The following is a 57,671-nucleotide window of genomic DNA, read 5'->3' on the forward strand; positions in this document are numbered from 1 at the left end:
GCATCGGCGCGTGGTCGCTGCCTCACAGATTCCAACCTCCGTCGGTCGACGAGCACGAGGCCGCAGTACCCACCTGGTGGTCACGGTGGGCGCAGCACGTCATCGAACGACCGTGGCGCTACACGGTCGCGTCGGCCGCGGTGCTCGTCGTGTGCCTGATTCCCATCGGTTCCATCTCGTACGGTGTCGACCTCGGGGCCGAGGCGCTGAGCGCGGAACCGTCCGGACGGGCCAACACGGTCCTGACCGAGAAGTTCGCGCCCGGGACCATCTCGCCCATCACCATCGTGTTCACGGGTGAGGACGACAGTCCGTTGGGACCGCAGCAGTTGGCCACCGTCGACGCGTTCGCTGCCTCCGTGCGCGACGACGATCGCGTCGCCTACGCGCTGGCACAGCCGGAAGGCGGGCGGTCGTTGCTGATCGTGGTTCCGTCGGTGCCGATCGACTCGACCGAGGCCGCCGATCTCGTGGGATCCCTTCGCGCGCAGGCGCTCACCGCCGGCGACACGGACGGCACGAGCGTCTCCGTCGGTGGCACCACCGCACTGGTGGTCGACGCCTCCGACGAGATCTCCGGCAAATTCGCCTGGGTCGTGGCCGCGGTCCTGGCCTTCTCCCTCTTCTACCTGGCCGTCGTCTTCCGCAGCGTGGTGATTCCGCTGAAGGCCGTCGCCATGAACCTGCTGGTCACCGGCGCAGCGTTGGGTGCGACGGTCGCCGTCTTCCAATGGAGTTGGGGGTCGAGCATTCTCGGCTTCGAGAGCCCGGGCTACATCCAGGTGTATCTACCGGTGACGGTGTTCGCCGTGGTCTTCGGCCTGTCGATGGACTACGAGGTGTTCCTCATCGGCCGCATGCGTGAGGTGTTCGTGCGGGGAGCGAGCAACGACGTGGCCGTGGTCGACGGCATCGAGCACACCGCCAGGCCCATCACGGCCGCCGCCGCGATCATGATCGCCGTGTTCGCCAGCTTCCTCACCGCCGACGTGCTCGAGCTCAAACAGTTCGGCTTCGCTCTCGCCATCGCCGTGCTGTTCGACGCGGTGCTGGTGCGCATGATGATGGTGCCGGCGATGATGAAGCTCTTCGGCGAGCGCAACTGGTGGCCCGGCTCGAAACGCTACGAGGCCGTCGGCAGCTGAGCACGCGCCAGGACGGCACCGCCGGACGTGCGGATCTCGATGTCGGTCACGTCCTGGCGCAGCACCGCGGCGTTCATTCGGCACTCGATGGTGATGTCACTACCGAGGAACGTGCCGGACGGACGTTCGACACCCGATCGGTCGACGAGAACCACCTCGTACGGGCCACGATCGGAGATGCCGTCCATCTCCAGGACGGTCTCGGTACCCCACGTATGGGCGACCAGACCTCCTTCTATGTCCACACTCGGCACCTCGGTGGTGAAGCCGACCTGCTCGTACGCGCCGAGGGTTCCGGGTGGACCGGTGATCGCGGCGGGTGGATTCATGGGGTCCTGGCGGTAGGCGTCGACTCCGAGCACCACCCCACTGCCGACCACCACCCCTACTATTGCGGCCGCAACGGCCAGTCCTGCCGATCTGCGCTGCCTTCCCAACCGCTGACCTCCGAACCGCTGCCCTCCGAACTGCTGTGTTCGCCGATTTTGCTGCGGCGACCACTCGGAGCTGCCTGTCGCACCGAGGATTCGCTCGCGAAGGTCGGGTGACGTCGAAGATTCGAGCCACGCGTCGGTAGGGCCGCGGCTCCCGAGAGTCATGGTCAGCGAGCGCAATTCGGCGATCTCGTGGTCGATCGTGGGATCGGATGCAGCGAGTCGACGCAGTTCGGCGGCTTCGGCGTCGTCGAGATCGTCACCGACGGCAGCGGCGATCAACTCGGCTCGGCGATCGGGTGCTGCGCTCATGTCTCCTCCTTTCCGTCGAGATGTTGTCGTAGGGCTCGCAGTGCGTAGAAGGTGCGGGTGCGCAGTGTTCGCACGGCGACCCCGGTCGATTTCGACAGCTCCGCGTAGGAGCTGCCGCCCAGGTGCACTGCGACGACGACCTGCCGATGCTCGGGGGAGAGCAGGGCGAGCGCGGCGATGATGCGGAGCCGCTCGTCGATATCGGGGCTGGTGTCACGCGTGACACTGCCCGACTCCCGCCCGACGTCGTCGATCCGGTCCGAGGCCGGCATCGGCATCCTCGTCAGCGACCGCTGAGCATCGACGATCACGTTGCGTTCGATGGCGAACAGCCACGTTCGCAGGGACCCGCGCCCGGGCTCGAATCGGGACCTCGCTCGCCAAGCCCGCAGGAAGGTCTCCTGAACACAATCCTCGGCCAGAGTTCTGTCGCGGAGAGCGTTGACGGCGAACCCGAGCATGGCCGACGCGTGCTCGTCGTACGCGGCAGCGACGTCGAAGTCCAGTTCGATCACGCTCCCGATGCTCATGACAGTGGATACGTCGGTGGACCCTCGGACGTTCATGGCGAGGGCGGAAAACATTTCTTTACCGAGCTTTGAACATTTTGGCATCGGCGCTCGTACACCTTGCACGGGCTCGCCTGCCCGATACTCCCACGGAAGGCACACGAGATGACCAGACGCTCGATCCCACGCCCGGCAACGTCGATCCGATCCACCGCCACAGCGCTCGTCGGTGGTACCGCCACCGCTGCGGCGATGATGCTGTTCGCCGCCGCCCCGGCCGGTGCCGATACGCCTGTCGCCGAACCGGATTCCTTCACCAGTGCATTCACGGCCATGGCCACTCCCGACCAGGTGCTCAACGGAGAGGGCGTCGCCACTCCGGGTCAGCCCGGTGCGATGGGTACCTTCACTCTGCGCATCAACTCCGACCTCGACATCATCTGCTACGACATCGCGCTCGAAGGCGTGACCGGCGACTACATGAGCCCGGCCAAGACCGCCACGCACATCCACCAGGCAGCGGCGGGCGCAGCAGGTCCTCCGCGTCTGGCATTCCCGAACCCCACCCCGATCGGCGACGGCCCGCGCACCAGCAGCGGCTGCATGCAGGGACCGTTCACCACCGGCCTCACGCCTGCCGGTGCCGACGCGGACAGCGGGACCGGATTCACCCTGGACCAGATCGAAGCCGACCCGGCCGCCTTCGCCGCCGACACCCACACCGTCGACTTCTCGGCCGGAGCGGTGCGTGGCCAGCTCAGCCAGATTCCGGTCGGGTCCGTCGCGACCGGTGGCGGCGGGTCGGCGCTCGCGGCGTCCGATTCGGCGTCGAGTTCGGTGCTGCCGGTCGTCAATGCGGTTGCCCTGGGCGCGATGGTCGTCGCGGGCGTGACAGTCGCTGCTCGACGCGAGGTGCGGAGCTGAGATATCCGGTTCTGATCGCGGTCGCTGCCGCGGCGGTGGTGGTGGGCTGTTCCTCGCCACCCTCACCGCCGCCGGCGGCGACCACGCCGGTGTCCTCGCAGCCGTCGTCGAGCACCGCCGTGCCTGCGCCCGCCGTGCCAGTGCCCGCCGTGTCAGTGCCCGCAGTGGATTCGGTGAGACCGGCCCCGACGCGGGTGAGTGCCGCGGACATCGCGCTCGACGAGCCGTTGATCGGCCTGGGTCTCACCGAATCGGGTGAGATGCAGGTGCCCACCGACTACGACGACGTCGGGTGGTTCACCGGAGGTGGCCGACCCGGCGCGATCGGTAGCCCGACGGTGATAGCCGGGCACGTCGACTCGACGACCGGTCCCGCCGTGTTCGATCGCCTGTCGGAACTCGGAGTCGGCGATGTCGTTGCGGTGGACGACGAGGCGGGTGGCCGAGCCGAGTACCGCATCGACGAGATCGGTGATTACGGCAAAGCCGAGTTCCCGACGGCGTCGGTCTTCGGGGCTGTGCCTGCCGACGAGATCCGGCTCATCACCTGTTCGGGTGACTTCGATGCAGCCGTGGGCAGCTACGAGCGCAACCTCGTTCTCTACGGGGTGCGCAAATGACAGTGCAACGCCGATGACAGTGCAACGCCGATGACAGTGCAACGCCGATGACAGTGCAACGCCGAACGTTTTGGAGTTGACACCGAACGTGTTGTAGCCTGGTCGACGGTTCGGATCACGAATGCTCGCACTCGTGCCCTGACCGCCCAATCAAGTTCTACCCAAGACCGTTGGTCACCGCCTTCTCGAAGGATTCGCTTCCGGGAGTTGCGCGGTTGAAGGTCCGAGATCGCTTCGGACGGCCCACGCAGGAGAACGAGGTAGGGAACCTGTATGCAGCCCTGGTGGCTGCCCGCTCGTTCACGCCCCGTGTGCTTCTTGCGCCGGGGCGTTCGTCGTTTTCCGGCCCTCTCGCGATCGACACAACTTCCCACGAGAGGAGGCGAAGTATGGCAAAGCCCGAAAAGGTCTCAGCAGTATCGGAGATCACCGAACAGTTCAAAGGTTCGACGGCTGCCGTCGTCACGGAATACCGTGGCCTGTCGGTGTCCGGTCTGACTCAGCTCCGGCGTGCGCTCGGCGAAGGTGCCACGTACTCCGTCGCCAAGAACACCCTGGTCAAGCGCGCAGCAGCCGAGGCCGGCATCACCGGCCTCGACGACTTGTTCGTCGGACCGACCGCCATTGCATTCATCAAGGGCGAGCCGGTCGACGCAGCGAAGGCCATCAAGGCCTTCGCGAAGGACAACAAGGCCTTGATCGTCAAGGGCGGCTACATGGACGGCGCAACGCTGTCCGTGGACGAGATCAACAAGATCGCAGACCTCGAGTCGCGCGAAATCCTGTTGGCCAAGCTCGCCGGCGCCATGAAGGGCAACTTGTCGAAGGCTGCAGGCCTGTTCAACGCTCCCGCATCGCAGTTCGCGCGTCTTGCGTTCGCTTTGCAGGAGAAGAAGGCTGCCGGCGAACCCGCCGCAGCCGAGGCACCTGCAGAAACAGAAGCACCGGCGGAAGCTCCCGCCGAAAGCTGATCCGCTGGTATTGGCGAACAGCTCAGCTCCACACCACCAACACCAAGTCGCGGATCAGCGACCAGGTACTTACAGGAAGGACCCGCCACCATGGCGAAGCTCAGCACCGAAGAATTGCTCGACCAGTTCAAGGAGCTCACCCTCCTCGAGCTCAGCGAGTTCGTGAAGGCATTCGAGGAGACCTTCGAGGTCACCGCAGCCGCTCCCGTCGCAGTTGCAGCAGCAGGCGCAGCCGGTGCTCCGGCCGAGGCTGCCGAGGAGCAGGACGAGTTCGACGTCGTCCTCGAGTCGGCCGGCGACAAGAAGATCCAGGTCATCAAGGTCGTCCGTGAGGTCGTCTCCGGCCTCGGCCTGAAGGAAGCCAAGGACCTCGTCGAGAGCGCTCCGAAGGCAATCCTGGAGAAGGTCGCCAAGGATGCAGCCGAGGCTGCCAAGGAGAAGCTGGAAGCTGCCGGCGCAAAGATCTCCGTCAAGTAAGACCGCTTCGTTGCAGTCGCACGTCACGCTCTGACATCGAGAGCGAGTCGAGGGACCGTTTCCACTCCGGTGGGGACGGTCCCTTTTCTGTGTTTCCGGTGGCACCGGTCGAGGTGTCGTTGTGATCGGTCACGGACTCCGCGAGATCGCGTGACACTCGCTCTGCGTCCCTGTTTACTCGACCTCGCCGAAGTCCGAAGCTTTCCGAAGGGTTTCGGCTGTGATCGCTTGTGGCTTGTCACAGCAAAGCACGGCAGGGACTTGTCACAGTTCTGGCGAGTCGCCGACCGTGTCGCGTGAGATGGGCCACACTGATGCAAGCTCTACAGCCTGACTCGGGGAAGTTCTTACTGGGCGGTAAGCTCCTGTGTCGGAGCGGACACGTGCATGGGTTACAGTGACGCAACCCACATCTGGGTCGATGTGTACGAATTGTGGAGGTCAGCGTGGGAGTCGAGGTTTCGGTCGAGGGATTGACCAAGTCTTTCGGTGTACAGAAGATCTGGCAGGACGTGACGTTGACCCTGCCGAAGGGTGAAGTCAGTGCTCTCCTGGGTCCGTCCGGAACCGGTAAGTCGGTCTTCCTGAAGTCTCTGATCGGCCTCCTCCGGCCCGAGCAGGGCAAGATCTTCATCGACGGAACCGACATCCTGCAGTGCTCCTCACGTGAGCTCTACGAGATCCGCAAGCTCTTCGGCGTGCTGTTCCAGGACGGTGCCCTGTTCGGCTCGATGAACCTCTACGACAACGTCGCGTTCCCGCTCCGCGAGCACACCAAGAAGTCCGAGTCCGACATCCGCAAGATCGTCATGGAGAAGTTGGAACTGACGGGTCTGCTCGGTGCCGAGGACAAGCTCCCCGGTGAGATCTCCGGCGGTATGCGCAAGCGCGCCGGCCTCGCCCGCGCTCTGGTTCTCGATCCCGAGATCATCCTCGTCGACGAGCCCGACTCCGGCCTCGATCCCGTTCGTACCACCTACATTTCGCAGACCCTGATCGACATCAACGCCGAGATCGACGCGACGATCCTGATCGTCTCGCACAACATCAACCTCGCGCGGACGGTGCCCGACAACATCGGCATGCTCTTCCGTCGCCAGCTGGTGATGTTCGGCCCGCGTGAGGTGCTGCTCACCAGCGACGAGCCGGTGGTCAAGCAGTTCCTCAACGGAACCATGATCGGTCCGATCGGTATGTCGGAGGAGAAGGACGAGGCGCAGATGGCGCAAGAGCAGGCCATGGTCGACGCCGGGCACCACGCCGGTGGCGTCGACGACGTGGAAGGCATCGTCCCGCAGATGAAGGCCACCCCGGGTACTCCGGTGCGCCAGGCCGTCGGACGCAGGCAGGAACGCGTCCGCCAGATCATGCACACCCTGCCGCACAGTGCGCAGGTCGCGATCCAGGAAAGCCTCGACACCACCGATCCCGGCCAGCGGAACCCCGTGTACGCAGACCAGCAGCAGGGTTACGACCAGCAGGGCTACGACCAGCAAGGCTATGGCCAGCAGAGCTACGACCAGCAGGGTTACGACCAGCAGGGCTATGACCAACAGGGCTATGGCCAGCAGGGCTACGACCAGCAGGGTTACAGCAGCCAAGGTCATGACCAGCCGGGCTACCAAGCTCCGACACAGGGTCGGGGTCAATAGCAGACATGGGGGGATCGAAGAAGTCCGCGTTCGCTCCGGCGAACGCCGCTCTGACTCAAGCCGGAAATATCGTCGAGCTGTTCGTCGAGGTCGTTCGGAACACCTTTCGTAGGCCGTTCCAGTTCCGTGAATTCATCGAGCAGGCCTGGTTCATCGCCAGCGTCACGATTCTGCCGACAGCGCTCGTCGCGATTCCGTTCGGCGCGGTCGTGTCGCTGCAGACCGGATCGCTCATCAAGCAGCTCGGTGCCGAGTCGTTCACCGGCGCGGCCAGTGTGCTCGCGGTCATTCAGCAGGGCAGTCCGATCGTGACCGCGTTGTTGGTGGCCGGTGCCGCAGGTTCCGCCGTCACTGCCGACCTCGGCTCGCGCACCATTCGCGAGGAGATCGACGCCATGCGGGTGCTGGGCATCGATCCGGTACATCGTCTGGTCGTTCCGCGAGTGCTCGCGATGATTCTCGTCGCACTGTTGCTCAACGGCCTGGTCTCGGTCGTCGGCATCGCCGGCGGTTACTTCTTCAACGTGATCCTCCAGGGCGGCACCCCCGGTGCGTACCTGGCGTCCTTCGGAGCGCTGGCGCAGCTTCCCGATCTGTATGTCGCAGAAGCGAAAGCGGCGATCTTCGGGCTCATCGCGGGCATCATCGCCTCCTACAAGGGGCTCAATCCCAATCCCGGACCCAAGGGCGTCGGCGAGGCAGTGAACCAGACGGTTGTCATCACGTTCCTGCTGCTCTTCTTCGCCAACCTCATTCTGACCCTGGTGTATCTCCAGGTCGTCCCAGCGAAGGGAGCGTAACCGCGATGACGATCGCAAGAGGTCGCGGTGACCGCACGTTGATGCGCGTCAAGCGCGTCGGCAATGCCCCGCTCAACGTGCTCGACCGTGCAGGCGAGCAGATGTCGTTCTACCTGCGGGCCATCGGGTGGATTCCCAAGACCGCGGTGCATTACAAGAAGGAGGTGCTTCGCCTGCTGGCGGAGGTCACCTTCGGCAGCGGTGCGCTCGCCGTCATCGGCGGAACCATCGGCGTGATCGTGATGATGTCCGGCTTCACCGGCATCGTCGTCGGGCTGCAGGGCTACGCAGCACTCGAGCAGCTCGGTAGCTCGGTACTGACCGGCTTCCTGTCCGCGTACGTCAACACTCGTGAGATTGCGCCGATCGTCGCAGGACTTGCGCTCTCGGCCACCGTCGGCTGTGGCTTCACCGCCCAGCTCGGTGCCATGCGGATCTCGGAGGAGATCGACGCCCTCGAGGTGATGGCGGTACCGAGCGTGCCGTTCCTGGTGACCACCCGCATGATCGCCGGCTTCGTGGCCGTCATCCCGCTCTACATCGTCGGACTGTTGGCGTCGTACGTCGCGTCCCGAGGGATCAGCACCATCTTCAACGGGCAGTCCACGGGGTCCTACGACCACTACTTCAACCTCTTCCTACCTCCGGAAGACGTGTTGTATTCGTTCCTGAAGGTGTTGATATTCGCCTTCGTCCTGATCATGATCCACTGCTATTACGGCTACCACGCCTCGGGCGGACCTGCCGGTGTCGGTGTGGCCGTTGGCCGTGCCGTTCGTACCGCGATCGTCACGATCGCAGTGCTGGACTTCTTCTTGAGCCTCGCCATCTGGGGCACGACCACCACAGTGAGGGTTGCGGGATGATCGACTCGCCGTCGCGACTGAAGCGAGTACTGCTCGGTTTGGCGTTCTTCCTGGTGCTCATCCTGTTTCTGGGATGGAGCATCACGTCCTACAACAAGACGTTCAAGTCGGTGGTCAACGTCAGCCTCGAAACCGACTCGGTCGGAAATGCTCTGCCGATGAACGCCGATGTGAAGGTGCGCGGAATGATCGTCGGCGAGGTGCGCTCGGCGTCCACCGTCGACGGAGTCGTCACCTCGCAGCTGGCCATCGACCCGGACAAGGCTCCACTGATTCCGTCCAATGCGACGGCGCGGTTGCTGCCCAAGACTCTGTTCGGTGAGCGTTACGTGTCGCTGATCCTGCCCGAGAACGATTCCGCGTCGCCGATCACCGACGGCACGGTTCTTCAGCAGGACACCAGCGGCAACGCCATCGAGGTCGGGCAGTTGCTCGACGGCCTGCTTCCCCTGCTGCAGGCGATCCCGCCGCAGGACCTGGCGAACACCCTCGGGTCGTTGGCACAGGGACTCAGTGGACGCGGCGAGCAGCTCGGACAGACCATCGACAACCTGACCAACGTCGTGTCAGGGCTGAACACGGAGCTGCCGAACATCCAGCAGACGCTGGTCGGGCTGGCGGACTTCTCGGAGACCTACGCCGACGCTGCGCCCGAACTGATTTCGGCGCTGGACAACCTGCGGACGACGGGCAACACCGTGGTCGAGCGGCAGTCCAGCCTCGAAACGCTGTACGGCTCGCTGACCTCGGCGTCCTACACCACCGCGGACTTCCTGCAGACCAACTCCGAGAACTTGATCGGATTGGCCGCGAACTCTCGTGAAGCTCTCGAGCTGCTGGCCGAGTTCTCCCCGACGTTCGGTTGCACGTTCTCTCAGTTCGCCGAAGGTGCCAGGCGCGGCAAGATCGTGCTCGGCGAGGGCGACGAGTACCCCGGCATCAACGTGTCCGCATCGTTCGTCAACCCGAAGGGCCGTTACTTGCCGAACCAGGACGAGCCGCGCTTGTTCGACGATCGCGGAGCCACCTGCTTCGAACCCGCAGCACCGGGAGAGTTCTTCCCGCAGTACCCGGGAGGTTCGATCAACGACGGCTCCTACCAGGTGCCGACCCGCAACCCGGGACCGCAGGTGATCGAAGGGCAGGGGCCGCCCAAGTCGGCTCAGAGCTCCATCGTTCCCGCGGTCGCCGCATCCGCGCAGCCTGCGAGCTACGAGGGCTCGGACTTCGAGCGTGACACTCTCGCCGTGATCTACGGACAGGCGAGTGGTGTTGCACCAGACAGTGTTCCGTCGTGGGCAGCCGCTATCGGCGCACCGGCGATGAGAGGAGTGGAGGTGACCGTGCCATGAGAGGCCTTCTCGCGCCGATCATCAAACTGATCGTGTTCGCCGTGATCACGATCATTGCTACGGCCACCCTTGCCTTCACCATCGCCAACAGCAGTGGCGGCGGCGGTAGCAAGTTCTCGGCGGTCTTCACCGACGTCACCTCACTCAACGAGGGCGACGAGGTTCGCATCGCGGGCGTTCGCGTCGGCCAGGTCGACTCGATCGAGATCGCCAACGAGCGCGAAGCGAAAGTGGACTTCACGCTGAGCAGTCGCGACTGGCTGCCCGCCAGTTCGACGGCGACCATCCGGTTCAGGAACCTGGTGGGCCAGCGCTACATCGCCATCGAGCAGGGCTCGGGTGACCAGGGCCGCAAGATCACCGAAGGTGCCACCATTCCGTTGGAACGGACCAAGCCTGCGGTGAATCTGACCACGCTGTTCGACGGCTTCCGGCCGCTGTTCACCACCCTGAGCTCCGACGACGTCAACAAGCTGTCGTACCAGATCATCCAGGTGTTCCAGGGAGAGTCGGGCACGATCAACGAACTGGTGACCAACACGGCGACCCTGACGAACACCGTCGCCGACAAGGACCAGGTCATCGGCCAGGTCATCACCAATCTCAACAACGTGCTGGCGACGGTCAACCAGAACGACGGTCAGCTGGACAGCTTGATCGTCAACACCCAGCAGCTGGTCTCGGGTCTGTCGGCCGACCGTGAGGTCGTCGGCTCCGCCGTCACCTCGCTCGCGGGTCTGACCAACGCCACCGCCGACCTGCTCGAGCCGACTCGGCCGTCGATCCAGGGATCTGTCACGGCGCTGAACACGCTGTCCGAGACCATCAACCGCCGAAGCGACGACGTGGACACGGTCCTCGGAATTCTGCCCGTCAAACTCGACAAGCTCATTCGCACGGCCCAGCAGGGATCGTGGTTCACGTTCTACCTGTGCGGTATCGACATCGTCGCCGGACCGGGTAACTCGCCGAACCTGAATCTGCCCACCGGGCTTCCGACCGTAAACCAGCCGCTGTACACGAACTCGGCCGATCGCTGCAAAGCTGGGGGGATCAAGCAATGACATCTCGACGTAGTCCGGCCACCATCGGTGGACTGGGAATCGTGATCATCCTGCTCGCCACGATGTCGGTCTTCTTTCTCGACCGTCTCCCCATCATCGGTGCGGGTTCGGTGTACACCGCGGAGTTCAGCGAGGCCGCAGGACTCAAGCCCTCCAACGAGGTTCGCATCGCGGGCGTCAAGGTCGGCAAGGTGACCGACGTTCGTCTCGAAGGCGACCGGGTGCTCGTGGACTTCACGGTGAAGGACGCGTGGGTCGGAAACGAGTCACGGGCCGCCATCGCGATCAAGACCCTGCTGGGGCAGAAGTATCTGGCGCTCGACCCGAGCGGACCGGAGACACTGAGCCCCAAGGACCCGATTCCGCTCGAGCGCACCACGTCCCCGTACGACGTCATCGATGCGTTCTCGGCTGCCGCGTCGACCATCAACGACATCGACACGGACCAACTCGCCACCAGCATGCGCACGTTGTCCGACGCATTCTCCGAGACCCCGGCGAACATCCGAGCCTCGCTCGACGGCGTGACCCGGCTGTCGCAGACCGTGGCCAGTCGCGATGAGGAGCTCAAGAAGCTGTTCGAGGCCACCGGTGAGACGTCGAAGGTGCTGGCCGACCGCAACGAGCAATTCAACCAGCTCATCACCGACGCAGGTCCGCTGCTCGAAGAGCTCAACAATCGGCAGCAGGCCATCTCCGAGCTCCTCAGTGGTACGCAGCGCGTATCGCAGGAGCTGACCGGTCTGGTTCGTGACAACGAGGCCACCATCAACCCGATGCTGCAGCAGCTCAACGGCGTCATCGAGACCCTGCAACGCAACAACAACAATCTCGACCGCGCACTCAAGTTGTACGAGCCGTTCATTCGGCTGTACACGAACGTGGTCGGTAACGGCCGGTGGCTCGACATCGTCCTGGCCAACCTCACACCACCCGGAGTTCCGTTGATACCTGGTTACCGCGAGCCCTCGGTCGACAAGTTGGCAGGCAACTGATGACCGAGACTCAGACAGCGCCGAGAAACAAGAACAAGATCGCGCTGATCGCGGTCGTCGTGATCGTGGCTCTGGTCGTCGCAGTTGCCGGCTGGTGGCTCTTCACCAGGGCCGGCTCGACCAAGATCACCGCGTACTTCGACAAGTCGGTCGGTATCTACTCCGGCTCGGAGGTCCGAGTACTGGGCGTCAAGGTCGGTACCGTCGAATCGGTCACACCGTTGGGTGAAGACGTCGAGGTCGTCCTGCGAGTCGACCGTGGGGTCGATATCCCGGCCGAGGCGAAGGCCGTACAGGTCACCCCGTCGCTCGTCGCCGATCGCTACGTCCAGCTCGCCCCCGCGTACAGCGTCGGCGACACGATGGCCAGCGGAACGACGATCGGTCGCGATCGCACGGCCACACCCGTCGAGGTCGACGAGCTGTACTCGTCCATCAACGACCTCTCCACTGCCCTCGGGCCAGATGGCGCCAACAAGGACGGCGCGCTCACCGACCTGGTGAACACCGGCGCGGCCAATCTCGACGGCAACGGTGAAGCGTTGGGCAACAGCATCACTCAGCTGTCGGCGGCCGGTCGCACACTGAGCGATTCGCGCAGCGACGTCTTCGACACGATCAAGAATCTGCAGACGTTCGTCAGTGCTCTGGCCGTCAACGATCAGCAGGTCCGCAGCTTCAACACGCAACTGGCCGACCTGACCGGTTTCCTGTCGGGTCAGCGAGAGGAGTTGGGTGCCGCGCTGCAGCAGCTGTCGGTCTCGCTCGGTGACGTGGCCACCTTCGTTGCGGACAACCGCACTGAACTGACCGATACCGCCAACGGTCTCGTGGTGCCGACCCAGACTCTCGCGGACAATCGCGAGCAACTGGTACAGACCCTGACGTTGCTGCCGCTGGCCATCAGCAACCTGGTCAACGCCTACGATGCCGAGTCCGGCACACTGGCCACGCGCGCCAATCTCCAGAACGAGACCCAGGATCCGCTCGGCACCGTCTGCCGATTGCTCGACCTCGGCAAGCTGGTGCCCGGTGATCCTCGCTTCGAGGCCCTCGGTGCGCAGATTCAGCCGATCATCGATCAGTGCGCCAACCTCACCGACATGATCCAGGCACCCATCACCGACCAGAACCGGATCGTGCTGCCGTTCGGCGTTCTCACCAACGACATCGAGCAGAACGTGTCCGTGCCAGGCACCGTGCCGGGCAACGTCTCGCCGAGACTGGGGTCCACCCCCATGCCAGGTCTCGACCGGTCGCTCATCGGAGGAGGACAGTGATGACCTCTGTGAATCGGAATCGAGCCCGCGTGAAGCGTTCGTTGGTAGTAGGTGCAGGCGCATGTGTGGTGGCGTTGTCCGCCGGGGCATGTTCGTCGGCAGGCATCTACGCCATCCCGCTCCCCGGTGGTGCCGACGTCGGTGACAACCCGTTCAACCTGACGGTGCAGTTCGACGACGTGCTGGACCTGGTCCCGCAGTCGACCGTCAAGGTCGACGGTGTGGCGGCCGGCCGAGTCGCCTCCATCTCCGTACCGAACGAGGGGTGGACGGCCGATGTCGACGTCATCCTCAACTCGGACGTGGATCTGCCTGCCAATGCGATCGCTTCGGTGCAGCAGACCAACCTGCTCGGTGAGAAGTTCGTGCAGCTCTCGGCACCTCCCGGTGACGAGGCAGCAGCGCGGTTGCAGGACGGCGACACCATCCCGCTCGATCGAACCCGTCATGCCACCGATATCGAGCAGGTACTCGGTGCGCTCTCGCTGCTGCTCAACGGTGGCGGCGTCGGGCAGCTCTCGCCGATCATCAAGGAACTGAGCACTGCGTTCGACGGTCGCGAAGGCAAGACGAAAGAGCTTCTGCAGCAGGCGAACACGTTGATCGACGGCCTCAACCAGCAGCGCGACGACATCACCCGCGCCATCGACGGTCTCGACACTCTCAGCGGCCGGGTCAACACGCAGACCGACAAGATCGACGCCGTACTGAAGGACCTGCCGATCGCCACCGAGGTGCTCGAGCAGCAGCGTCCGCAGCTGACCGAGATGCTCGGAGCTCTCGATCGCCTCGGAGCCGTCGGCACCGACGTGATCGACCGTTCCAAGGACGATCTGATCGCAGACCTGCGGGCACTGCGCCCGACGCTCCAGGCCCTGGCCGATTCGGCGGACGACGTGGTGAGCTCGCTTTCGGTCATTCCGACGCTGCCGTTCGCCGACGGCACCGAGAAGATCATCGAGGGCAACTCCGCCAACCTGTTCCTCTCACTCGACCTGTCGATCGGAACTGCGCTGCGTAACTTCGGCGTCGGTGAGGGCGATCCGGTCTACGTCCAGCCCAAGTACGGCAACACGCTGCCGGTGGTCGACCCGTCCAATCCGTACTACAACGGAAACGGACCTCGGCCGGGTTGGCCGACGATCTCGTTGCTGCCGTTGCCGCCGATCGTCCCGTCACCGGTTCCGGGCCCGGGTGCCCCGGCCAACGAGCAGGCTGCCGCGGCCGCTGCGCCCGCATCGGCCGATCCGTTGGCACCGTTGAACGATCTGCTCGAGCGATTCGGAGTTGGACAGTGAGATCGAGACTGGTTCGCATTCAATTGGTCCTCTTCGTCGTGGTCGCCGTACTGGGCTTGGTCTATGTCGGTGCCAAGTACGTGCGCCTGGACAACATGCTCGGCTTCGGGCAGTACCAGGTCGATCTGAATCTCGCCGATTCCGGTGGCATCTTCTCCAATGCCGAGGTCACCTACCGAGGTGTTCCGGTGGGAGCCGTCGGGGATCTGGAACTGACGCAGGACGGCGTCCGGGTCGCGCTCATGCTCGACAACGGTGGGCCGGACATCCCGGCCGGTACGAAGGCCGTTGTCGCCAACCGGTCTGCGATCGGTGAGCAGTACGTCGACTTGCAGCCCGACACCGATCAGGGGCCGTTCCTGGTCGATGGTTCGCAGATCGCGCAGGCCGACACCACCACGCCCGTGCCGGTGGAGGACGTCCTCGCCAACACGAACACGTTGGTCCGGTCGGTACCGCTGGACACGCTGACGCGGGTCGTCAACGAACTCGGCGTCGCATTCGACGGTAAGGGCGCAGATCTGGCGTCTCTCGTCGATTCGCTCGGGAACATCTCCGAGGCCGGCAACGAGGCGTTGCCGGAGACGCTTGCGCTGGTGCGTGACGCGGTGCCGGTGTTGAACACGCAGTCCGAGCAGTCGGATCTGATTCGTCAGTTCAGCACCAGCCTCGACGAAGTGACGGCTCAGTTGAAGTCCAGCGATCCGGACATTCGCCGCCTCATCGATACCGGTACGGCGGCAGGCGATCAGCTCGGCGGTCTCATCACCGATGCCGGTCCGGCTCTGACCACCGACATCAACAACCTGGCCTTGGTTGCTGCTCAGGCCGAACCGCGGTACGTCGCGCTTCGTCCGTTCCTGACGTTCCTGCCTGCCCTCGGTGCCGGCATCTCGACGATCGTCCCGAACGACGGCACGATCCGTCAGGGTCTGTTGCTCGAGACCAACAACCCGCCGCCCTGCACGGTGGGCTACGAGGGTTCGCAGGCGATCCTCGACGAGGAGAAGCGCAAGAACCCGAACTTCGATCCGACTCGGGAGAACTACCCGTTGAACCTCGACGCGAACTGCGCGACACCGCAGGGCAGCGTCACGGGTGTGCGGTCCGCGAACCGCATCGTGTTCGCCGATCCGGACGTGCCGCAGCCGTGGGACCTCAAGCCCAAGGTCGATCCGGAGAAGCTCAACCTCAACCCCATCGCCACCCAGTTGGCACCGCTGATCGGCGTCACGCCGAAGTAGTGAAATCGGTGGAACTGCTGCTCAGCACTGCCGTCGGGCCGAGAGTGGTTCGGCCGGATATTACCGAGTAGTAGGGTGGAAAGTGTGAACTCGAGCACCGAAGCCCTGGAGTCCCCAGCGACTCCAGGGCGCACCAAGACCGCGAAAATCCTGTTGGCCGTCGTCACGGTGATCGCCGTTGCCGCTCTCGCGGCGGCAGTGTTCTTCGGTTACGGCTGGGGCAATGCGTTACTGAGCCAGAAGCCCACCGCGGACACCAGGGACGCGGCGCTGACCGGAGCTCAGCAGGCCGCCGTCAACCTGAACACGGTCGACGCAGCAGCCATCGATCAGTCGTTCGACAACATGAAGTCGTCGATCACCGGCGACCTGATGCTCAACGACCTCGAGCAGACTCGCTCGGGAATCACCGATCAGGTTCGTCAGTCCGGTGCCAAGAGCGAGGCCGAAGTGTTGCACGGCACGCTCACCGAGCTGAGCACGGACGAGAACACCGCCACCGCCCTCGTGGTCATCGCGACGACCACTACGTGGCCCGATCGCGTCGAGCGCAGCAAGCTGACGATGCGTCTGGCCATGGAAGAGGTCGACGGGGTGTGGAAGACCAACAAGGTCGACCCCATCGGTTCACGGATCTCGCTCGACAACCCGAACACCAATCCCGTTGTCCCGACCGAACCGGGCGGCCCCGCCGACCCGAATGCGGTCGATCCGAATGCGGCCGACCCCAGTGCGGAAGCGACGCCGGCTCCTCAGCCCGACGCCGGCGGCAATTGAGAGATCCGGCATTGGTGTTTTCCGTCTGTACCGAAGTGAGTTTCGAAGGAGTTCTGTAGTGCCTCCCCAGCGTCGCAAGATCGTTCCACCCACCACCACCAGCAAAGTTCGCCGGAAGGTGGCCGGTACCGGGAAGCCGACTGCTGCCAACTCCGCCACGGACTCGACCGGTGCCGAGGCGTCCGCTGCGACCGAGACTTCGGCGGTCACCACGACACCGCCCACCGAGCCCGTATCGGACAAGCCCACAGCCGACAACCCCGCGCTCGACAAGCCTGCTGTCGAGAAGCCGGTGACCGATAAGCCCGCTGCCGACAAGCCTGTGCTCGACAAGCCGGCAACCGATAAGCCCGCTACCGACAAGCCTGTGCTCGAGAAGCCGGCAACCGACAAGCCTGTGCTCGACAAGCCGCCAACCGACAAGTCCGCAGCTGATTCCGCGTCGACCGACTCTGCCGCCGCGTCGGCGTCGGCGTCGGGGATCGGCTACAAGCACGTCATCGTCGTTGCGGTCATAGCCGTTGTGCTCGGTGCGTTCGCTGCCGTTGCCGCGTTCAAGCCGTTCGCCACGATCGACAACGCAGCCTGGGTGGATTCCGCGGCGACGCAGGAAGTCACTTCGGCCGCGACCGACGCGCTGCAAACCTTGTACACGTACAAGGCCGCCACGATCGACGCCGATTTCGATGCCGCTCGTGCGGTGCTCAATCAGTCGATGCTCGACGAGTTCAACTCCACCGCGGAAACCACCAAATCGGCTGTGGTGCAGACGGATACGGGAACCGAAGCTATGGTCACCGATATCGGCGTCTCGCGGCTGGAGGATGGCATGGCGGAACTGATCGCCAACGTGAACATCAGTGCCACGCAGAACGGTGTCGCATCGGGTAGTGCCGAGGGCCCGTTGACGGTGAACATGGAGAAGGTCGACGGCACCTGGAAGCTGTCGGCAATCGACGATCAGTAGGCGTCACAACAGCACTCGATCCGGCCCCGTTCGACGCAGAATTCCTGCTCGGACGGGGCTTTTTCGTGCGCTTTTCGGCCGTCTGTCACCGGCTGGCCACCGAGTTACCATCGCGATTGCGTCCTGGCTTGGGGCGAGCCCTGGTTGTTCGAGACAACCAATAGACGCTCGACAGCCAGGGGTGGATCCGATGAAAACGGAGCATGCAGGTCATGACTGACACAACCATCGATTATTTCGCGCTGGAATCCAGGTCCGGTCGTTCGGGCTTTGCCGAGCACGTCAATCCCGAACTGTATCGGCTGTTGTCTGCGCTGAACTTGGATCGCGAGTACGTGCGGGGCGACGGGACGGTTCTGTTCGACGCCGCGGGTCGACGCTATCTGGACTTCGCGGGTGCATACGGGGCGCTGCCGTTCGGTCACGGCCCCACTCCGATCTGGCAGGCGATCAACGATGTTCGATGCAGCGGGGAGGCGATCTTCGTGCAGCCGTCGGTGCTGACGGCAGCGGGTGAATTGGCAGATCGGTTGGGGCGCATCGCACCCGACGGATTGACGCGGACGACGTTCGTCAACAGTGGTACCGAGGCTACCGAGGTGGCGCTCAAGATCGCGCGAGCGCACACCGGTCGGCTGGGTGTACTGACCACCGGGAACGGTTTTCACGGCAAGACTCTCGGCGCTTTGTCTGCGACGGGAAACATCAAGTACCAGAGCGGTTTCGGTGCACCGGTCGAGGGATTCGATCACATCGAGTTCGGTGATTCGGACGCGCTCGACGCGGCCCTGGCGGTGGCACCCGGGCACTATGCGGTGTTTCTGGTGGAGCCGATCCAGGGTGAGGGCGGGGTGGTGTGTCCACCCGACGGGTACCTACGCCGCGTGCGGGAGATCTGTGATCGGCACGGGGTGCTGATGGCTCTCGACGAGGTGCAGACCGGGCTCGGCCGGACCGGCAGGATGTTCGCCGCCGAGCACGATGGTGTGGTGCCGGACATTCTCACCGTGGCCAAAGCGCTCGGGGGAGGGATCGTGCCGGTGGGTGCGGTGTTGTGTGCGCCGAGGTTGGTGGACGAAAGTTTCGCGCTCCGTCACACGTCGACCTTCGCCGGGAACGCGTTGGCCGCGCGGGTCGGTATCGCGGTACTCGACGAGTTGACTCGAGACGACTGCGCTCTGGTGCAGACCGTGGCCGTTCTCGGGCGGCAGCTGAAGAACGATCTCTCCGTGCTGGCCGAGAAATATCCGTCGGTGGTCACCGTGGTGCGCGGTCGCGGACTGTTGCTGGGCCTGGAACTCACCGCGGACGTGAACTTCGTCGGGCGGCAGTCGTTGCTGGGATCGATTGCCGATCAACACAATCTGGCGGTGGTGATCTGCTCGTACCTGCTCGATGTAGAGGGGATACGTGTGGCTCCGACTCTGTTCGGTAACAGGGTGATTCGGATCGAACCACCGTTGACGGTGTCGGCGGTGCAGTGCTCGCGGCTGGTCGCGGCGTTGGATCGCGCATTGGGGTATGCGGCGGTGGGGGACCTGGACGGATTGTTCGGGCATCTGCTGGGCCGACCGACCGTCGCCACTCCGCCCGCGCTCGAGGCGTTGCGCCCGGGTCGGACGCCCGATATCCCTGTGCGACAGGCCGATCGACGCTTCGCGTTCATCGCGCATCCTCTCGATCTCGGATTCTTCGCTGCGTTCGATCCGGCGCTGGAGGTGTTCGACCACGGCGAGCGGCAGGACCTGCTCGAGCGGTTCGCGGCATCGACGTCCGAGCTCGAACCTGCGTCGTTCGTCATCGGCAGCGGCCGAGTCGTCGGGGGTGAGGAGGCGACGGCGCACGGCGATCTGATCGGGCTGCCGTACACCTCCGAGCAGTTGCTGCATCTGCCGACCGAGCAGGCGCTGCGGGTGGTCGGCGGTGCCGTCGACCTGGCGATCTCACGCGGTGCGACGGTGGTCGGGTTGGGCGGTTATTCGTCGGTGATCACCGGGAACGGGTTGGGCCTCGGCGCGACGACGCGACCGATCACCACCGGCAACACGTTCACCGCTGCGGCGAGTCTGCGGGCTGTTCGACGCGTGTGCCGTGAACGCGGTATCGATGTCGCGCGGGCTCGGGTGACGATTCTCGGTGCCGCCGGGGCGATCGGGCGAACGATCGGCATGCAGTTGGCCGGCGAGGTCGGCGCCGTCGTGTTGGTCGGCAGGAAGGGGGAGAGTTCGGTCGTCGCACCCAAGCTGTGGGCGGCCGCGCAGGAGATGGTGGCGTGCGCTCGGGCCGGGACGGGTTCGGGAGATCTGGCCGGTGCCGCGCACGCGGTCGACGGTGATCTGGACGATCTGACCAGGTCGCGACATGTCGAGTTCTTCACCGATTCTGTTGCTGCGGTGAAGGATTCGTTGATCGTCATCGCTGCGACATCGGCGCCGCATGCGCTGATCGATCCGACGGATCTGATGGAGGGTGCCATCGTCTGCGATGTTGCGCAGCCGCCGAACATCGGCCGGGACGTGCGCAGTGAGCGGCCCGACGTGACGGTGTTCGACGGCGGCATCGTGCGGGTGCCGTCGGGTTCGGAATTCGGGTTGACCTACGGGTTGGCTCCAGGTCTGACGTATGCCTGCATGGCCGAGACGATGCTGATCGCGTTGTCGGGCGAGTTCGGACTGCGCAGCATCGGCACCACCCTCGACGGCGACAGTGTCGAGCGGTTGGGTGAGCTGGCGGATGTCCACGGGTTCGCGCTCGCCGAGGCCACGCGGTGGCGCAAGGCCGACCGGTAGTCGGCAGGGGCGGGTGCGTCGGTGTCCCCGCCGGGTGGCCCGCCCCCGACTGCGTCCTCCCGACTGCGTCCTCCCGACTGCGTCCTCCCGACTGCGTCAATGGACCGTTGCACACGTCTCGGCGGTGCAGTGGTTCATTGACGCGGCCGGGTCGAGAGCAGTCTCTCGGAAAACGGATCGGGCCGAACCTCTTGACGAAGGGGGCGGCACGGTTCACTCTTGTCGTCAGGAGCACCCCCAGTGGTTTCGGAAGCGCAGTGGTTCGATGAGCGCAGTGGTTCTGGGCGTTCGGCAGGCGACACGCTTTCGTCGAGTCGGCGCGTGAATGGACCCCGGGTGCTACTTTTGATGCCCCCGTTGCGCTGTGCGCACATTTGGGGTACCTTTGGACGTTGCGCTGGCTGCCTCCTGTCCACCTCTCGATCGCTGTTACCCGAAAGCACGTTTTCGGGCCGCTGTGATGGGGATTCGGTCTGGTTGCACCAGCCGAAATTCGCCCCACATATAGCAAACAGATACAGCGGCGGTCGCACTGCACGAGCGACCCGCGTGAGGTGCTGGAAGGACGCATCTTGGCAGTCTCTAGCCAGACCAAGGCAGTTGTCGGAACACCGGGAGCCCCGAGGAGGGTTTCGTTCGCGAACATTCGCGAGCCGTTGGAGGTACCCGGTCTCCTCGATGTACAGACGGATTCGTTCGAATGGCTGGTAGGTGCGCAAAGTTGGCGTGACCGTGCCGCCGCCCGCGGAGACAGCAGTGTCGCCGGTGGACTCGAGGACATCCTGACCGAGCTCTCTCCGATCGAGGACTTCTCGGGTTCGATGTCTCTCTCCTTCTCCGACCCACGATTCGACGAGGTCAAGGCCTCGACCGATGAGTGCAAGGACAAGGACATGACGTACGCGGCTCCGCTGTTCGTCACGGCCGAGTTCATCAACAACAACACCGGTGAGATCAAGAGCCAGACGGTCTTCATGGGTGATTTCCCGATGATGACCGACAAGGGCACCTTCATCATCAACGGCACCGAGCGTGTCGTCGTCTCGCAGCTGGTGCGTTCGCCGGGCGTCTACTTCGATCATTCGATCGACAAGACCACCGAGAAGGACCTGCACAGCGTCAAGGTGATCCCCGGTCGCGGCGCATGGCTCGAGTTCGACGTCGACAAGCGCGACACCGTCGGTGTCCGCATCGACCGCAAGCGTCGCCAGCCCGTCACGGTGCTGCTGAAGGCTCTCGGCTGGTCCACCGAGCAGATCACGGAGCGCTTCGGCTTCTCCGAGATCCTCATGGCCACGCTGGAGAAGGACAACACCGCCGGTACCGACGAGGCACTCCTCGACATCTACCGCAAGTTGCGTCCGGGCGAGCCGCCGACCAAGGAGTCGGCGCAGACCCTGCTGGAGAACCTGTTCTTCAAGGACAAGCGCTACGACCTCGCTCGCGTGGGTCGCTACAAGATCAACAAGAAGCTCGGCCTCAACTCGGGTCAGCCCATCGTGGCGTCGACCCTCACCGAGGAAGACATCGTCGCGACCATCGAGTACCTGGTGCGTCTGCACGCAGGTGAGACCTCGATGACCGCACCCGACGGCGTCGAGGTTCCGGTCGAGGTCGACGACATCGACCACTTCGGTAACCGTCGTCTGCGTACCGTCGGCGAGCTCATCCAGAACCAGATCCGCGTGGGCCTGTCCCGCATGGAGCGCGTCGTGCGCGAACGTATGACGACTCAGGACGTCGAGGCGATCACGCCGCAGACCCTGATCAACATCCGTCCCGTCGTCGCTGCGATCAAGGAGTTCTTCGGAACGTCCCAGCTCTCGCAGTTCATGGACCAGAACAACCCGCTGTCGGGTCTGACGCACAAGCGTCGCCTGTCGGCACTGGGACCCGGCGGTCTCTCTCGTGAGCGCGCCGGCCTCGAGGTCCGCGACGTGCACCCCTCGCACTACGGCCGCATGTGCCCCATCGAGACCCCGGAAGGCCCGAACATCGGCCTGATCGGATCGCTCTCGGTGTACGCACGCGTCAACCCGTTCGGGTTCATCGAGACCCCGTACCGCAAGGTCGTCGACGGCAAGGTCACCGACGATGTCGATTACCTGACCGCCGACGAGGAGGATCGCCACACGCTCGCGCAGGCGAACTCTCCGGTCGACGACTCGGGTCACTTCATCGAGGACAAGATTCTCGTCCGTCGTAAGGGTGGAGAGGTCGAGTTCGTCTCGTCCGACGACATCGACTACATGGACGTCTCGCCGCGCCAGATGGTGTCCGTCGCAACCGCGATGATCCCGTTCCTCGAGCACGACGATGCCAACCGTGCCCTGATGGGCGCGAACATGCAGCGTCAGGCCGTCCCGCTGGTTCGCAGCGAGTCGCCGATCGTCGGAACCGGCATGGAGCTGCGTGCAGCTGTCGACGCCGGTGACGTCGTCATCACCGAGAAGACCGGTGTCGTCGAAGAGGTCTCCGCCGATTACGTCACGGTCATGGCCGACGACGGAACTCGCAAGACCTACCGGATGCGTAAGTTCGCGCGCTCCAACCAGGGCACCTGCGCCAACCAGCGTCCGATCGTGGACGAGGGACAGCGCGTCGAGACCGGCCAGGTCCTCGCCGACGGCCCCTGCACCGAGAACGGTGAGATGGCACTCGGCAAGAACCTGCTGCTGGCGATCATGCCGTGGGAGGGCCACAACTACGAGGACGCGATCATCCTGTCGCAGCGCCTCGTGGAAGAGGACGTTCTCACCTCGATCCACATCGAGGAGCACGAGATCGATGCTCGCGACACCAAGCTCGGTGCCGAGGAGATCACTCGCGACATCCCGAACGTCTCCGACGAGGTCCTCGCAGACCTCGACGAGCGCGGCATCATCCGTATCGGTGCCGAGGTTCGTGACGGCGACGTGTTGGTCGGAAAGGTCACGCCGAAGGGCGAGACCGAGCTGACCCCCGAAGAGCGCCTCTTGCGCGCCATCTTCGGTGAGAAGGCTCGCGAAGTTCGCGACACCTCGCTCAAGGTTCCGCACGGCGAGAACGGAAAGGTCATCGGCATCCGCGTCTTCTCGCGCGACGACGACGACGATCTGCCTCCCGGCGTCAACGAGCTGGTCCGCGTCTACGTGGCTCAGAAGCGCAAGATCCAGGACGGCGACAAGCTCGCAGGCCGTCACGGCAACAAGGGCGTCATCGGCAAGATCCTCCCGCAGGAGGACATGCCGTTCCTGCCCGACGGCACCCCGATCGACATCATCCTCAACACCCACGGTGTGCCGCGTCGTATGAACATCGGTCAGGTCCTCGAAACCCACCTGGGTTGGATCGGCAAGACCGGATGGAACGTTCAGATCGCCGCGGACGGCACGAAGCCCGATTGGGCCGAGCGTCTGCCCGAGGAGATGTTGGCGGCTCCGGCCGACAGCAACATCGCCACCCCGGTGTTCGACGGTGCCAAGGAGAATCAGCTCGCCGGCTTGCTGGAGAGCACGATTCCCAACCGCGACGGCGAGCAGATGGTCGGATCCGACGGTAAGGCCACGTTGTTCGACGGCCGCTCCGGCGAGCCGTTCCCGTACCCGGTGTCGGTGGGCTACATGTACATCATCAAGCTGCACCACTTGGTCGACGACAAGATCCACGCTCGTTCGACCGGGCCGTACTCGATGATCACGCAGCAGCCCCTCGGTGGTAAGGCCCAGTTCGGTGGACAGCGCTTCGGTGAGATGGAGTGCTGGGCCATGCAGGCCTACGGTGCCGCGTACACGCTGCAGGAGCTTCTCACCATCAAGTCGGACGACGTTGTCGGCCGCGTGAAGGTGTACGAGGCGATCGTCAAGGGCGAGAACATTCCCGAGCCCGGTATCCCCGAGTCCTTCAAGGTGCTCCTCAAGGAGCTCCAGTCGCTGTGCCTCAACGTGGAGGTGCTGTCCTCGGACGGCGCTGCCATCACGATGGCCGACGGTGACGACGAAGACCTCGAGCGTGCCGCAGCCAACCTGGGAATCAACCTCTCCCGCAACGAAGCTGCCACGGTCGACGACCTCGCTCAGTAGTTCAGTGGTCTCCGGGCCTGCGTCACTGCAGGCCCGGAGGCGTTCTTCTCATTTGCTCTTCCAGCACAACACCCATAACGGGGAAAGGAAGTTACGTGCTCGACGTCAACTTCTTCGATGAACTTCGCATTGGCCTTGCCACTGCGGACGACATCCGTCAGTGGTCCTACGGCGAGGTCAAGAAGCCGGAGACCATCAACTACCGCACGCTCAAGCCCGAGAAGGACGGCCTCTTCTGCGAGAAGATCTTCGGCCCCACTCGGGACTGGGAGTGCTACTGCGGCAAGTACAAGCGCGTCCGCTTCAAGGGCATCATCTGTGAGCGTTGTGGCGTCGAGGTCACTCGCGCCAAGGTGCGTCGTGAGCGCATGGGCCACATCGAACTGGCTGCTCCGGTCACGCACATCTGGTACTTCAAGGGTGTGCCGTCGCGTCTGGGCTACCTGCTCGACCTGGCTCCGAAGGATCTCGAGAAGATCATCTACTTCGCTGCCTACGTCATCACCACGGTCGACGACGAGCTCCGTCACAACGAGCTCTCGACGCTCGAGGCCGAGATGGAGGTCGAGAAGAAGGCCGTCGCAGATCAGCGCGACGCCGATCTCGAGGCTCGTGCGCAGAAGCTCGAAGCCGACATCGCCGAGCTCGAAGCCGAGGGTGCCAAGTCCGACGTGCGCCGCAAGGTCAAGGACGGCGGCGAGCGCGAGATGCGTCAGCTCCGTGACCGCGCGCAGCGTGAGCTCGATCGTCTCGAAGAGATCTGGACCACGTTCACCAAGCTCGCTCCCAAGCAGCTCATCGTCGACGAGCTCATCTACCGCGAGCTCATCGACCGGTACGGCGAGTACTTCACCGGTGCCATGGGTGCCGAGTCGATCCAGAAGCTCATGCAGACCTTCGACATCGACGCCGAGGCGGAATCTCTTCGCGAGACCATCCGTAGCGGCAAGGGCCAGAAGAAGCTGCGCGCGCTCAAGCGTCTGAAGGTCGTCGCTGCGTTCCAGGCCGGCCGTAACTCCCCGATGGGCATGGTCCTGGACGCTGTCCCGGTCATCCCGCCGGAGCTTCGTCCGATGGTGCAGCTCGACGGTGGACGTTTCGCGACGTCCGACCTCAACGATCTGTACCGCCGCGTCATCAACCGCAACAACCGCCTCAAGCGTCTGATCGATCTCGGTGCTCCCGAGATCATCGTCAACAACGAGAAGCGGATGCTGCAGGAGTCGGTCGACGCCCTGTTCGACAACGGCCGTCGTGGACGTCCGGTAACCGGACCGGGTAACCGTCCGCTGAAGTCGCTCTCCGACTTGCTCAAGGGCAAGCAGGGTCGTTTCCGTCAGAACCTCCTCGGCAAGCGCGTCGACTACTCGGGCCGTTCGGTCATCGTCGTCGGCCCGCAGCTCAAGCTGCACCAGTGTGGTCTGCCGAAGCTAATGGCTCTCGAGCTGTTCAAGCCGTTCGTGATGAAGCGTCTGGTGGATCTGAACCACGCGCAGAACATCAAGTCGGCCAAGCGCATGGTCGAGCGTCAGCGTCCGCAGGTGTGGGACGTTCTCGAAGAGGTCATCGCAGAGCACCCCGTGCTGCTGAACCGTGCACCCACCCTGCACCGGTTGGGCATCCAGGCGTTCGAGCCGCAGCTCGTCGAGGGCAAGGCCATCCAGCTGCACCCGCTCGTGTGTGAGGCGTTCAACGCCGACTTCGACGGTGACCAGATGGCTGTCCACCTCCCGCTGTCCGCCGAGGCTCAGGCCGAGGCACGCGTGCTGATGCTGTCGTCGAACAACATCCTCTCGCCGGCATCGGGCCGTCCGCTCGCCATGCCGCGTCTGGACATGGTGACGGGTCTGTACCACCTGACGCGTCTCGATGCCGGTGCTGTCGGCGAGCGCGCCGACGCCAAGACCGACACGGCCGAGTTCGGGGCGTACTCCTCCCCGGCCGAGGCTCAGATGGCCGTCGATCGTGGATCGCTCACGGTGCAGTCGCAGATTCGGGTTCGTCTCACCACGCAGCGCCCGCCGCGTGACATCGAGAACGAGCTGTTCCCGAACGGCTGGAACCGCGGCGAGGCATGGACCGCGCAGACCACTCTGGGACGCGTGCTCTTCAACGAGCTGCTTCCGGCGGACTACCCGTTCGTCAACGAGCAGATGCCGAAGAAGCGTCAGTCGACCATCATCAACGATCTCGCCGAGCGTTACCCGATGATCGTCGTCGCGCAGACCGTCGACAAGCTCAAGGACGCAGGCTTCTACTGGGCCACGCGTTCGGGTGTCACCATCTCGATCTCCGACGTCCTCGTGCCGCCGGAGAAGCCGCAGATCATGGAGACCTTCGAGGCTCAGGCCGATCAGATCGAGAAGAAGTACCAGCGTGGCGCACTCGACAAGGTCGAGCGCAACTCCGCTCTGGTCAAGATCTGGCAGGACGCGACCGAGCAGGTCGGTAAGGCTATGGAGGCGCACTTCCCCGACGACAACCCGATCCCGATGATCGTGAAGTCCGGCGCAGCCGGAAACATGACTCAGGTTCGCTCGCTCGCCGGCATGAAGGGCTTGGTGACGAACCCGAAGGGTGAGTTCATCCCGCGTCCGATCAAGTCTTCCTTCAAGGAAGGCCTGACGGTTCTCGAGTACTTCATCAACACGCACGGTGCTCGTAAGGGTCTGGCCGACACGGCGCTTCGTACCGCCGACTCGGGCTACCTGACGCGTCGTCTGGTCGACGTCTCGCAGGATGTCATCGTTCGGGAAACCGACTGTGGCACCGAGCGCGGCATCGTCACGACGATCGCCGAGAAGACGGCCGACGGCAAGATGATCCGCGACGCTCACGTCGAGACCAGCACGTACGCCCGCACCTTGGCGAACGACGCTGTCGACGAGAACGGCACGGTCATCGTCGCTCGCGGACACGATCTCGGTGACCCGGCCATCGACGCGCTGCTCGCCGCGGGCATCACGTCGGTCAAGGTTCGCTCGGTGCTCACCTGCACCACCGGAACCGGCGTCTGCGCCACCTGCTACGGCCGCTCGATGGCCACCGGCAAGCTGGTCGACATCGGTGAGGCCGTCGGTATCGTTGCCGCACAGTCCATCGGTGAGCCCGGAACCCAGCTGACCATGCGTACCTTCCACCAGGGTGGTGTCGCCGGAGATGACATCACCGGTGGTCTGCCTCGTGTGCAGGAGCTGTTCGAGGCACGTGTGCCGAAGGGCAAGGCTCCGATCGCGGACGTGTCGGGACGCATCCAGCTCGAGGACGGCGATCGTTTCTACAAGATCACCATCGTTCCGGACGACGGCGGCGAAGAGGTCGTCTACGACAAGCTCTCCAAGCGTCAGCGTCTGCGCGTCTTCAAGCACGACGACGGCACCGAGCGCCTCTTGGCGGACGGTGACCACGTCGAGGTCGGCCAGCAGCTCATGGAAGGTGCTGCCGATCCGCACGAGGTCCTGCGTGTGATGGGTCCCCGTCAGGTGCAGATTCACCTCGTCAACGAGGTCCAGGAGGTGTACCGGTCGCAGGGTGTGTCGATTCACGACAAGCACATCGAGACGATCGTTCGCCAGATGCTCCGTCGCGTGACGATCATCGACAGCGGCTCCACCGAGTTCCTGCCCGGTTCACTCACCGAGCGCAGCGAATTCGAGTCGAGCAACCGTCGCGTCGTCTCCGAGGGTGGCGAGCCCGCAGCCGGACGTCCAGTCCTGATGGGTATCACCAAGGCGTCGCTGGCCACCGACTCGTGGCTGTCGGCAGCGTCGTTCCAGGAGACCACTCGTGTGCTCACCGATGCGGCGATCAACTGCCGTAGCGACAAGCTCATAGGTCTCAAGGAGAACGTCATCATCGGTAAGCTCATCCCGGCTGGTACCGGCATCAACCGGTACCGGAACATCACGGTGCAGCCGACCGAAGAGGCACGTGCCGCGGCATACGCGGTGCCGTCGTACGACGATCAGTACTACAGCCCGGACGGCTTCGGCCAGGGAACCGGCGCTGCCGTGCCGCTCGACGACTACGGTTTCTCCAACGAATACCGCTAGAGCGACTTCGTCGCACGTGCACAGAAACTCGTAGCCCACTACGAGTTTCCGCTCACGACGACAGAGCCAGCAGACAAAGCCCCGCATCGACTTCGGTCGGTGCGGGGCTTTGTTTTATCTGGGGTGCGCGGTGAGTTTTCGATGCGCCTCGAGTCGGTACCGGCATGACCGATCAAACATCCAGCACCATCGTGAACATCGGCGTGGCCATGTTCACCGTCGCAGACCAGGACGCCGCGCTCGAGTTCTATTCACGCGTGCTCGGTTTCGAGCTGCGCGACGATACGCGTTTCGGCCCCGAGGGCGAGTATCGGTGGGTCGAGGTGGCGCCGCCCGGTTCGACGGCACGCCTGGCCCTGAATCCGCCGATGGGTGACTCGCCCGGTGGGTCCTCGATCGGTGTGGAAACTCCCGACGTCGAGGCGGAACATGCGCGACTGGCCGCGATCGGCGGTGTCGACATGGACGCATTGTCCGGGACGGAGGACGGTGCGCCGCCGATGTTCGTGCTGCGTGATCCCGACGGCAATATGGTGTGGGTGGTTCAGGCCTGAATCGCCCACCGGGCGGGCGGACTTTGCCGTCTCGGGCTCGTTGCGGGGTCTCAGCCGTTACCGTCCTCCTATGCGAAAGACTGTGCTCGTGCTTGCGATGGTCATGGCGTGGATTGTCGCGGGAGCACTCCCGGCCGGTGCGGCACCCGGTGACGATCCTTCGTGGTCGGGTGATTATTCGCTGATGCGGTTCGCGGCGAGCAAGACCGGCACGAGCGCAGCGGCGTCGCAGCGAGAACCGGATTTCTCCAACGTCTACACCTTCGCCACCGATTGCGTCGACGGAGACTGTGTTGCCTCCGTCGTCGCCGGTCCACCCCCGGCGAACGAGTCCCTCCAGAACCGCCCGATCGACTACGTCTGGGACGGAACGAGTTGGGTGCACACCTACGACTGGGTGTGGGACTGCTGGAAGGGTGAAGGAAATCCCAAGGAGTACAACGACGCGCACTCGGTGGCCTACTACACCCCGCAGCCCGATGGCAGCTTCGAGGGCGTGTGGACGACCACGATCTACGGCGGCTACTGCGACGGCACCGTCGTCATGGATGTTGCTGCATATCCTGTCTCGCCGCTGCCCGTCCTGCCGCCGATATTCGGCAGTAGCTGACCGACTGAGAACGCGTCCGTCGAATCATTCGTGATGGCAGACGGCCTCGAGGTCGATGCCGTTGAGATCGCGGACGAATGATCCGTAGTACGAGGCGTGGTATTCCGGCTGCAGCCCTGGAGGCCTGAGCTCGATCGCTCCTGCCGAGAGTGCCGCGGCGTGGAAGGCATCGACGGTGGCGCGATCCGGGGCGCTGAAGGCGAGATGGGTGTGCGGTCCGATGGCCGAACCCGGTGCGTCGACGATCCAGAAGAAGGGCTTCACCTGCGCCCAGCCGAACGCGATCATGGCGAGTTGGTTCGCCTCGGGGGTGTGCGGTACCCGCATGATCTCGCTGATCCCCAGTGGTTTCAGTACAGCACCGTAGAACTCGGCGCTGGCGGCAAGATCGGCGACGCCGATGTTGAGGTGGTCGATTTGGGAGCCTGTGCGGTCGGTGTTCGTCATGCGTTCGAGTTTTGCCGTGATTGCGGACGATTCAGGTCCTGAATCGAATGGAAATTTCGTGTTCATGTGCCCTTTCGATCGACGACGCGCACAGTTCGTTCGGGCGCGACAGCCTCGGAGGATGGTGAGACGGGGTAACGAGATACGGTTCGGTCAGGACATCTCCATGCGAGCGGGGGCCACACGTCGGCAGTTTCTGACGTGGAGTGCGCTGGTGGGGGCGTTGGCGTTCACTCCGGGACTCGCGGGAACCACGGCGCAGGCCCAGTCCGTGGTGACGCCCGATTACCCGTTCCGCCTCGGCGTGGCATCCGGCGATCCACTGCCCGATTCGGTGGTGCTGTGGACCAGACTCGCCACCGATCCCTTTGCGCCACTGGGCGGAATGACGCCTGGCGTCGTGCCGGTGCGGTGGCAGATCGCCGCGGATGAGCGATTCGCGAACATCACCCGCGAGGGCGTCGAGCTTGCCACCGAGTTCGACGGCTGGTCGATTCATGTCGACGTCCGAGGGCTGGAGCCCGCTCGCGAATACTTCTATCGCTTTCTCGTCGGACCGCACTCCAGCTCGGTCGGCCGCACCAAAACTGCACCGGCAGTGGGGCAGCCGCTGAGCAGGCTCGATTTCGCCTGGGCGTCGTGCCAGAAATGGGAGGACGGGTACTTCGGCGCATACCAGGACCTGGCGGCGTCGAATCTCGATGTGGTGTTCTTTCTGGGCGACTACATCTACGAGTACGCGATCAAGGACGAGGGTGCTCGCAAGGGTGAGCCGCGTACCGAGTCGGCTTCCCGAGAAACCATGGTGCTCAGCGACTATCGAGACCGGTATGCGTTGTACAAGGCGGACGAGAACCTCGCCGCGGCGCATGCGTCGGCACCGTTCGTCTCGACGTTCGACGATCACGAGGTGGACAACAACTGGGCCTCGCAGATCAGTCAGGACGACGACGATCCGCGAGAGTTTCTGTTGCGCAGGGCCGATGCGTTCAAGGCGTGGTGGGAGAACACTCCGGTGCGGGTGAATCTGAAGCCCGTCGGACCGGACATGACGGTCTATCGACGGTTCTCGTTCGGTGATCTGGTGGACTTCTCGGTGCTGGACACGCGGCAGTACCGCAGCGATCAGGCGCACGGTGACGGCGAGCATGCGCAGGACGCGGAGACGGCCGATCCGTCGCGCACCATAACCGGTGCAGCGCAGGAGAAGTGGATTCTCGACGGGTTCGCATCACCGTCGACGTGGAACTTCCTGGCGCATCAGACGGTCATCTCGGACTTGGCTCGTGGGCTCGGTAGCGATCGCAAGGTCGGGATGGATCCGTGGAGCGGATACGAGGCGTCTCGGCACCGAATTCTGGACGGGGCCAGGGATCGTGGCACGAAGAACGTCGCGTCGATCGTCGGCGACATTCACCGCACCATCGTGTCGGAATTGCGACGCGACTACCAGGATCAGGTGTCGCCGATCCAAGGTGTGGAGATCGCGGCCACGTCGATCGCGTCGGGCAAGGACGGGGCCGATGTCGACGCCGCCGGGGCGGCTATCGCCGAGGCCTCACCGCACGTCAAGTACGGCAATGCTCGTCGCGGCTATCTCCGCAGCACGCTGACGAACACCGAATGGCATTCGGAAGTGAGGGTTCTCGATGCGGTGTCGACGCCGGGCAAGCCGGTGCGCACCGCCGCAACCGTCACCGTCCCGGAAGGCCGCCCCAAGATTCAGCTCGGTTGACGCCTACGGTCACTGACGGATGGCGAACATCGGCATCGCCAGGCCGAGCAGCATCACGGTGAACAGGAACCATGCCGCGCCCTGCCAGATCGGCCACGTGCCACCGGCTCGGTAGGACTTGTATCCCAACGTCAGAGCTCCGATCCCGCCGAGGAAGCACACCGCGGGCACCGACGCGGCCAACACAGGACTGGAGCGGTCGACGACCAGGAACACCGCGGTCAGGGCGGCAGCCACCGCCACCACACCTGCGCAGTATCCCGCAGCCTTACGAAGGGCACCGGGGTCGTTCCAGCGCTTTTCGACGTCGCGATCGGCGATGGTGCGTTCGGTCGGGTCGTTGACGGGCATATCTGTGGGCTACCCGTTCGGCGCGGGTCTACCCACTTCGGACGGTCAGCGACCGTCGGCGATGATCTGCGCGACGTTGCGTTCGGCCAATGCGGTGATGGTGAGCGACGGGTTGGCGGCTCCGGTGCTACCGGGGATCAGGGCACCGTCGACGACGTAGAGCCCGGGGTGACCCTTCACCCGCCCGTGGTTGTCGGTGGCGTCGCCCAGTACCGCGCCGCCGAGTGGGTGGGCGGTGAAGGTGTCGTCGACGTCGCGGGTGAACGGTTCGGCTGCGACGACGGTACCGCCGGCCTGAGCCATCCGATTCTGCACTGCGCGTAGGGCTTCCACGGTGTCGCGGCTGCCACCCTTCGGCCAGTTGAGGGTCAATGCGTCTGTGGCGGAATCGAATCCGAAGTTTCCACGCAGGGGGTCGATGGTCATACCGAGGGAGCCGATGAAACCGAGATTCACCGGAACGCCCGGCACGTACCAGTTCTCGACGGTCAGTGGCAGTCCTGAGTCGTCGACGATGCGGGATGCGCACGGCGCACCCTGCGGTCCGGCCGACATCGGCCCCAGCGACCGCGTCATCGACGCGTCGCCGTTGGTGCCCCATCCGGTGCCGACGAATTCGTTGAGGTTCGCCAGCGCACCGGTGCTGCGGGCGCGCATCAGCAGCTCGGTGGTGCCGATGGACCCCGCTCCGAGGACGAGGGTGTCGCAGGTGAGCGTGCGTGTCTCGAGTACGGTGCCGAACGGGTCGAGGCGTTCGATCTCGACGCGGTAGCGGCCGCCGGATTCGGTGCCGATCGCCGCGACGCGATGGCTGTGACATACCGTCGCGTTGCCGGTGGCCTCGGCCTGGGGGATGTAGTTCTGGGTCAGGTCGTGCTTGGCGCCGTTGGAGTTGCCGAAGGTGCTCGCGCCGACGGTCGCGGACGGCCTGGAGCGACCGCCGATCTCGTCGCGGACGACGTTCCAGTTCCAGTTGCCGTCCACTGCCTGCGGGGTGAAGCCGGCCCGCCTGGCGTGGTCGTCCCACGTGCGTGAGTGTGCGAAGTTCGGGCTGTTGTAGATGTCCTCGGGCATCGCCGACGGCCGGAGCATCGAGCGCGCCTTGGGGTACCAGGTGGCGGCCATCTCGTCGTAGTTCAGTCGTCCGCCGAAGGAGAGGTCGAAGAACTTCTTGTCGGGGGCGATGGTGACGCCGGTGTAGACGATCGAGCCGCCGCCGACGGCAGCGCCGCGCCAGACGGAGAGGTTCTCGTAGCGGGTGGTGTCGAGGACGCCGCCGAACAGGTCGACCGGCCCGACGGGCATGCCGGTGATGTTGGTGAACGAGCTCTGCTGCCACAGTCCGCGTCCGTCGGCGGTCATGTCGGCGGTGAAGATCTCGCGCCATGGATCACGTGGCCAGCGCAGTCCGCGTTCGAGGACGGTGACCTGGGTGCCGGCCTGAGCCATGCGGAGGGCGGCGGCGCTGGCACCGAATCCGGAGCCGATGACGATCACGGGTGAGTGGTCCGGTGGGCGCGGGGGGTCGGCGAACAGCTCGGGAACCAGTGCTCGGATGCGTTCGGCACCGATCGGCAGCGCGCCTGCGGTGGCGGAGCCCGGCGTTCCGGCCGAGTTCAGGACCGGAGCGGCGGCAGCGCCGAGCATTCCGGCAGCGGCCAACCGCAGCAGTTGCCTTCGGTTCACGGAAAGTCCCCCTACTTGACTCACGGACAGCGTTGTCGATTCTGTCGTGTTTGCGGCGAGAAAGCGAACAGTTCGGTCGGTCTCGAAGACGCTTCCCAGGTCGGCCTCAGGTTTGCCTGTAAGACTTCCGCTCATGGTTTCGGCATCGTTGGCCCTGTTACTGCTCTTCGCAGCGGTAATCGGCATCGTGGCGCACCTCGTCGACGCGCGGGGGCAGGCGATGCTCGTTGCCGCGTCTTTGGCACATGTCCTCATGCTCGCCGCGGTGCCCGGCACTGCACTCGCGGCCGTGGCGTTCGGGTGGTGGGGGCTGGCTGCGGGGGCCGCTGTACTGACGGGTGCCATCGCAACGCAGCTGCCGCTGCAGAGGCACCGTCCACTACACAGGCACCGCTCCCGGACGACGACCGAGGCACCGACTCTGACGGTCCTGCACGCCAACATCTGGCTGGGACAGGCCGATCTCGACGCGTTGGTTGCGCTGGTCGAGCAACATCGACCGGACGTGCTCACTCTCGTAGAACTGACGCCCGAGGCCGAGGCCCGTCTTCGCCCGAGACTGTCCGGCTCGTTGCCGCACGCGTATGTCAGCGCCGCCCCCGGAGGCGAAGGCACCGGCATCTACAGCCGTTTCCCGCTCGTCGACGAGCAGCGGCACGACGGTTTTGTGACCGAATTGCTCTCTGCACGGGTGGAGATGCCGGGTCGGCCTCTGGTGTTCGCGGTCCACCCGGTGCCGCCGTGGCCGCGGGAGCCGTCCGAATGGGTTCGCGAGCTCGCGCTGCTGCGTCAACTATTGGCCAAGATCCCCGTCGACGACGGTCCCGTGGTGGTGGCCGGCGACTTCAACGCGACGCAGGATCATCGGCGGTACCGAGATCTACAGGACGGCCGGTTCGTCGATGCCGCGGTGGCCACCGGGGCCGGGATGCTCAGGACGTATCCGGCGCACACCTGGTACCCACCCGTCATCGCCATCGACCATGTTCTGGTGGCGGACATGGCGGTTCGATCGGTCGAGCCGGTGACGGTCACCGGTTCCGACCACCGCGGCATCCTGGCCCGGCTTGCCTTCGGTCCCCACTAGGGCTGCGCGGGCAACTGCTGCACGACCACTTGTTTCCGTCGGGGTCGGCGAAGTACACGAACGTGCCCCAGCCCTCGTCCTTGGGCGGATCGATGGTCAGACCCGACGAGGTGAGGTGCTCGTAGGCCTCCTGGATGTTGTCCACGACCATCAGAATCCCGGCTCCCTTGCCCGGCTCGGCGTCGGTGATGCCCTCGCCGATCGCGATGGAGCACGCCGAACCCGGGGGAGTGAGCTGGACGTACCGGATGCCGTCCCAGGGGCGGGCGTCGTGGTCGGCCTCGAAGCCGATCGAGGTGTAGAAGTCCTTGGCGCGGTCCACATCGGTGACGGCGAGGGTGACGAGTTCGATCTTCATGGTGAGGTTCATGGAGCAATGGTGAGCGCCTTTGCGGACACAGTCGGTCCGCTATCACCGAACGCTTCGAGAAATATGCCCGACGCCTCGTCGGTTGACATATCCGTGTTGTTCTCACTGCTCGACAGATCCCGCACTCGATCCGGAATGGACGACGCCTCGGCGCTGCGGCATACCGTCGAACGAGCGGTACATGCGGAGAAGATCGGGCTGCACCGGTTCTGGGTGGCCGAGCATCACGGTGTTCCCGGTATCGCGTCGGGCGCGCCCGCGGTACTTGCTGCGGCGGTGGCGTCGCGCACCTCGCGCATTCGCGTCGGATCCGGCGGGGTGATGCTGCCCAATCATCAGCCCCTGATCGTGGCCGAGCAGTTCCTGATGTTGGAGTCCCTCTTTCCGGGCCGAATCGACCTCGGAGTCGGCCGCTCCCTCGGATTCACCGAACCGGTCCGCGCAGCATTGCGCCGAGACCGTGACGCGCCCGACACGTTCGAGTCCGACATCGCCGAATTGCGTTCGTATCTGGACGGTTCGGCACCGGTGACGGCCCGCCCTGCCACCGCTGCTCCACCGGTGTTCGTCCTCGCCACCGGAGCCGGTCTCGAGGTGGCCGCTCGCGCCGGGCTTCCGGTGGTCGTCGGTGGACCGGTGCTGCAGAAGGATCATCCGTTGGCGATGTATCGCAAGCACTTTAGGCCCACGCTCTCGAATCCCGAACCGTACGTGATCATCTCGCTCGACGTGACGATCGCAGCCGACGCCGAGGATGCACGTAGGTTGGCCGTCCCGGAGGCATGGGCGATGGCCAGGTCCAGACGCGAGGGCGAGTTTCCAGCTCTGGAGCGAGCGTCTGTGATTGATCAATCGCAGTGGACGCCGCAGACACGGAACCGAATCGAGGCGTCGTTGGCGTCTAGCATCCTCGGCACGACCGGGCAGGTCCGTTCTCGGTTGGAGGAGGTGATCGAGCGCACCAACGCGAACGAGATCATGGCCTCGACGTCCACGTACGATCGCGCCGAATTGTTCGACGCCGATGCCGCGTTCGCTCAGCTCGCAGGGGTGGCGGGCTGAACAGGTGCTGTCGCAGCCAGGGCCGCCACGAGGTCGCGCTGAATGTCGGTGGCGGGAACGGTCGCGTCGACGACGGCCGAGACCGGGAGCCGAAGCCTGCGGTCGGCCTCGGTGCGGAAGACCAGGCCGGTCTTGGGGGTGCTGTCGGCGGTACTGGCGTACAGAATGGACCAGCACTGCGGGTTCTTGAGGAGTTCGGCGCTGGCGGTGTGATCGGACGCCACGGGTGGGCCGAAGCTCAACGGCAGTCCGCTGCGTTTCATCTCGCGTTCGATCACCCGGTGCAGCAGGATCTGCTCGCTCCGTTTGGGAAGTAGCAGGGGGTAGCCGGCGAGCTGGCTCAGGCTCGGGTTGTCCTCACCCGCCAGAGGATGACCCTCGGGGAGGACGACGACGAGGTCCTCGGTCCACAGTTCGGTCACATGGAGACCGGAGCGTTCGACGCTACCGCGGATCAGCGCCACCTGGCAGTCGCCGGATGTCACCGCTTCGATCTGTTCTGCGAATCGTTTCAGCACGAAGTCGATCTCGGCGTCGGGATGACGCTCGCGGACCGCGACGATGGCGGAGATGGCGTTGGCCGCGAACGTCATGTTTCCGGTCAGGCGCAGCTGGTTCCGCTTGCGCGTCGTCAGCGCCAGGGCGGCCTGCTCGAGCTCCACCATGTGCCGGGCGATGGAAACCAATTGTGCTCCGACAACGGTCAATCGGACGGTACGAGAGGTCCGCTCGAACAGCGGTTCGCCGATTTCTCGTTCCAGCTTGGAGATCTGCAGACTGATCGCCGATTGCGAGACGTAGCAGCGTTCGGCAGCGCGTGAGAAGTTCAGTTCCTCGCCGACCGCGAGGAAGTACTTCAGCTGCCGCAGTTCCATGTAGCCATCCAATCATGAGTTCTGCTCATAGATGCTATTTCAACTTCCGCGTTGATAGAGCATCGCGGTCGGAGTTTCATGGAGGTAGTTCTTCGTAGAGGAAAAGACTCGAGCCGAAAAGGAAAGTGCTGTGCAAACGTACGACGTCGTCATCGTGGGATCGGGATTCGGAGCATTGGCTGCCGCCAAGTCTCTGGGCAAGGCCGGTGTGACGTTCTCGCTGATCTCCAGCACCACCGAACACCTTTTTCAGCCGCTGCTCTACCAGGCCGCCACCGGAATGCTCTCGACGGGTGAGATCGCCCCTCCGGTCAGGCGCATCCTCGCGCAGTACGACTCGGCGGACGTGCGTCTCGGGCGCGTCGTCGATGTCGATCCCGAGAATCACCAGGTCACCTACATCGGTGCCGGACAGAGCCACACCATCGGCTTCGGTCGATTGATCGTCGCCACGGGTGCCACGCAGGCGTACTTCGGGCGCGACGAGTTCAAGGACCGCACGTTCGCGCTCAAGACCGTCGACGACGCGATCGCTCTGCGTGAGCAGATCCTGAGTTGCTACGAAACTGCGCACCTGACAACCGATTCGGCTGCTCGCAAGGAATTGCTGAGCTTCGTCGTTGTCGGTGCAGGCGCGACGGGTGTCGAATTGGCCGGCCAGATCAGGGATCTCGCGCACCGCTATTTCGCCGGCTCGTTCCCCGACATCGACCCGAGCGACGTCACGGTCACTCTCGTCGACGGGGTCAAGGAAGTTCTGCCCGCGTTCGGCGGCAAGCTCAGCGCGTACGCCCGCACGAAGCTCGAGAAGTCCGGCGCCGACGTCGTCACCGGAGCCATGGTCACTGACATCGCCGACGACGTCGTCACGGTGCAGGATGTCGACACCAAGACCTCGCGTACCTACCCGGCCAAGACTGTCATCTGGTCGGCCGGTGTTCAGGCCAGCGATCTCGCGGCCACGATCGCCGAGCGCACCGGATGCGAAACCGACCGCGCCGGTCGCCTTCTCGTGCACGACGACCTGACGGTCGGTTCGGCGAAGGACATCTACGCGATCGGCGACGTGACGTCGTTGAACAAGCTCCCGGGACAGTCACCGGTGGCGATGCAGCAGGGCAGGCACGTCGCGAAGATGATCATCGGAAAGGTCGACGCGGGAACGCCGTTCGAGTACACAGACAAGGGCAGCATGTCGATCGTCGGCCGATTCAGCGCGGTGGCGCGGCTGTTCGGCAAGGTCGACATGTCGGGACCGATCGCCTGGCTCATGTGGCTTGCCGTGCACCTGATGTACCTGGTCGGCTTCCGGAATCGCTACGTCGCGGTGGTGTCGTGGATGACGTCGTACATCGGCGACAAGCGACCGCACTTCCAGTACACCGACCACTCTGCCTCTCTTATCGAGCGCGCCGATGAGACTGCCGATGACGAGGAGCGAAAGGCGGCCTAGCTTTACCGGCTGCTCACGAGGCCGTTGCGGTAGGCCCAGATCACCACGTGCACTCGGGTTTTTACGTCGAGTTTGCGGCAGATGTTACCGATGTGGGTCTTCACCGTGCTCTGTTCGAGTTGCAGTTCCCGCGCGATCTCGTTGTTGCCCAGGCCCTGCGCCAGTAGTTGCACCACTTCCATTTCTCGCAGACTCAGGTCGTGTTGCGGCGGAACGGAGTTGGGCCGACTCGGCGCGCCGCGGCGGGCGAACTCGGTCATCAGGCGCGGGGTCAGTCGAGGAGAGAGCACCGCTCCGCCGCCGGCGACGGTGACCACCGCGTCGGCGAGTTCGTCGGGATCGGTGTCCTTGAGCAGGAAGCCCGACGCCCCGGCATCGAGGGCAGCGAACACGTACTCGTCGAGGTCGAACGTGGTGACGACGATGACGCGAACGCTGTCGAACTGCGCCAGTATCTCGCGCGTTGCGGTCAGCCCGTCACCGTTCGGCATCCTGATGTCCATCAGTACGACGTCCGGTTTCAGGGTCGATACCTGTTGTACGGCATGCTTTCCCGAGCTCGCGTGGCCGACCACTTCGATGTCGGGATGGCCGGCCAGGAACAGCTCGAACCCCTGTCGAACCACGGGTTGATCGTCCGCGATCAGAACGGTGATCATGCCGGCACCTCCTGCGCCCGAGAGATCTTTCCGCCGACGGGCAGTCGAGCGTGCACGGTCCACGTCGTTCGGTCGTCGGAAAATCCGGCGTCGAGGGTCCCGCCGAGTAGAGCGGCCCGCTCCCGCATTCCCGGAATACCGAATCCCTGTCCTGTGGACTCGCGCTGCTCTGTCCCATTCGACGGCATCGTGTTGGTGACGGTCACCTCGACGGCCGACGAACCCACGGTCACCTGCACGCGCACAACGCAGTTCGGCGCATGGACTCGGGCATTGGACAACGCTTCTTGAACGACGCGGTAGCACGTCAGTTGCACGGCGCTGTCGGTATCGTCACTGTCTGCCACGATGCTCGTCTGGACGCGCCCGAACGAGATTCGAGACTGTTCGATCAGCTCGGCGATGTCGGAGATCATCGGTTGCGGTGCAGTGGCGGTGTCGAAGCTGAGGTCGGTGTCGAAGCTGTAGGCCGTGTCGCTCGGTCGCAGGATGCCGACGATCTGGCGCAGGCTGTCGAGGGTGCGCTGGCCGTGTCCGATTGCGCCGGTGAGTAGTTCGCGTGCCTGCTCGGGGTTGCTCGGGATGAGGGTCTTCGATGCTTTGGCTTGGATGAGCATGCCGGTCAGGTGGTGAGCCGCGACGTCGTGGAGTTCGCGTGCCATGGCTTTTCTCTCGTTGTCCAGCGCCGCGTCGAGCTGCTGGCGGTGTTCGATCTCGGCTCGGCGGAGGGCGGCCTCGCTCTCGAGCTCCTGGGCTCTGTTCCGTGCGATGTACTTACCCAGAGCGATGAGCACCGTGTAGTTGATGGCGAGGTTCACGACCTGCTCGGCCACCACCCCGATCGTGCCACCGGGTCCGGCTGCGGCATCGGGAAAGGACAGCCGGGTGTCGACGCTGACGACGATCTCGAGGATGAGGCCGACGGCGAGGGGAGCGAACAGGCGTGGCCCGGTCACTCGAATTGCCAAGGCGGCGATCGCAAACCAGTACAGCGGGGTGAATCCGAGAGTGCGGTCCGGCAGAACCAGAATCAGCGCGACGCTGATCGCGACCACCGACAGGTACGACACGACGGGAAACGATCGGCGCACACACGTCGCGGCCGTCATCGCCAGCAGGGCAGCGATACCCACTGCGATCAGGGTCGGGCTGCGGACGAGTTCGTCTTTGGTGTCACCGACCATGCCGGTGGAGAGTTGGAATCCGGCGTAGACGAGCGTGGCCAGGAGCATTTCGAGCGGCAGCACCACGGGATTTCGCGGTCGCCATGCGGGTCGAAACCTGCGCAGTGTCCTGGAACCAGCCACCATCAGAGTCGACTCCGTTCTCCTGCCGCATCTTTCGAGCTCGAGTTGTGCTTGCCGGCCACCCACAGCGGTCCGGTGACGAACCAGAAGAACGTGATGACGCCGAGTGGCTGGATCACGGTCTTCAGTGCCGCTGCCTGCTCCGAGTCTGCCACGGTGTACGCGAGGCCGTACGTGATCACCAGTGCGATAGTGGCGGCGACCAGCCACTTCACGAATCCGCGGATCTCTTTGCGGTAGGCCTGCGGACCGGTCTTCGGGGCCTTGACCGGTGCGGGTCCACCAGCGAATTGGTGTGCGAAGCGTACGTCGAGCCAGGCGACAGTGGAGTGCGAGAACACGACGGTCCAGCCGAGGTAGATGCCGGCGAGGCGGTGAGCGAATTCGACGTCTCCGCCGCGGTGTAGATCGAGCGCCACCGCCCCAATCAACACGAGGTCGAGGACCGGGAGCAGGGCGAGCGTGATGGTGCTGGCGCGTCGCATGCGTGCCAGGTAGCGCAGGCACAGGCCGCCGATCACCAGAACCCAGAAGCCGATCTCGCAGATCGCGATGGTGAGCAGAATCGGATTGTCCATGGACCGATCTCACCGCAGTCGACGTGCACCCGATACCCCCGCGGAGGCGTCGTAGCTGGTGGTTCGGCCGAAGGTACGACGCTGCGCTCCACCGAAAGTCGTAGCTGATCGCGCTACTGTGGAAGTACGCATACAGGACATACGAAACAGGGAGTCCGACATGGCAGGCAAGAAGATCGACAGAGTGCATGCACAGTCCGCGCTGGAGACGGTTCGAGAGAATCCCGGCATAGCGTTGATCGCCGCGGCACCGGCGTTGGTGGTGCTGGCGCTGGTGTGGTGGCTGCTCGGGTTTCCCGCAGCGCTGATCCTGTTGATCGCAGCAGGCGGTGCCGGCTACCTGTACCTCAGGAACCGCTGATCACTGATCGGCGCGCGGGATGCAGAACTCGGTGATCGTGGCCGAGCTTGCTGCGAGCTCTGCCCACGACTTCTCCGTGGTGAGCACGGCGATCGCCGAGGTGGGGAAGCGGTGACGAACCTCGCGGGCCACGTCGGTGTCGTCGTCTGCCGCCAATTCGAGTGCGGTCCAGGGAATTCCGGGTTCGTGTCCGACGACCAGCAGTGTCGAGACGGTCACGTCGTCGAAGTACGTGTCCGCAAGGCGGATCTCGTCGATGATCTCGTCGGCGGATCCGCCGTAGATGTCTCGCTCGAAGCGGGTGGGAGCGTCGCCCAGGCCGGTAGCGGCCAGCGTTTCGCGGGTGCGGAGGGCCGTCGAGCAGAGCACTGCATCGACGCGGCCGACGTGTTCGGTGATCCAGGCTCCGGCGAGTGCCGCCTCGCGTTGGCCGCGCGGCGCCAGGGGTCGTTCGTGATCCGGCACTCCGTCGGGGTAGCCGGATTTTCCGTGCCGCATGAGCACGAGGGTCCTAGTGGTCGCCATGCCGTCCACCGTAAACGGTCAGGGCGGCGGGATCGGCCAGAACGTTCACCGGTTCCGGGAAGACGAACTTGCGCATCGCCCACCAACGGAATGCGGTTGCCAGCAACGTGCCGATGATGGAGCCGCTGACGAAGTCGGCGATGTTTTCGGTGAGGAAGGACACGTTCGGCGACCGCAGATCCAGCATGTAGCTCGACACCCAGAGCGGTAGCTGGTTGATTGCCAGGCCGGTTCCGGCGACGGCGAAGAACAGCGCTGCCTCGTGGTGACGACGTCGCCCGCCTCGCGCTGTGAACGACCATTCCCGGTTGAGGATGTACGACACGATCGTCGCGATCAGCACGGCCAGAACGTTCGCTGTCACCGGCTTGTCCTGCAGGATCGTCCACTTCAGGCCGAAGAACAGTACGACGGTGACGACGAAGGTGATTGCTCCGACGATGAGGAACTTGAGGGCCTCGGCGTGCTTGACGAGGGGCTCGAGCCAGCGCTCGGGAACGCGGTCGGTGAGGCGGTCGGACACATGCATCCCATCGACGTTACCTCGAGTAACGGATCCGGCCAGACGACGAACGATAGGCTCGCATCGATATGACTGGTGCCAGGCTGTCCGTTCTCGTCGTCTTCTTCGTCAACGGCGCGGTGTTCGCGAACTGGGCTCCCCGCATTCCGGAGATTCAGAACTCACTGTCGATCGACGTGGCAACGCTCGGCCTCGCCTTGACCGGTGTCGGGCTCGGCGGGCTGGCGGCAGCCCCCGTCGCCGCTGCTTCGGTCCGACGGTTCGGCAGTCGATGGACCATTCTCGCCTCGGGGTTGCTGTTGTGCGCGGCCTTCGTCCTGCCCGCGGTCGCAGTGTCGTCGTGGACGCTGCTGGCGGCGCTGGTACTGCTCGGCGGAGCCGATGCGGTGATGGACATTTCGATGAATGCGCAGGGCGTCCTTGTCGAGGAACGAGCGGGGAAGTCGCTGCTGAGCGGCTTCCATGCCGCCTGGAGCGTCGGTGCCGTCGTCGGGGGAGTGACCGGCGCGGCCGCGGCCGGCATCCGGATGCCGGTGGCGGCGCACTTCGGTCTTGTCGCGGTAGTGCTGGTGCTCGTTCTTGCTGCCGTCGGACGGGGTCTGGTGGGTCCGGAATCGGTGGCACTCGACGATCACGAGGACCCAGCATCCGGCCCCGTTCTTGTGCGCCCGACCGCAGCACTGGCCCTGCTGGGGGCCGTGGTGCTGCTCGCCGGGCTGATGGAGGACTTTCCGCAGTCGTGGAGCGCGGTCTACATGACGACCGAAGAGGGCGCGGGCCCGGGTTCGGCCGGTATGGCGTTCGTTGCGTTCTCGGCCGCGATGCTGATCGGTCGGTTGGTCGGAGACCGGGTCGTCGACCGGTTCGGCCCGTCGACGGTGCTCAGCGGAGGCGCGTCACTGGTGGCCGTGGCGTTTCTCGTCATCCTGGGACTGTCGGTTCTGACCGCGGATCTACCGGTCCTGGTCATCGGGGCGTTCGCGGTTGCGGGCCTGGGCGCGAGCCCACTATTTCCCATCGTCTTCAGCCTGGCCGGGCGGCTTCCCGGTGTGTCCTCGGCAGCGGCTATTTCGATCGTGTCGCTGGTCTCTCGGATCGGATTTCTCGTGGCGCCCTTGGCCGTCGGTCGCGTCGTGGATGCGTCGGGCTTCGGATCGGTGTTGGGTGCCATTGCCGCGGCGGGCGTCGTCGTCGCGGTGATCGGGTGGTACTACGGCCGCAGATTCCCCGTCGACTCGGCTCAGGAGCGCGGCTCCAGGTAAGTGCGCAACAACCGACGTACCTCCTCGGTCGAGAGTTGCTCGGGGTACGTCACCGCCTGCAGCGTCAGGCCGTCGATGTAGGTATGCAGTTCGGCCGCTGCGTGTTCGTCCGCGGCGCGGTCGAATGTGAATGCGGGAGAGTTCGGGCGGTCGAGATCGTGCAGGTGCGCCCACGCGAGCCGGCACAGGTAGCGGCTGCCGAACCACCCGGCCGTCTTGAGGGCTGCAAGTCGCTCGTCGAATCTGGCACGCACGATCGCTTCCAGCCATACCGACGCCTCGGCGCGGCGGTCCTCGTCGAGGGGCAGCATCTCCTCGAGGACGCGGATCGCTCGCGTCGGTCCGTCCCCGTCGGTGGGGTGCGCCTCCAACCGATGTACGACGCGTTGCGTCATGGCCTCGGCCGCGAACAGCACCAGTTCTCCTTGGTCGGAGAAGTAGTACCGAAGTGATCCGGGGGAGACGCCGGCTTCGGCGGCGACGCTGCGTACCGTCGCCCCGTCCATTCCTGCTCGTTCGATGACGCGCCACACGGCGGCGACGATCTCCGCCCGGCGTGCGTCGTGGTCGACGATCTTCGGCATCGGTCTGTTTTAGCACGCAGGAATTTTTTTGACACAACTGTGTCGTAAACCTGTTACGGTACAGCTGTGTTAATTCAGCTGATCGGGCTCGCGCTGGTGGACAGCATCGGCGTCGGGACTCCTGCGGTTCCGCTGTGGATGATGCTGCGGCCGTCGTTCCGGGTGCGTGTCGTTCTGCTGCATCTGGGTGTGTTGGGGCTGGTCTACTTCGGGGTCGGTGTTGCCTTGTGGGCGGCCACCGATGGCCTGAGCGGCGCGATTCCTGGTGACGCGTGGACTCGATTGGCGGTGGGTCTTGTGGTTCTGGTCATGGGCCTGGTCTGTGAGCGTCGGCGGCGGGGCCCGAGCAGTGCGTGGTGGGCGCGGCCCCCGAGAAGCGTTCGCGGTGTGGTCCTGCTCGCCGTCGCTGTGGGCGCGGTGGAAGTGGCGACGATGCTGCCCTACTTCGCGGCGATCGATGCGGTCGTCGAGTCCGGCCTGGGGTGGGGGTTCTCGGTGCTACTGCTCGCGGGGTACGTGCTCGTGACGCTCTCACCCGCTCTCGTCCTGCTCATCGCCAGAGTGTTTGCGCAGGAATATGTTTCGTCGCTCACGCCAACTCTGCTCCGGCGCGTGGATCACTGGAGTGGGGACGTGTCGGCGACGGTGTTGCTCGTGGTGGGCGCGCTACTGGCCGCGGATGCGGCAATCGAACTGAACCTGGTCTGACCCAATTGTGGTCCGAATCGATGAAAGGGAAACGATGAAAGCAAGGAATGCGCGCAGCATCGTCGTAATTGTCGTCGGAGTTGTGCTGGCACTGTTCTTCTGGGACTTTCGGTTCTTCTGGTTCCAGGGCGGCCCGATCGGCTGTGTTCTGGTGGTACTCGCGATGGTCGACGCATGGGAATCGCGCCGCGGCACCCCGAAGAAGGGATTGCTTGCGGAACTGCGAGACGACATCGTCGGCGGTGCGGATTCGAGCGACACACCCGAGCGTGGCCCTCGGCCGTGAGTGGCTCTGCCGGCTCGTATCGCCAGGACGGTACTGAATTCTCGGCCCGGGCGTGATAGACAAGCTGTTCGGCGGTGCTGTATCGAGCGGAATGGTGGTGGCCTGGTGACGACCGGTGTCGACGCGGGGCTTGCTGAGCGCTCGCCTCGGCGTGGTCTGACCGCTGCCGGTACCGCCGTCATCGTCCTGGGTTTGGTGGCCGGTTGGGTCGTCGTCTACTTGGTCGGTCTGATGGGTGCGCTGTGGCGTTTCCGTGAGCCCGACGCGCCGGCCCCGATTCTGTCGATAGGGGATCAGTGGGCCGATCTCGCTGTCGGCGCGGCGCAGGTGTTGGTGGGTGCCGTCGCGATCGCCATCGTCTGGTTCGTTCGGCGTCGGAAGCTGCCTACGGTGTGGCCGGCCCGCAGTGGGACCGCGTTCGAGGCTGCGCTCACGTGGTGTGCCGCGATCGGTGCCGCTTCTGCTTCGCTGCTCGTGTTGTCGCGGTTGGACATCGTCCGATTCAGCTTCTCGATCCCGGCCTCGGTCGAGTCCGATTGGCTCGCAGTGGTTTCCGCTCTCGTCGTGGGTCTACGGGAGGAGCCGATCCTGGTCGCGTTGCCGGTGCTGCTGCTCGTCGGCCGAGTCCCGATCTGGGCGATCATGGCGTTGTCGGGCACGATGCGGGGCCTCCTCTACATGTACTTCGGCGGAGGCGGTTTTCTGTGGGCACTGTGCTGGGGTGCCGCGGCGGTCTGGGTGTTCTACCGCTACCGACGACTGTGGGTGTTGATCGCCATCCACGGATTGGTGATGAACATCCAGGTGTTCGATCGCGTGATTCCGTCCGAGAATGCGGCGACAGTTCTGCAGTGGGTCAACATTCTGATCCTGTTCTCGGCGCTGCTGTGGTGGATCACTCCGCGTGCGCTGGAAGCTTTCCTGCCGAACACGGTGGCCGTTCGGTACGGCGATTCGACCGTCGAGACGACTCCGATGGTGGCCGAGGTGGTACTGAACCCCGAGAAGCTCGATCCCGACGAGTCCAGACGAGAACCGCCGGTCAAGCCCTGACCATCCGTGCTTCGTGGCACTCCCAGAGCGGGTCGAACTTCTCGGTGCCGTCCAGCTCGAACCGATGCTTGCGGTAGAACGCCACCGCGCGATGGTTGGCCGCTGCCACCCACAGATATGTGGATGCCTCCCGGTCGATCACGGTGGTCATTAGTTCTGTTGCGACGCCCGTGCCGTGGTGCTCGGGCACAACGTTCAGTGACCACAGTTCGGTCGGTGCCGGCGGATTGTCGTCGCGTGGTGGGCCGCCGGTGGCGAAACCGACGATGCGTGAATCGCTGGTGTCGACGGCGCATCGGGTGCGCACACCGCGCCTCGACTGCTCGTCGAGGCGGGCGATGATCTGCTCCCAGCGTTCGATGCGATCGTGAGGGCGTATCGCATCGAGCTTGGCGCTGTTCATCATTCCCGCGTACGTCGCCTTCCAGATCGCCACGTGCGCTGCGCCCAGTTGTTCCTCGTCGCCCGGGCGGATGTCGCGGATCGTGTAGCTGGCCACCGTTGCAGTTATACCGATACGACTCGAATTGTTCTCGGATTTTCTTGTCGTACCCCTCTCGTATCATCGAATTCATGTTCGATACCGGGGGGTGGGGAGCGGCGGAGACGCCGCCGGTCGATGACTGTATCGCGGGGTTTCTCGACGTCATCGCACTCAACCGTGTCAACGAGAATCTCGCTCGGGCAGCGACCGTGCTCGCCTACTGCGACGTGCTCGAGATGCGCCTCGAGGCAGCCGAGGCTGCCGGTGGAGATCCGGGCGAGACAGTCCGCGGTGCCCTGTGCGATCTGGCCGTGACGATGACAGGAACGCGCCGCGATGCGTCCGTGGTGCACGACGTCGCGGAGCGTCTGCATCGAATGCCGTTGACTGCCTTGCGTTTCGTCACCGGCAGCTTCGACTGGTCGACGGTGGTGACGATCACCTCGGTGCTGCATCGTGCCAGTGACGAGACGATCGCGAAGATCGAATACGAGGTGTGTGCGGCGGGTGGCCGGATGCGTCCGCAGGCGCTGCGTAATCGGATCTGGCGGCTGTGGATGAAGGCCGATCCGGTCGGTGCCGCAGCTGCCCGCGAGACGGCGAAGTCCGAGGAGGTCGGCGTGCGGATCGACCGCACCGGTCCGGGTGGGATCGCGTCGCTCATTGCGAAGATCACCGATCTCGAAGCGGCAGAGGCGGATGCGCTCATCACCGAGATCGTCGGAACGGTCTGTAAACGCGACCTACGATCGACGGGGACGCTGCGGGCCGCGGGTCTGATGGCGTTGCTGCACGGCGAGCATTCACTGGCGTGTCAGTGCGATCGCGGCGACGACTGCCCGGTGGCAGGCGCTGTCGACGATATTCCTCCTCGGCGCGGGCATCTCCTCCAGATCGTGGTGGCTGTGGAGACGCTGCTGGGACTGTCCTCGGAGCCTGCGACCCTCCCCGACGGGACGCCCATCGACCCCGAAGTGGCGCGCATCGTCGCCACCGACGCGAAGTGGCAGGCGCTGCTGACCGAGTTGGTGGAGATGCTGAAGCCGGAACAGGGAAACACGGGCGACGACGGATCGAACGATGACGGCCGGGGCGGTGACAGCCCTGATACCGATGGGCTGGACGGTGGCACCGAAGGCGGCCCTGACGATGGCGGTCCTGACGACGGCGGCCCTGACGACTGCGGTCCTGACGGCGGCGGCCCGGATGGCGATGGCCCTGACGACGGCGGTCCTGACGGGGGCGGCCCGGATGGCGATGGCCCGGATAGCGGTGGTCCAGACGACATTGGCCCCGATGGCGGTGGTTCGGGCGGCCGCGGTTCTCCCAACGGCGGCAGCGGCGGCACCACGGGCACCCCTGACGGCCCGGCATCGGAACGCCCCGGCAGTCGCTCGCACTCCGGCCCTGACCAAACCGGCTTCCGCAGCGGCGATGGGCTGGGTGCGCAGTCGAGTTCGTTCGGACCGTTCTCTACGGCGGTGCCGTCGTTGTTGCGTCGGGTAGTCGGTATGGGTCGGGTACGAGGTGCCGCCCAGCTTCCGTCCGTGCGTCTCGAGGGTGCCCACTGCCTCCCACCTGCGGTCCCGCTACTGGGGGAGGAGTCTGTCCGCGATGGGCTCGTCGCACGGTGGCTTGCATGGATTGCCGACCGGCCCGAGCGTGCTTGCGGCATCTTTCCCGACGGTCATGGCGGCGAGTCCGTTCCGTCGCGGTCTGCGGTGACGTATCGGCCCGGTGCCCGCATCGCGGCGTTCGTTCGGGCTGCCTATCGCACGTGCACTTTCCCGAACTGCGACGTGCCGGCGGCCCGGTGTCAGATCGATCATCTGGTTCCGTTCGATCACGACGATCCCGAGCGGGGCGGCTGGACGATCGTGACCAATCTTCAGCCGGTGTGCGTGTTCCATCATCAGGCCAAGACCTCGGGGGCGTGGTCGGCCGTGATGCTCGCAGGCGGCGCGATTCTGTGGTCGAACTCGCTCGGTCTGCGCAGAGTCACGTTGCCGGAGTTGTCGATCGCGACTCCCCGCGCATCCCGCCGACGGCGAAGGGTTTCGTCGAGGCCGGGAGCGAGCCTGCTCGAACCCACCCGCTGGGAGCTCGAGTACAGCGGGTGTGCACCACCGACTCTGGACGACTATCGTTCTGCGACAACGGGTATCGACCGAAAGAAGTTGGCGGAGAAGCGACGGTCCTACCTGGAACACTGTCGCGTCGTTCATGCACGCGTCCGATACGACCGCACCCGATACGACCCTCCGCCCTTCTGAACCACACCCGTGCCGGTGTGGCACAGGCCGCTGGCCTGCTACCTTGAACGCCGTTCAAGTTTCTGGGGCAGGTCACCGCCCCACTCCTCGAGGAGCCACCGTGTCAGATGTCGACAGCAGTACCCGCCAGCCGAGCCGTAAGGTCAGCCGAATGAACGTCTCCGCCCGCGACATGGCGCAGATCGCAGTGTTCGCAGCACTCATCGCCGCGCTCGGTCTGCCGGGATCGATCACGGTCGGGTTCTCGGGCGTCCCCATCACCCTGCAGACCCTCGGCATCATCCTGTCGGGCGCGATCCTCGGACCACGCAAGGGCACGGCCGCGGTCCTGGTGTTCCTCGCCCTGACGATGATCGGCCTGCCGCTGCTGGCCGGAGGACGCACCGGTCTCGCCGCCATGGCCGGGCCCACCGTCGGCTACCTCGTCGGCTGGATACCGGCCGCGTTCCTGATCGGCCTGCTCACAGCGCGCATTCTTCCCAAGTACTCGATCGTGCTCGGCCTGCTGATCAACGCCGTCGGCGGCATCGTGATCGTCTACGCATTCGGCATCATCGGACTCGTTCTGCGCACCGACGTCGGACTCTGGGCCGCCGTCACGTCCAACGGACCGTTCCTGCCCGGCGACATCGCGAAGGTCGTCGTCGCCACCGTCGTCGCCAAGAGTGTCCATCGCGCGTACCCGGGCCTGATCAAGGCGTGACTCTCACGCTGGGAGGTCGAGGCCGCGACAACGACACCGCCATCTCCTGGGCGGGTCGCACACTCACCTACGCCGAACTCGACGCAGCCGTCGAGCAGTGGCCTCACCTCCCGGTGCACGGCGCTCGATTTCACGACGCATCAGCACTGGAGCTGCCGGACGCGTTGATCTGCGTTTTCGCGGCAGCCAGGCAGGGCAGTGCGGTCCGAGTGGAGGATCCGGCCGCCCGTCCCGAGCGCCCTGCGCACATCGATCCCGATGCGTTCCTGCTGGTGGCAACCTCAGGCTCCACCGGCCGGCCGAAACCGCTCGCTCGCACGGCCGCGTCGTGGGTAGACAGCTTCCCCGAGTTCACCGACATATCCGATATCCGCCCGACCGACACCGTGCTCATCACCGGGCCGCTGCACGCCACGATGCACCTGTTCGCCGCGGTGCACGCACTGTGGTTGGGGGCGTGCGTCACCGACGATCCCGCGCAGGCCACTGCTGCCCACGCGGTGCCCGCGGTACTCCGTGACGTCCTCTGCCGGATGCCTCATGCCCGGATTGCCGTCGCTGCCGGAGCCGGCCTCGATGATGCTGCCGCGCAGACGATCTCGGCGCAAGATGTCAGGCTGGTCGAATACTACGGCTCGGCGGAGTTGTCGCTGGTAGCGGCGAGGGTGGTGTGCGAACAATCGTCTCTGAGGCTGCTCCGGGATGTCGAAGCACGCACCGAGGACGGGTACCTGTTCGTTCGATCGTCGTACGCCGCGCTGGGTGCGCGCGATTGGTTCGGCGTCGGTGATCTGGCCGAACTGAACGGCTCCGAACTCCTCGTCCACGGCCGCGGAGATGCAGCGATCAACGTGGGCGGAACCACCGTGATCGCCGAGGACGTGGAAAGCATCCTGACCGGGCTCGACGGCGTCCGAGCTGCGGCAGCGATCGGTACACCGCACGCGGTTCTCGGCGAAACGGTCTCAGCCGTCATCGAACTCGACGGAACCCGCGACCTCGACCTGGTGCGCGCCGACGCTCGCGCAATCATGGCGAAGGAGGCGCTGCCGCGACGCTGGACGGTGGTGCAGCAGTTGCCCCGCACCGCGAGCGGCAAGATCGCCCGAAGGGCCCTGCTGTGAATGTGTCTGCCTCGAACATCCCCGTCATCGTTGCGGCCAAACGTTCGGCAATCGGTATCGCCGGGCACGGCTTCGCCGATGTCACCGCCCCGAACCTCGCCGCGCCCGTGCTGAAAGCTGTTGCAGCAGAAATCACCTCACTCAATATTCCGATCGACGACGTGATTCTCGGCAACTGCCTCGGTCCCGGCGGTGATGTCGCACGGGTCTCGTCGCTGCTTGCGGGCCTCGGTGTCGGAGTTCCCGGAGTCACCGTCGATCGGCAGTGCGGATCCGGGCTCGACGCCGTCGCGCAGGCCGCGTCGCGCATCCGCAGCGGCGACGAGACGCTGATACTGGCCGGTGGCGTCGAATCTGCCAGCACCAGCCCGTGGAGGTTCTGGCCACCGGTCGACGGCGAAGAACCCGTCCGCTACACCCGAGCGCCGTTCGCTCCGCCCGGCTTCGAGGACCCGGACATGGGTGTGGCAGCGGACGACCTCGCGCGAATCCGCGGTATCGGGCGCGAACGCCAAGATGCCTACGCTGCACGGTCGTTCGCGCGCGCGGCGGCTTGCGACTTCTCGGCCGAGATCGTCACGGTGAACGATGTCGCAACCGACGAGCGCATCCGCCCCAACATGACCGCCCAGCGGCTCGGCAGGCTGCGCCCCGCATTCACCCCAGCCGGCACGTTCACCCCAGCCGGCACGGTGACCGCGGGCAACTCGTGCGGAATATCCGACGGCGCAGCGGTTCTGGCCATCACCACCGCCGAGCGGGCGGCCGGGATGCCGGCGTTGCGCATCCTCGGCAGCGCGGTCGCAGGGTCCGACCCGGCTCTTCCCGGGCTGGGTCCGGTGCCGGCGATCGACAAGCTGCTCGCCCGCACCGGGGTGAGCCTCGCCGACATCGACACCGTCGAAATCACCGAGGCTTTCGCGTCGGTCGTGCTCGCGGTCTCGGATGAATTGGGCCTCGACGAGGACCGCATCTGCCCGGAAGGTGGAGCCATCGCGATGGGGCATCCGTGGGGAGCATCGGGCGCAATTCTGCTGGTACGGTTGGCCTCTCGAATGTTGCAACCCGGGGGTCCGGCACTGGGCCTGGCGGCCTGCGCCATCGGCGGCGGGCAGGGAATAGCGATGCTGGTGGAACGAGCTACATGAGCAGGGTCATATGAGCACAATCAAGTTCGAGAACATTTCGCACTCGTTCGGGGAACGGCAGGTGCTGCACAGCATCGACCTCGAGTTCGACGAGCGCCGGATCGGCATCATCGGCTCGAACGGTTCCGGCAAGTCGACGCTCGCGCGGATGATCAACGGTCTGATCAAACCCGATACGGGCCGTGTCACGGTCGACGGTATCGACGCCGCCAAGAAGGGCGCGCAGGTACGCAAGAAGGTCGGGTTCGTGTTCACCGATCCCGATTCGCAGATCGTGATGCCCACTGTCGCCGAGGATCTCGCGTTCTCGCTGCGCAGGTCCGGGCTGAACAAGCAGCAGGTGGCCGAGCGGGTGGAGGAGATTCTCGTCCGCTTCCGTCTCGATCAGCACCGCGACCATCCGGCGCACCTGCTCTCCGGTGGACAGAAACAACTGCTGGCGATCGGTGCCGTCCTCATCCGACGACCGGAGGTGGTCGTGGCGGACGAACCGACCACGCTGCTGGATCTGCGGAACGGACGCGTCGTCGCACAGGCTCTGGATTCGATGGACCAACAAGTCATCGTCGTGACTCACCAACTGGCACTGCTGGACAGCTTCGAGCGCGTCATCGTCATCGACGACGGCCGCATCGCGTTCGACGGCACCCCCGCCGCCGCGGTCCCGGCCTATCGGGAGCTGATCGGATGATCGGTCTCTACCGGCCCGGTACCTCGCTGCTGCACCGGATGAGCCCGGGATCGAAGCTGCTGGCGCTGATCTTCGCGATCCTGGGGACGGTGATCTTCGCGCGCACTCCGCTCGAGGTCGCAGCGGTAGCGGTGCTGGTCGCGGCATTGTTCGCGGTGGCTCGCATTCCAGCGAAAGTCGCACTGGCGCAACTGCGTCCGGTGCTGTGGATGCTGCTGATCATCGGCGTGTTCCAGGTGATCATCACCACCTGGCAGCGCGCCGTCGTGGTGTGTGGGGTGCTGGTGATCTCCGTAGCTCTGGCAGCTCTCGTCACCCTCACCACCCGGGTGACCGACATGCTCGATACCGTCACCCGAGCGCTCGGCCCCGTCCGCCGCTTCGGCGTCGACCCGGATCGCATCGGGCTGCTGCTGGCCCTGGCCATCCGATGCATCCCTCTACTCGCGTCCATCGTCCAAGAGGTGTCGCAGGCCCGTAAGGCACGCGGACTGCAGTGGTCGATGACGGCACTGGCAACGCCGGTCCTGGTGCGGGCCCTCCGCACCGCCGACGCCATGGGAGACGCCCTCGTCGCGCGCGGTGTAGATGACGATGGTGTCGATGACGATGACCACGAGTGAACTCCTCGCCGCCCGGATAGCGCGGCATTTCGACCGCTCCGAGGCAGCCGTGGTCGACGCGACCGGGGAGATCACCTACCGCGAATTCTGGGACCGGGTGACACGCACGGCGACCGCAGTGGCAGGGATGCGTCGCATCGCGGTTCTGCCGACGTCGGACATCGGGTCGTTGGTGGTCGTCGTCGCGGCGATGCATGCCGGGGTGAGTGTCGTTCTGCTGCATCGGCATCTGTTGGCTCAGGAATTCGCCGATGTCGTGGCGGTGTGCGAGCCCCCGCTGATTGCCGCGCACCCGCGTCAGCACGCGAGAGTGCATGGTTGGGGTGCAGTGGACGTGTTCGCACCCGAGGACATGGCTGCCAAGACAACCGCCGCGCCCACCCCCACACCGGATTCCGAGTTGCTCGTCGGCGTCACCTCGGGAACCACCGGTCCGCCCAAGTTGTTCGTGCGCAATCAGGCGTCGTGGGCGGCGACGCTGGATCGCTCCGATGCCTTGTTCGATCTGGGGCCGGGAGATCGGGTGTCCGCACCGGGCACTCTCGATCACACGCACTTTCTCTACGGCGCACTGCACGGGCTCACCCGCGGGGCGACGGTCGACCTACGAGGGCCCACGGCAGCTCTCGAAGATGCTGCGACACATCTGTATTCGGTCCCGACCATCGCCTGGGACATCGCTCGCTCAGGAGTGCGATCGAACAGTGTCCGTGAGGTGCTCTCGTCCGCGGCGCGATGGGCGGAGCCGGGGAGGGCCGCTCTGGCGGCGGTACTTCCGAACGCGGCGCTGACACATTTCTACGGGGCGTCCGAGCTCAGTTTCGTTTCCTACGACCGAAGCGAAAGCAACGGCGCGGAGGTCCGCGGTCAGCTGTTCGACGGGGTCGAGGTCGAGATCAGGGACGATCTGCTCCACGTCCGCAGTGACATGCTGTTCGACGGCTACCTGAGCCGAGTGGGAGGCCTCACGACCCTGACGAACGGGCCGGTCGACGGGTGGATGACCGTCGGCGATCGCGGCAGTGTCGAAGAGGGTCGACTGACCTTGCACGGCCGTGGCAGCGAGACGATCGTCCGGGCCGGGCTCACGGTGGAGTTGACCCCGATCGAGGCGGCCCTGCTCGCAGTTCCCGGTGTGCTCGAGGCCGGGGTGGTCGGGTTGCCCAACGACAGAACCGGTGAGGAACCTGCTGCCGGAGTTGTTGTGGCGCAGACCGGTTCGATATCCGTAGCTCGGATTCGCCGCCACCTGCGCACCGTGCTTCCGGGCCCCAGCCTGCCCGTGCTGATCGCCGTCGTGGACGCTCTTCCGCGTACGCCGCGCGGCAAGCTCGACCGTCAGGCTCTGGCGGCAACCTTGGCCACGGTGCGGACCGTGGGCTCGCCGGATGCTCCGGTGACGACGAACCAGACGGTCAACGCGCCGCCCTCGTAGCGGTGGCGCAGAGTGACGCGTTCACCCGCCAGTACCGGGCTCAGGTATTCGATGACGGCGCGGTGCGGCGACGCGGCCAGCTCGGGCACGTCGACCAGCAACTCCTCGATCGCGTGCCAGTAGACAGCATTGTTGAGGTGGTCGAACGGATCGATATCGGTTGCGCGCAAGGGGAACTGTACATCCGTGGGCGATTCGGCCGGCACCGGCTCGGTCAGCCATGCCTTCCATCGCAACCGGTGTTGATCGGTGGTTCGCGCGAGCATTTCCAGGGCGCCGTCGCTGATGCGGGTCGGCATTCCGGTGTCCTTGCTGATGTTGATCCAGAAGCCCTCGGTCTCTATGCGCCCACCCTTCGGTGTCGTCAGTGCCACGCGCATGTTCGACCACCGCGTCGACATCGACGAACACCAACGCCGCATGTGTACTCGGTCCGGGAAATGGATCGGCTCGAAGACGTCGATGACGGTGCGCCGCACGATCCACATGGGATCCGTCTTGCCCAGGGGAGTAGCGTCGAGGTTGTCGGTACCGATGTCCTGCAGGTAGCGGGCAACGCCGTCGAACCGTAGTCGGTTGTTCGGATCGATGTCGCCGGTTCGCACCGGCCAGTCGGTCTCGAAACCCTCACCGGGCGGCGGCTCCGGTGCCAGTTCGTCGTCGAATCCTGCCGGTTCCACACGTGCATTGGTCACGTCCGCACTGTACGCGCGCACCTACACGATGTGACGGGCGCGCATACCGTCGAACACCGGTGCCACGCGCACCACGTCGCCGCGTTGGGGTGCGTGGACCATCTGGCCGTTGCCCATGTAGATCGCCACGTGGCCCGGCCCGGCCGGCCCGAAGTTACCGAACAGCAGATCGCCCGGTTGCGCCAGTTCCATCGGGATCTCGGTGCCCACGTTCCACTGAGTTTCCGAGGTTCGGGGCAGCGTCACCTTTCCGCCCGAGGCCTTGTAGAGGGCATACGACGTCAGACCCGAGCAGTCGAATCCGCCGCCGGACGGTCCGTTGATGTTGCCGCCGCCCCACACGTACGGAAGTCCTAGATAGTCCATCGCCAACTGCACCGATCGGCCGCCGATTCCGGTGAGGTCGAGTCCGGCGAACGGGGTCAGGATGGCGGCGAACTGCGTTTCGGTCGCCCGGATGCGAGAGACGTACGGCTTGGTCTGCGTCTCGTAATCGAATGTGCCAGAGGGCATACCGCCCGATCGCAGCACCGCTCCCGCGCCGGCGTTGTATCCGGCCAGGGTCAGATCCAAGGTGTCACCGGATACCTTGCCCTCGCGCTTCCATCCGTCGACCTGCCCGTAGATATCGCACAGCAGTGTGCCCGACGCCATCACCGAATCACCGATGCTGTTGACGTCGGTGACACCGTTGCCGTCGTAGTCCTTGCCGTAGGTCGCCCAGGTTCCTGGCATGAACTGCCCTGGCCCCTGCGCGCCGGTGCTCGAGACCGGAGCAGTGGGGCCGTGCCGAAAACCGTTCTCGGCGGCATACAGTGCCGCGATCGTGGTCGCTTTGACGCCGCCGCAGATGTTGCCCGCCTTCTGCAGCCACGGCACGAAGGCGGTGATCGCTCCCACGGCACCCAAGCCGATCGCGCCCACGTTGATGCCGGTGAACGTGGCGGGTTGACCGGGAAACAGCGCACGCCTGATGGCCTCGGCCGACGCCATGAACGCGGTCTGGGTGGCGATATCGGCGGCGGTGTACGTACGGCCGGCGAATTGAACGGCACCGGCACCGAGCGCGGCTGCGGTGGTGGACACCGCATTCGACGACCCAGCGCCCGAGGAGAACACACTGAACGGCAGTGGCGCGCTGGGTACCGCCGCAGCGAGAGCGGCAGGAGCGGCGGCAACAACATCTGTCGCTGCCGCAGCTGGATCGGTGGCACTGGCCGGATCAGCGGTATCTGCTGCTTCTGTGTCCACTGCTTCGATGTCTTCCACCGTCGGCAGATCGGGGAGCATCGGTTCGGCGGCGGTGTGCAGGCCCTCGGCGGCGTCGGAGAGAGTGCGGTCGGCGATGTCGGCGGCCGGTTCGGGCATGGTGCCCAGTAGTTCGGTCCACTGATCGCTCATCGTCTTCGCCTGATCTTCGGCGTTGGCGGCAATGTCTGCCGCCTGGTCCTGCACCGCCTGATCGGGAATCGGAGCCGGGGCGTCGGTTCCGGCGACTACACCGGCGGCGGACACGATGACGGCAACGATGACTGCGAATGGATCGCCTGCCATGTATCGACTCCTGCTACTCGAACGATCTTCCCCGAGCCAGGAGCTGTGATCAGTCTCACTCGGGTGCTGCACCCATCATGCACGGTGCAGACGTTCGACTCATGAGATTCGCAAAAGGAAATCAGGGTTGTCGGAGCAGTATTTTCAAACCAAAGTTGCCCAGTAGTCCGAGAACCGGATTCCGATGAGCGCGACGACGATTGCGTACCACACCGCGAGCAGCGTCCAGCGCCATTCCAGGAAGAGTCGGCCGACGGTACCGCCGCTGTTCGGGCC

Annotated in this window: 54 protein-coding genes (2 of these 54 running past the window's edge); 37 read left to right on the forward strand and 17 right to left on the reverse strand. The window is 64.9% G+C overall.

Going from position 1 to position 57,671, the window contains the following annotated elements; genetic code table 11:
* Nucleotides 1-1,145, forward strand: partial view of an MMPL family transporter gene (locus R3P95_RS11770; protein WP_317548455.1) — the 3' portion only. The gene continues 1,075 nt to the left of window position 1, outside the view; 1,145 of the gene's 2,220 nt are visible here — the last part of the coding sequence; its start codon lies off the left edge, out of view; its stop codon occupies nt 1,143-1,145.
* Here R3P95_RS11770 and R3P95_RS11775 read toward each other — a convergent pair.
* Together R3P95_RS11775 and R3P95_RS11780 are read right to left on the reverse strand one after the other, a co-directional pair.
* Nucleotides 1,124-1,891, reverse strand: a complete 768-nt coding sequence (locus R3P95_RS11775) for a hypothetical protein (protein ID WP_317548456.1) — start codon at nt 1,889-1,891, stop codon at nt 1,124-1,126. The genes R3P95_RS11770 and R3P95_RS11775 overlap by 22 nt on opposite strands.
* A complete protein-coding gene (locus R3P95_RS11780) occupies nt 1,888-2,421 on the reverse strand; it encodes an RNA polymerase sigma factor (RefSeq protein ID WP_283279196.1) in 534 nt (177 codons plus the stop codon). Before R3P95_RS11780 ends, R3P95_RS11775 begins: the two co-directional genes overlap by 4 nt.
* Nucleotides 2,422-2,565: 144 nt before the next feature.
* Between R3P95_RS11780 and R3P95_RS11785 the strand changes: the two genes are divergently transcribed.
* The 20 genes from R3P95_RS11785 (at nt 2,566) to R3P95_RS11880 (ending at nt 29,753) form a co-directional block, all read left to right on the forward strand.
* Nucleotides 2,566-3,324, forward strand: a complete 759-nt coding sequence (locus R3P95_RS11785; RefSeq protein WP_317548457.1) for a CHRD domain-containing protein — start codon at nt 2,566-2,568, stop codon at nt 3,322-3,324.
* Between the two features lie 164 nt (nt 3,325-3,488).
* Nucleotides 3,489-3,944 (forward strand): class F sortase, encoded by a 456-nt coding sequence (locus R3P95_RS11790; RefSeq protein WP_317548458.1) that lies wholly within the window; start codon nt 3,489-3,491, stop codon nt 3,942-3,944.
* Between the two features lie 389 nt (nt 3,945-4,333).
* Nucleotides 4,334-4,915 (forward strand): 50S ribosomal protein L10, encoded by a 582-nt coding sequence (rplJ, locus tag R3P95_RS11795; protein WP_094641121.1) that lies wholly within the window; start codon nt 4,334-4,336, stop codon nt 4,913-4,915.
* 90 nt (nt 4,916-5,005) lie between these two features.
* Nucleotides 5,006-5,392 (forward strand): 50S ribosomal protein L7/L12, encoded by a 387-nt coding sequence (gene rplL, locus R3P95_RS11800; protein ID WP_032380460.1) that lies wholly within the window; start codon nt 5,006-5,008, stop codon nt 5,390-5,392.
* A gap of 446 nt (nt 5,393-5,838) precedes the next feature.
* Complete coding sequence (locus tag R3P95_RS11805) at nt 5,839-7,044, forward strand: ABC transporter ATP-binding protein (RefSeq protein WP_300521074.1); 1,206 nt, start codon at nt 5,839-5,841, stop codon at nt 7,042-7,044.
* Between the two features lie 5 nt (nt 7,045-7,049).
* A complete protein-coding gene (locus R3P95_RS11810; protein ID WP_037191254.1) occupies nt 7,050-7,844 on the forward strand; it encodes an MlaE family ABC transporter permease in 795 nt (264 codons plus the stop codon).
* A gap of 5 nt (nt 7,845-7,849) precedes the next feature.
* A complete protein-coding gene (locus tag R3P95_RS11815) occupies nt 7,850-8,710 on the forward strand; it encodes an MlaE family ABC transporter permease (RefSeq protein ID WP_027498223.1) in 861 nt (286 codons plus the stop codon).
* Nucleotides 8,707-10,062: an MCE family protein gene (locus tag R3P95_RS11820; RefSeq protein ID WP_269595379.1), complete on the forward strand. Its 1,356-nt coding sequence runs from the start codon at nt 8,707-8,709 to the stop codon at nt 10,060-10,062. Before R3P95_RS11815 ends, R3P95_RS11820 begins: the two co-directional genes overlap by 4 nt.
* Nucleotides 10,059-11,126: an MCE family protein gene (locus R3P95_RS11825; protein WP_269595378.1), complete on the forward strand. Its 1,068-nt coding sequence runs from the start codon at nt 10,059-10,061 to the stop codon at nt 11,124-11,126. Before R3P95_RS11820 ends, R3P95_RS11825 begins: the two co-directional genes overlap by 4 nt.
* Complete coding sequence (locus tag R3P95_RS11830; RefSeq protein WP_269595377.1) at nt 11,123-12,121, forward strand: MCE family protein; 999 nt, start codon at nt 11,123-11,125, stop codon at nt 12,119-12,121. The genes R3P95_RS11825 and R3P95_RS11830 overlap by 4 nt, the downstream gene beginning before the upstream one ends.
* Entirely contained in the window at nt 12,121-13,401 is a 1,281-nt protein-coding gene (locus R3P95_RS11835; RefSeq protein WP_269595376.1) for an MCE family protein, read from the forward strand. The genes R3P95_RS11830 and R3P95_RS11835 overlap by 1 nt, the downstream gene beginning before the upstream one ends.
* Nucleotides 13,402-13,430: 29 nt before the next feature.
* Nucleotides 13,431-14,699, forward strand: a complete 1,269-nt coding sequence (locus R3P95_RS11840) for an MCE family protein (protein ID WP_300521076.1) — start codon at nt 13,431-13,433, stop codon at nt 14,697-14,699.
* Nucleotides 14,696-15,943, forward strand: a complete 1,248-nt coding sequence (locus tag R3P95_RS11845; protein WP_269595375.1) for an MCE family protein — start codon at nt 14,696-14,698, stop codon at nt 15,941-15,943. Before R3P95_RS11840 ends, R3P95_RS11845 begins: the two co-directional genes overlap by 4 nt.
* 84 nt (nt 15,944-16,027) lie before the next feature.
* Nucleotides 16,028-16,720 carry a hypothetical protein gene (locus R3P95_RS11850; protein WP_094641129.1) on the forward strand — a complete coding sequence of 231 codons (693 nt, stop codon included), beginning with the start codon at nt 16,028-16,030 and terminating at the stop codon, nt 16,718-16,720.
* A 58-nt stretch (nt 16,721-16,778) separates the two neighbouring features.
* Nucleotides 16,779-17,687, forward strand: coding sequence for a hypothetical protein (locus R3P95_RS11855; RefSeq protein WP_269595374.1), 909 nt, complete (start codon nt 16,779-16,781; stop codon nt 17,685-17,687).
* 212 nt (nt 17,688-17,899) lie between these two features.
* The gene (locus R3P95_RS11860; RefSeq protein ID WP_300521073.1) at nt 17,900-20,476 is read left to right on the forward strand and encodes an aminotransferase class III-fold pyridoxal phosphate-dependent enzyme; all 2,577 of its coding nucleotides are present in this window, start codon (nt 17,900-17,902) and stop codon (nt 20,474-20,476) included.
* Nucleotides 20,477-21,030: 554 nt separating this feature from the next.
* A complete protein-coding gene (gene rpoB / locus R3P95_RS11865) occupies nt 21,031-24,537 on the forward strand; it encodes a DNA-directed RNA polymerase subunit beta (RefSeq protein ID WP_094687957.1) in 3,507 nt (1,168 codons plus the stop codon).
* A 95-nt stretch (nt 24,538-24,632) separates the two neighbouring features.
* A complete protein-coding gene (locus tag R3P95_RS11870) occupies nt 24,633-28,589 on the forward strand; it encodes a DNA-directed RNA polymerase subunit beta' (protein WP_269595372.1) in 3,957 nt (1,318 codons plus the stop codon).
* A 164-nt stretch (nt 28,590-28,753) separates the two neighbouring features.
* Complete coding sequence (locus tag R3P95_RS11875; protein WP_269595371.1) at nt 28,754-29,143, forward strand: VOC family protein; 390 nt, start codon at nt 28,754-28,756, stop codon at nt 29,141-29,143.
* Nucleotides 29,144-29,213: 70 nt separating this feature from the next.
* On the forward strand, nt 29,214-29,753 hold the full coding sequence (locus R3P95_RS11880) for an Rv2253 family sensor-like surface protein (protein ID WP_269595370.1): 540 nt from the start codon (nt 29,214-29,216) through the stop codon (nt 29,751-29,753).
* Nucleotides 29,754-29,777: 24 nt separating this feature from the next.
* Here R3P95_RS11880 and R3P95_RS11885 read toward each other — a convergent pair whose 3' ends face one another.
* Nucleotides 29,778-30,200, reverse strand: a complete 423-nt coding sequence (locus R3P95_RS11885; protein ID WP_269595369.1) for a VOC family protein — start codon at nt 30,198-30,200, stop codon at nt 29,778-29,780.
* Between the two features lie 166 nt (nt 30,201-30,366).
* Between R3P95_RS11885 and R3P95_RS11890 the strand changes: the two genes are divergently transcribed.
* A complete protein-coding gene (locus R3P95_RS11890; protein WP_394855410.1) occupies nt 30,367-31,935 on the forward strand; it encodes an alkaline phosphatase D family protein in 1,569 nt (522 codons plus the stop codon).
* Between the two features lie 9 nt (nt 31,936-31,944).
* Here R3P95_RS11890 and R3P95_RS11895 read toward each other — a convergent pair whose 3' ends face one another.
* Both R3P95_RS11895 and R3P95_RS11900 read right to left on the reverse strand, forming a co-directional pair.
* Nucleotides 31,945-32,286 carry a hypothetical protein gene (locus R3P95_RS11895; RefSeq protein WP_269595367.1) on the reverse strand — a complete coding sequence of 114 codons (342 nt, stop codon included), beginning with the start codon at nt 32,284-32,286 and terminating at the stop codon, nt 31,945-31,947.
* 45 nt (nt 32,287-32,331) lie between these two features.
* The gene (locus R3P95_RS11900; RefSeq protein ID WP_269595366.1) at nt 32,332-33,972 is read right to left on the reverse strand and encodes a GMC oxidoreductase; all 1,641 of its coding nucleotides are present in this window, start codon (nt 33,970-33,972) and stop codon (nt 32,332-32,334) included.
* A 133-nt stretch (nt 33,973-34,105) separates the two neighbouring features.
* On the opposite strand from R3P95_RS11900, the gene R3P95_RS11905 reads away from it, so the two are divergent.
* Nucleotides 34,106-35,059, forward strand: coding sequence for an endonuclease/exonuclease/phosphatase family protein (locus R3P95_RS11905; protein WP_269595365.1), 954 nt, complete (start codon nt 34,106-34,108; stop codon nt 35,057-35,059).
* Here R3P95_RS11905 and R3P95_RS11910 read toward each other — a convergent pair.
* On the reverse strand, nt 35,004-35,429 hold the full coding sequence (locus tag R3P95_RS11910) for a VOC family protein (protein WP_300522379.1): 426 nt from the start codon (nt 35,427-35,429) through the stop codon (nt 35,004-35,006). The two genes, R3P95_RS11905 and R3P95_RS11910, sit on opposite strands and share 56 nt — an antisense overlap.
* 93 nt (nt 35,430-35,522) lie before the next feature.
* Between R3P95_RS11910 and R3P95_RS11915 the strand changes: the two genes are divergently transcribed.
* Nucleotides 35,523-36,491, forward strand: coding sequence for an MsnO8 family LLM class oxidoreductase (locus tag R3P95_RS11915; protein ID WP_269595363.1), 969 nt, complete (start codon nt 35,523-35,525; stop codon nt 36,489-36,491).
* On the opposite strand, the gene R3P95_RS11920 is transcribed toward R3P95_RS11915, so the two are convergent.
* Complete coding sequence (locus tag R3P95_RS11920) at nt 36,467-37,366, reverse strand: LysR family transcriptional regulator (RefSeq protein WP_068053390.1); 900 nt, start codon at nt 37,364-37,366, stop codon at nt 36,467-36,469. The genes R3P95_RS11915 and R3P95_RS11920 overlap by 25 nt on opposite strands.
* Before the next feature lie 130 nt (nt 37,367-37,496).
* Here R3P95_RS11920 and R3P95_RS11925 point away from each other — a divergent pair, with 130 nt between their 5' ends.
* Nucleotides 37,497-38,819 carry an NAD(P)/FAD-dependent oxidoreductase gene (locus tag R3P95_RS11925; RefSeq protein WP_300522375.1) on the forward strand — a complete coding sequence of 441 codons (1,323 nt, stop codon included), beginning with the start codon at nt 37,497-37,499 and terminating at the stop codon, nt 38,817-38,819.
* A gap of 2 nt (nt 38,820-38,821) precedes the next feature.
* Here the strand turns inward: R3P95_RS11925 and R3P95_RS11930 are convergent, their stop codons facing one another.
* From R3P95_RS11930 to R3P95_RS11940, 3 genes are all read right to left on the reverse strand, one after another.
* Entirely contained in the window at nt 38,822-39,478 is a 657-nt protein-coding gene (locus R3P95_RS11930; protein ID WP_300522373.1) for a response regulator transcription factor, read from the reverse strand.
* Entirely contained in the window at nt 39,475-40,725 is a 1,251-nt protein-coding gene (locus tag R3P95_RS11935; protein WP_300522370.1) for a sensor histidine kinase, read from the reverse strand. The genes R3P95_RS11930 and R3P95_RS11935 overlap by 4 nt, the downstream gene beginning before the upstream one ends.
* A gap of 62 nt (nt 40,726-40,787) precedes the next feature.
* Nucleotides 40,788-41,363 carry a hypothetical protein gene (locus R3P95_RS11940; RefSeq protein ID WP_300522368.1) on the reverse strand — a complete coding sequence of 192 codons (576 nt, stop codon included), beginning with the start codon at nt 41,361-41,363 and terminating at the stop codon, nt 40,788-40,790.
* 160 nt (nt 41,364-41,523) lie between these two features.
* Between R3P95_RS11940 and R3P95_RS11945 the strand changes: the two genes are divergently transcribed.
* Entirely contained in the window at nt 41,524-41,724 is a 201-nt protein-coding gene (locus R3P95_RS11945; RefSeq protein ID WP_068053408.1) for a hypothetical protein, read from the forward strand.
* Here the strand turns inward: R3P95_RS11945 and R3P95_RS11950 are convergent, their stop codons facing one another.
* Together R3P95_RS11950 and R3P95_RS11955 are read right to left on the reverse strand one after the other, a co-directional pair.
* The gene (locus R3P95_RS11950) at nt 41,725-42,249 is read right to left on the reverse strand and encodes a SixA phosphatase family protein (RefSeq protein WP_300522366.1); all 525 of its coding nucleotides are present in this window, start codon (nt 42,247-42,249) and stop codon (nt 41,725-41,727) included.
* Nucleotides 42,236-42,778, reverse strand: coding sequence for a GtrA family protein (locus tag R3P95_RS11955; protein WP_094668723.1), 543 nt, complete (start codon nt 42,776-42,778; stop codon nt 42,236-42,238). Before R3P95_RS11955 ends, R3P95_RS11950 begins: the two co-directional genes overlap by 14 nt.
* Nucleotides 42,779-42,840: 62 nt before the next feature.
* Between R3P95_RS11955 and R3P95_RS11960 the strand changes: the two genes are divergently transcribed.
* Nucleotides 42,841-44,034, forward strand: a complete 1,194-nt coding sequence (locus R3P95_RS11960; protein WP_300522361.1) for an MFS transporter — start codon at nt 42,841-42,843, stop codon at nt 44,032-44,034.
* Here R3P95_RS11960 and R3P95_RS11965 read toward each other — a convergent pair.
* The gene (locus tag R3P95_RS11965) at nt 44,013-44,618 is read right to left on the reverse strand and encodes a TetR/AcrR family transcriptional regulator (protein WP_300522358.1); all 606 of its coding nucleotides are present in this window, start codon (nt 44,616-44,618) and stop codon (nt 44,013-44,015) included. The two genes, R3P95_RS11960 and R3P95_RS11965, sit on opposite strands and share 22 nt — an antisense overlap.
* 66 nt (nt 44,619-44,684) lie before the next feature.
* On the opposite strand from R3P95_RS11965, the gene R3P95_RS11970 reads away from it, so the two are divergent.
* From R3P95_RS11970 to R3P95_RS11980, 3 genes are all read left to right on the forward strand, one after another.
* Nucleotides 44,685-45,326, forward strand: coding sequence for a GAP family protein (locus tag R3P95_RS11970; RefSeq protein ID WP_317548461.1), 642 nt, complete (start codon nt 44,685-44,687; stop codon nt 45,324-45,326).
* 34 nt (nt 45,327-45,360) lie between these two features.
* Nucleotides 45,361-45,612 carry a hypothetical protein gene (locus R3P95_RS11975; RefSeq protein ID WP_317548463.1) on the forward strand — a complete coding sequence of 84 codons (252 nt, stop codon included), beginning with the start codon at nt 45,361-45,363 and terminating at the stop codon, nt 45,610-45,612.
* A 105-nt stretch (nt 45,613-45,717) separates the two neighbouring features.
* On the forward strand, nt 45,718-46,665 hold the full coding sequence (locus tag R3P95_RS11980; protein ID WP_269595351.1) for a CPBP family intramembrane glutamic endopeptidase: 948 nt from the start codon (nt 45,718-45,720) through the stop codon (nt 46,663-46,665).
* On the opposite strand, the gene R3P95_RS11985 is transcribed toward R3P95_RS11980, so the two are convergent.
* Nucleotides 46,655-47,164: a GNAT family N-acetyltransferase gene (locus tag R3P95_RS11985; RefSeq protein WP_317548464.1), complete on the reverse strand. Its 510-nt coding sequence runs from the start codon at nt 47,162-47,164 to the stop codon at nt 46,655-46,657. The genes R3P95_RS11980 and R3P95_RS11985 overlap by 11 nt on opposite strands.
* A gap of 74 nt (nt 47,165-47,238) precedes the next feature.
* Between R3P95_RS11985 and R3P95_RS11990 the strand changes: the two genes are divergently transcribed.
* From R3P95_RS11990 to R3P95_RS12020, 7 genes are all read left to right on the forward strand, one after another.
* Nucleotides 47,239-49,422 carry an HNH endonuclease signature motif containing protein gene (locus R3P95_RS11990; protein ID WP_317548465.1) on the forward strand — a complete coding sequence of 728 codons (2,184 nt, stop codon included), beginning with the start codon at nt 47,239-47,241 and terminating at the stop codon, nt 49,420-49,422.
* A 172-nt stretch (nt 49,423-49,594) separates the two neighbouring features.
* Complete coding sequence (locus R3P95_RS11995; protein ID WP_149407593.1) at nt 49,595-50,125, forward strand: biotin transporter BioY; 531 nt, start codon at nt 49,595-49,597, stop codon at nt 50,123-50,125.
* On the forward strand, nt 50,122-51,249 hold the full coding sequence (locus tag R3P95_RS12000) for an AMP-binding protein (RefSeq protein ID WP_317548466.1): 1,128 nt from the start codon (nt 50,122-50,124) through the stop codon (nt 51,247-51,249). Before R3P95_RS11995 ends, R3P95_RS12000 begins: the two co-directional genes overlap by 4 nt.
* Complete coding sequence (locus R3P95_RS12005; protein WP_317548468.1) at nt 51,246-52,397, forward strand: thiolase family protein; 1,152 nt, start codon at nt 51,246-51,248, stop codon at nt 52,395-52,397. The genes R3P95_RS12000 and R3P95_RS12005 overlap by 4 nt, the downstream gene beginning before the upstream one ends.
* Nucleotides 52,398-52,407: 10 nt before the next feature.
* The gene (locus R3P95_RS12010; protein WP_300524665.1) at nt 52,408-53,088 is read left to right on the forward strand and encodes an energy-coupling factor ABC transporter ATP-binding protein; all 681 of its coding nucleotides are present in this window, start codon (nt 52,408-52,410) and stop codon (nt 53,086-53,088) included.
* The gene (locus tag R3P95_RS12015) at nt 53,085-53,711 is read left to right on the forward strand and encodes an energy-coupling factor transporter transmembrane component T family protein (protein WP_300524662.1); all 627 of its coding nucleotides are present in this window, start codon (nt 53,085-53,087) and stop codon (nt 53,709-53,711) included. The genes R3P95_RS12010 and R3P95_RS12015 overlap by 4 nt, the downstream gene beginning before the upstream one ends.
* Nucleotides 53,692-55,146 carry an AMP-binding protein gene (locus R3P95_RS12020; protein ID WP_317548469.1) on the forward strand — a complete coding sequence of 485 codons (1,455 nt, stop codon included), beginning with the start codon at nt 53,692-53,694 and terminating at the stop codon, nt 55,144-55,146. The genes R3P95_RS12015 and R3P95_RS12020 overlap by 20 nt, the downstream gene beginning before the upstream one ends.
* On the opposite strand, the gene R3P95_RS12025 is transcribed toward R3P95_RS12020, so the two are convergent.
* From R3P95_RS12025 to R3P95_RS12035, 3 genes are all read right to left on the reverse strand, one after another.
* On the reverse strand, nt 55,050-55,841 hold the full coding sequence (locus tag R3P95_RS12025; RefSeq protein WP_394855411.1) for an acyl-[acyl-carrier-protein] thioesterase: 792 nt from the start codon (nt 55,839-55,841) through the stop codon (nt 55,050-55,052). The two genes, R3P95_RS12020 and R3P95_RS12025, sit on opposite strands and share 97 nt — an antisense overlap.
* Nucleotides 55,842-55,862: 21 nt before the next feature.
* A complete protein-coding gene (locus tag R3P95_RS12030; protein ID WP_300524658.1) occupies nt 55,863-57,395 on the reverse strand; it encodes a C40 family peptidase in 1,533 nt (510 codons plus the stop codon).
* Nucleotides 57,396-57,539: 144 nt separating this feature from the next.
* Nucleotides 57,540-57,671: the final stretch of a vitamin K epoxide reductase family protein gene (locus R3P95_RS12035; RefSeq protein ID WP_300524655.1), read on the reverse strand. 441 nt of this gene lie beyond the right edge of the window; 132 of the gene's 573 nt are visible here — the last part of the coding sequence; its start codon lies off the right edge, out of view — the gene reads right to left on this strand; its stop codon occupies nt 57,540-57,542.

The sequence above is a fragment of the Rhodococcus cercidiphylli genome, from assembly GCF_033042225.1.
Lineage (GTDB): Bacteria > Actinomycetota > Actinomycetes > Mycobacteriales > Mycobacteriaceae > Rhodococcoides.

Coding starts and splice junctions, on each gene's coding strand:
- R3P95_RS11775 (WP_317548456.1), bottom strand. CDS start 1,891: ATGAGCGCAGCACCCGATCGCCGAGCCGAGTTGATCGCCGCTGCCGTC.
- R3P95_RS11780 (WP_283279196.1), bottom strand. CDS start 2,421: ATGAGCATCGGGAGCGTGATCGAACTGGACTTCGACGTCGCTGCCGCG.
- R3P95_RS11785 (WP_317548457.1), top strand. CDS start 2,566: ATGACCAGACGCTCGATCCCACGCCCGGCAACGTCGATCCGATCCACC.
- rplJ (WP_094641121.1), top strand. CDS start 4,334: ATGGCAAAGCCCGAAAAGGTCTCAGCAGTATCGGAGATCACCGAACAG.
- rplL (WP_032380460.1), top strand. CDS start 5,006: ATGGCGAAGCTCAGCACCGAAGAATTGCTCGACCAGTTCAAGGAGCTC.
- R3P95_RS11810 (WP_037191254.1), top strand. CDS start 7,050: ATGGGGGGATCGAAGAAGTCCGCGTTCGCTCCGGCGAACGCCGCTCTG.
- R3P95_RS11815 (WP_027498223.1), top strand. CDS start 7,850: ATGACGATCGCAAGAGGTCGCGGTGACCGCACGTTGATGCGCGTCAAG.
- R3P95_RS11820 (WP_269595379.1), top strand. CDS start 8,707: ATGATCGACTCGCCGTCGCGACTGAAGCGAGTACTGCTCGGTTTGGCG.
- R3P95_RS11825 (WP_269595378.1), top strand. CDS start 10,059: ATGAGAGGCCTTCTCGCGCCGATCATCAAACTGATCGTGTTCGCCGTG.
- R3P95_RS11830 (WP_269595377.1), top strand. CDS start 11,123: ATGACATCTCGACGTAGTCCGGCCACCATCGGTGGACTGGGAATCGTG.
- R3P95_RS11835 (WP_269595376.1), top strand. CDS start 12,121: ATGACCGAGACTCAGACAGCGCCGAGAAACAAGAACAAGATCGCGCTG.
- R3P95_RS11860 (WP_300521073.1), top strand. CDS start 17,900: ATGACTGACACAACCATCGATTATTTCGCGCTGGAATCCAGGTCCGGT.
- R3P95_RS11875 (WP_269595371.1), top strand. CDS start 28,754: ATGACCGATCAAACATCCAGCACCATCGTGAACATCGGCGTGGCCATG.
- R3P95_RS11880 (WP_269595370.1), top strand. CDS start 29,214: ATGCGAAAGACTGTGCTCGTGCTTGCGATGGTCATGGCGTGGATTGTC.
- R3P95_RS11885 (WP_269595369.1), bottom strand. CDS start 30,200: ATGACGAACACCGACCGCACAGGCTCCCAAATCGACCACCTCAACATC.
- R3P95_RS11890 (WP_394855410.1), top strand. CDS start 30,367: ATGCGAGCGGGGGCCACACGTCGGCAGTTTCTGACGTGGAGTGCGCTG.
- R3P95_RS11895 (WP_269595367.1), bottom strand. CDS start 32,286: ATGCCCGTCAACGACCCGACCGAACGCACCATCGCCGATCGCGACGTC.
- R3P95_RS11905 (WP_269595365.1), top strand. CDS start 34,106: ATGGTTTCGGCATCGTTGGCCCTGTTACTGCTCTTCGCAGCGGTAATC.
- R3P95_RS11910 (WP_300522379.1), bottom strand. CDS start 35,429: ATGAACCTCACCATGAAGATCGAACTCGTCACCCTCGCCGTCACCGAT.
- R3P95_RS11920 (WP_068053390.1), bottom strand. CDS start 37,366: ATGGAACTGCGGCAGCTGAAGTACTTCCTCGCGGTCGGCGAGGAACTG.
- R3P95_RS11930 (WP_300522373.1), bottom strand. CDS start 39,478: ATGATCACCGTTCTGATCGCGGACGATCAACCCGTGGTTCGACAGGGG.
- R3P95_RS11940 (WP_300522368.1), bottom strand. CDS start 41,363: ATGGACAATCCGATTCTGCTCACCATCGCGATCTGCGAGATCGGCTTC.
- R3P95_RS11945 (WP_068053408.1), top strand. CDS start 41,524: ATGGCAGGCAAGAAGATCGACAGAGTGCATGCACAGTCCGCGCTGGAG.
- R3P95_RS11950 (WP_300522366.1), bottom strand. CDS start 42,249: ATGGCGACCACTAGGACCCTCGTGCTCATGCGGCACGGAAAATCCGGC.
- R3P95_RS11955 (WP_094668723.1), bottom strand. CDS start 42,778: ATGCATGTGTCCGACCGCCTCACCGACCGCGTTCCCGAGCGCTGGCTC.
- R3P95_RS11960 (WP_300522361.1), top strand. CDS start 42,841: ATGACTGGTGCCAGGCTGTCCGTTCTCGTCGTCTTCTTCGTCAACGGC.
- R3P95_RS11965 (WP_300522358.1), bottom strand. CDS start 44,618: ATGCCGAAGATCGTCGACCACGACGCACGCCGGGCGGAGATCGTCGCC.
- R3P95_RS11975 (WP_317548463.1), top strand. CDS start 45,361: ATGAAAGCAAGGAATGCGCGCAGCATCGTCGTAATTGTCGTCGGAGTT.
- R3P95_RS11990 (WP_317548465.1), top strand. CDS start 47,239: ATGTTCGATACCGGGGGGTGGGGAGCGGCGGAGACGCCGCCGGTCGAT.
- R3P95_RS11995 (WP_149407593.1), top strand. CDS start 49,595: ATGGCGCAGATCGCAGTGTTCGCAGCACTCATCGCCGCGCTCGGTCTG.
- R3P95_RS12010 (WP_300524665.1), top strand. CDS start 52,408: ATGAGCACAATCAAGTTCGAGAACATTTCGCACTCGTTCGGGGAACGG.
- R3P95_RS12015 (WP_300524662.1), top strand. CDS start 53,085: ATGATCGGTCTCTACCGGCCCGGTACCTCGCTGCTGCACCGGATGAGC.
- R3P95_RS12020 (WP_317548469.1), top strand. CDS start 53,692: ATGACGATGACCACGAGTGAACTCCTCGCCGCCCGGATAGCGCGGCAT.
- R3P95_RS12030 (WP_300524658.1), bottom strand. CDS start 57,395: ATGGCAGGCGATCCATTCGCAGTCATCGTTGCCGTCATCGTGTCCGCC.